Origin of the sequence: Flavobacterium hydrophilum (assembly GCF_003202405.1) — a bacterium.
Classification (GTDB): Bacteria; Bacteroidota; Bacteroidia; order Flavobacteriales; family Flavobacteriaceae; genus Flavobacterium; species Flavobacterium hydrophilum.
Genome location: NZ_QJHL01000003.1, coordinates 519,045 through 573,600, shown reverse-complemented (window position 1 = coordinate 573,600; position 54,556 = coordinate 519,045). Strand labels below are relative to the sequence as shown.

Sequence of the window (54,556 nt, the reverse complement as noted above, 5' to 3'; positions counted from 1 at the left end):
ATGTAAAAAGCATTTTCAAATCTCGCAAGCTTTTTTGAATCTTTTTTTTAGAAAACTTCTTTTCATTTGATTCTTGTTTCTTGCCAGTATTTCCATGAACCATTTCGCTGTTGCGGGTGCAAAAGTACACCCTTTATTGAGTTAAACAAGCTTTTTTATTGCATAATTTAAACCTTTTTTCAATATTCCCCTTAACTCTCTGATAAAACCCTTTTTACAAACAAAACTTTTTTGATCACTTGTAAGCTTTTTCTCTGTTTTTGTGTTGTTTTCTTAATTTCAGCCTGCTTTCGGCTATCGATTTTACAGAGTTGTTAGATTTTATTTTCCTTCGCTGAACTATAATCATCTTTTGACAAACGAATTTAATAGACCCGATAGAAACGAAAATCCTATTATAACAGCGTTCGCCACAAAAGATTGATGCCCATAGCGGAAAACAACTCCTTAATTTTTTATATTCCTCAATTATTCATTATACTATATATGTATAAAAAAAACCGACACGTTTTGAAAAAAACTGTCGGATTACACTATAATAGACGTTCTATTATTAAATCAATCGAAACGAATTGCCTTTACTGGAGAAATTTTAGTTATTATATATGATGGAATTAACAGCACCAGAAAGCAAACTGTAACAGTCATTAAATTTAATAAGAACACATATCCCCAATTAATATAGACCGGTGCCTGGTTCACGTAATAATTTTCAGGATTCAACTGAACAACTCCAAAATATTGCTGAATAAGCAATATTGAAATTCCGATAAGGTTTCCCCAAAAAAGCCCTCTTATTATAAGATAGAAAGCATTATATAAAAATATTTTACGAACAATCCAATTGTCAGCACCTAATGCTTTTAGAATTCCAATCATTTGCGTACGCTCTAAAATAAGCACCAATAAAGCAACCACCATATTTATTGTTGCCACCAAAATCATAACAGCTAAAATAATTACAATATTAAAATCAAAAAGCCGAAGCCAATCGAAAATATAGCTGTACTTTTCAATTATCGTTTTTGAATCTAAATTTGACGAAGTTTGATCGTAAATTTGTTCTCCTGTAGTTTTGATATTATCGAAATCTTTAACAAAAACCTCGAATGCACCAATCTGGTCAGACTTCCACTTATTAATTCTTTGGATGTGACGAATATCGCCTATTATATAAGTAGCATCGAAATTCTGAAACCCGGAATTAAAAATACCCGTAATTTTGAATCGTCGACTATTTGGCATTTTACCTTGTTCTTCTTTAACAAAAAAAGTATTAAAGCTATCTCCTACTTTTAAATTTAATCGGTCGGCCAGAAATCTGGAGATTATAACCTCTTCATTTAATGATTTAGAGAAATTTGGTAATTTTCCTTCTACCAAATACTCTTTTATATTATTCCAATCATAATCAGCTCCTACTCCTTTGAATATAATTCCTTCAAATGCATTTTCGGTTCTGATTATTCCTGCTTTATTTGCGATAGCCTGAATGTGACTTACTTCTGGAATTGATTTAAAATTAGGATAAAAATCTTGTTTTTTGGAAATTGGAATCAATGTTACTTCTGAATTATTGTTATCGTAATTCGAGATAATAATTTGTCCATTAAACGCTGAAACTTTTTCACGTATTTTTTGCTGCAGACCAATTCCGGTTGCGACAGAAACCAACATCATAATAATACCAATAGCTATAGCCGAAATAGCAATTTTGATAATAGGTGCCGAAATACTGCTTTTATAATCTTTAGCAGTAATAAGTCTTTTAGCTATAAAATATTCCAGATTCAATTTAAGTTTTTTATTGATTTATGCATGTAAAGGTTTGCTTTAGTCAAAAATACATTTTAAAAAGCAAAAACTAATTGTTGTTAAAAACAATTACAAATTATTTAAGTCTATTATAAAGGTAATTTCTTTTTCATTTCTTCTACAATATTATATGCCGCCGGACAAATGGCGACATTCTTTAATGTAATATCTGCAATTTGGTGAAACTTTTTTCGGTCAGTATGCGGAAATTCTCTACATGCTTTTGGCCGTACATCATAAATCATACAGTAATTTTCATTATCGAGAAAAGTGCAGGGAACACTTTTTAAAACATAATCTTTGTCTTCATCAATTCGAAGATACTGATCAATGAATTGCTGTGGTTTCTGTCTGAAAGATTTTGAAATTCTTTCGATATCAGCCAGAGTAAACAAAGGCCCGGTTGTTTTACAACAATTGGCACATTGCAGACAATCTGTTTTTTTAAATTCAGCATCATGCAAATCCTGCATAATGTAATCTAAATTTTTAGGCTGTTTCTTTTTAAGCCTATCAAAATACTTTTTGTTTTCGATATGCTTATCTTTGGCTAACTTATTTAAGTTATTTAAAATTTGTTTCAAGTTTACTAATTAAATTGATTACAAAATTAAACAACTTTAAACTTGAAACCTTAAACTTTGAACTAAATTACAATGAAAGATCTTTTTGGAAAAGCCATGTTTGATTTTCAAACCAATAATTCACCTGAAGATATGATTACTGAAACCTCAATTTCTGAGGAAGACGAAATGAGTGTGGAATATTTATTTCGTTCATACGACAAAATGCCGAAAATAGAACAAAAAGCATTGCAATTAGCCTTTGGAAAAACTTTGGATATAGGCTGCGGTGCAGGAAGCCATAGTTTATCATTACAGAATGACCGAAACTTAGAAGTTATTGCAATCGACATTTCTGAAAAAGCAATTGAGACGTGCAACCTGAGAGGATTACAAAATACAAAAGTTATAAACATATTAGATTTTGAAGGAGAAAAATTCGACACTATTCTTCTTTTGATGAATGGCACCGGAATTTTTGGAAAACTGGAAAACTGCAATAAGTATTTATCAAAATTAAAATCTCTATTAAATCCTGGTGGACAAATTTTGATAGACAGTTCTGATATTATTTATATGTTTGATGAAGATGAAGATGGTGGAAAATGGATACCCTCGGATAAAGAATATTACGGAGAACTTACTTTTACTATTTCATACAAAGGCGAAAAAGAAGATTCTTTTGACTGGTTATATTTAGATTATAACACGTTACAAAATGCCGCATTTGCAAACGGCTTACAATGTGAACTTATCCTTGAAGGAGAACATTATGATTATTTAGCGAAACTTTCTTTCCTGTAGCAATAAAAACAATACCATTTTACAAGCTATAGCTATGTAAAGCAATTGAAACAAAAAACTCTTCTAGATGAAGAGTTTTTTGTTTTTATAATTAAGGGATATTTAAATATTTATGTGTCTGAAGGGAAACTCTCCATTTTGGATTACTCATAACATAATCAACAATTAGGGGAGTCATTTCTTCTTTTTTACTCCATTCCGGCTGAAGAAATAAAATTGCATTATCATTTACCAATTCTGCCTGTTCTTCTGCAAAAATAAAATCATGTTTATTATGAATAATTACTTTTAACTCATCTGCATTATCATAAACAGTTTGAGTTGGCAGTTTATTTTTTTTAGGAGACAGGCAAATCCAATCCCAAGTACCTGATAATGGATAAGCTCCAGATGTTTCAATATGAACTTTTAAATTTTTATCTTTTAATTTTCCTGTAAGCAAACTCATATCCCAACTCAAAGGCTCACCACCTGTAATTACAACTGTATCAGCATAAGTTGATGCATTTTTTACGATCACATCAATACTGGTTGGCGGATGTAATTCTGCATTCCAGCTTTCTTTTACATCACACCAATGGCATCCAACATCACACCCTCCTATTCTTATGAAGTAAGCAGCAGTTCCTGTATGAAAACCTTCTCCCTGAATAGTATAAAACTCTTCCATCAAAGGTAACATTGCTCCTTTATTTACTTCTAATTGTATTTCTTTTGATAACATTATTTTATTTTAAAATGCAAAGATAGTTAATTAAATACGGAACAAAAAAACCGACAGTTCATCGATGAACTGTCGGCTCTATATTTAATATGAGATTTTTAATTATTTTAAAGCTTTGACAGATTGGGCAGCATAAGTATTTGCCGGATCTAAAACTAAAGTTTTATTAAAATACTCAACAGCTTTAGCTTTATCAGTGTTAGCATAAGCAGCACCAATTGCGTTATAAGACTCAATTATTTTTTTTGCAGTAGCAGGCTTAGCCAATTCTTCAGCTCCTTTAGCTGTCATTTTTGTAACATACTCACTGTAATTTTTAATAATCAAATCATCTTTATCCAACAAACTGTTTATTCTTCCTTTATATATATAAGCTTCATCATAAGTTGGTGAAGCCACTAAGATCTTATCAAAAGTAGCATCTGCATTTTGCAATGCAGCTACATCACGAGTTTCAGCGGTTTTACCGGCATTACCATAGTAAACAGAAATACCATAATAAACTGCATCATCCAAATAATTTTTAGACTCAGTATTACTCGCACCCAGTTCAAAAATGGCAGCTGCCTGAGTGTATTGTTTTTTCCCAAACAAAGCTTTTCCAAAATCAGCAAGTTCTTCTACAACTAAAGGCTCTAATTCGATTGCTTTTTTGATATCTGCAAAGCCAGCATCAAAAGCTGCAGGATCAACAACACCTTCAGCATTTGTTCCTTTTTTTATTTTAGACAAACCTAAATATAAATAATCTCTACCAATTACTTTGTTTGAAGGCACTTTAATAAAATCTTCGATAGATTTAATCGCTACATCGGCGTTACCATTTTCATAAGCAGCATACCCTAAATATCTAAAAATTCTAGGATTCACCTTATCTTCTGCAATCATTTTGTTTGCGACTTCTTCAAGTTTTTTGTAATCTTTAACTAATATTAAGAAATCAGCGTGACGCATTTTAGAATCTAAAGAGTAATCAGTCAGACTTAAATACTTTTCATAATTCGTAATTGCATTTTGTAAATTAACCTTTGCAGTAGAAGGTTTATTTCTTGCCCATTTGTAATATGTTTCAGCTAACTCTCTGTAAACAGGACCGTAATTAGCATTTAAAGCAATAACTTCATTGAAAGATTTAATAGCTTCATCATAAGATTTTGCACCTTTCAACAAAACTCCCAATTGCATTTTTGCTCTTAAAAGTGTTGGATCAGCCGTAAATGCATCACGATAAGCTTTATAAGCATCATTTTGGTTATTTGCTCCATAATATGCATCTCCAATTGCTAAAAGCGCAGTGGCATTTTGTGGCTCAATTGCCAATGCACGCTGTAAAACAGTAATAGCATTAGTGTAATCAGGATTTTCAGAATTTATATATGCCCTACCAATATAGATAAATTCATCTACACTTTTACGTTTCATATCTTTTGTTGCTAAACCAAAGTTTGCCTGAGCAGCAGCTGTATTTTTCGCATCAAGATCGATTTGACCTAATCCGATGTAATTTAAACTCTTCTTGTCAGCTGCTTCTAATCCATTTAAGTAATAAATTTTAGCAGAATCAACAACACTCTCATTTAAATATATATTTCCTAAAACAAAATTTGCTTCTCCATCAGAAGGTTTAGCCTTGATGATTGATTTCAACAATGACTTTGCTTTTTGAAATTGTTCTGCATCAATTGCTTTTTTAGCTTCTTTGATATCTTGCGCTTTTGCAATAGATGCTGAAGCAACTAAGGCAAGACTAAAAATTTTAAATTTATTCATCTCTATTGTAATTAATTTATTCTTTATCATTCATAATTTTATTTCTAATTTGCAGTTTTCTACCAGGTGTACGAATTGGCATCAATCCCGATTTTAAAACTATACGCTGTCCAATATCTCCAGCAACAAAAGAAGCAAAGCCCATTCCTAAACCTGCATATCCCTGACAGTTTATGACAAACAATTTACGTGCCAAAGGATATTTTTGTTCTGCAATGTCATTTTGTGTAGGACTGTAGTATTCTTTTCCATTTAATCCCTTAACACTCAATACATTTAAATCATGAACAACATCCTGAAGCTCTGGAGAAGGTTGAGACAACCAATTAACTCCAACTACTCCAATCATCCCATCGTTTTCAGATACAAACTTGATTACTTCATCATTTGTTTTAAACGAAAAAACATTCTCAACCGGTATATCCTTAACTTTGGCTAAGTCTTTCATAAACCTTACTGTACTTGAGTTTGGGTTATCAAACACTAATCCCTTTATTCGAGAGTTCGGTATCCCTTTCATAAAATCAATTACAGTTTGTAACGCAATCAAAGTGTCATTATTGCTTTTATTTGAAATAAAAGCAATAGCATCTGTAGCAAATGGAGTAATTCTTGGATTTATTTTGAGTTTTTCAAATTTATCATTTTCATTCTTGGTTAAATCTCTTGCTGTAATAACTACTTTTGACTTACCACTCAACAAATCATTAATTAACTCGGCTTCAGATTTAGCTTTAATTGAAACTTTAGCATCATAGTATGTTCCTTCAAAAACAGCAACCTGATCATCGACAATTGGCTTAATTGTTTCATCAACTGTAATGTCTACAGATCCTTTTAAAATTGTTTCCTTGTTTGAATCGTTTTTACTTTTTTGATTACACATCGCAAACAAAAAGATAAAAACAATCAAACCCAAAATTTTAACATTTTTTAACATGTTCAATCTGTTTTAGAATTTATTAATCTTAAAAATCGTATTCCGGAATATACTATTAATAAAATGCCAAACGCATATCTGTAAATAGGGTTAATGCTAAATTGTAATTTATCCCAAAACATAATCATTAAACCCAAGACAAGATAAATTAAAAAAAACAATATTCCTAAAACGAGAAGAAATCGCTCTTTGAGCGATTTCTTCTGAATATTATCAAATATATTCTTTAACATTACTCTGCAGATTGAATTGTAATAGGAAGAGAATATAGCACCCTTACTTTTTTACCATTTTGTTCTCCAGGAGTCCATTTTGGGCATTTCTTCAAAACCCTGATAGCTTCTGCTCCGGTTCCGTATCCGATATCTCTTAAAACTTTAATATCAGTTAATGAACCATCTTTTTCAACTACGAATGTAACATATACTTTTCCTTTTAAACCTTCTTCTTCAGGAGTTTTGTAGTTATTTCCTACGAATTTGTAGAATTTTTCCATTCCTCCAGGAAAATCAGGCTTCACCTCGATACCAGCTGTATTATATACATTGTTATCTTCTTGTACGATTTCAGCAACAGGACCTTTTCCTACTGGTTCGTCTACAGTTAAAACTGCATCCGGATCTCCTTTAATAGTTTCTGAACCGATTTTCTTTTCTTTAAGATCCACAATTTTTGGTGGTTCTTCAGTAATCTCTTCGGTTTTAGCGACTACAGGCTTCACAAACTTCACCTGATCCACTTTTGGTGGTGGTGGTGGTGGTGGTGGCGTATTAGGCTTTACTTCCTCTTTTTTAGGAGGTAGTTTTATCTTAGTAAGCTTTATCTTGTTAGCTACTACCTCTTCTTCACCAGAATCAGGTATCAAACTCACAATAAGAGGAGCTGCAACTGCTAAGGTAAAAACAAAAGAACCAATGATAAGTGCTCTTATCGTAGTTTTATTATTTGATTTTCTTAGCTCATATGCACCGTATATCTTATTACGCCCTTCGAATACGATATCAAGCCACTGATTTTTTATAATATCTAATTTCATTTTTCTTGATTATTAGGTTATTAAAAAAATAAAAATTATTTTTTCTCTAACAATTCTGTTTCTTTAGGAAGAAAATCATTAACAATAGCATAAGTTTCAACTCCTGAAATTGCCATTTCATCCAAAATGTCAACTAGATTCTTATACTTCGATTTCTTACCTGGCTTGATGATAACAATAATTCCCTTGTCCTTATTTCCAGTATATTCTATTACTGATTTTTTATTAGACAATAATACTTTACGAATTCCGTCTTTCCCGTAAGCGATATCTTTAGGACCAGCAATAGGACTATCAATTAATCCCATGTAATAGATGAGTTTATTATTCTCACCCATCATAATCGTCATAGTTCTCTTCTCATCTACTTTAATAGGCACTTCGTCTATTTTTGGATCTTTATCTGGCAAACCTAGAGGCATCGCTTGAGGTTTTGACAACGTCGTGGTCAACATAAAGAATGTGATCAATAAGAAAGCCAAATCAACCATTGCCGTTAAATCGACTTTAGAGTTTTGCTTTTTACTTCTTACCTTACCACCTTTTCCGCCGCCACCGTCGCCGGTATTTAATTCAGCCATTTTAGTGTATATTTTTTAATTAAAAGTCTTTACCTCTCATACCTGTAACCAAGTTAAAGGAATTGATTTTCTGATCCTGCAAAATATCCATAATCTTTTTGATTTGCGGATAATCTTCTTTTGCATCACCTTTTATTGCAATTTGCAATTCTTTTTCTCCACCACTTAAATCAATTGCTGCTCTTCTTGAAATCAACAACCATTCTTTAAGCTGATTGTTTAAAGAATCAATTGGAATTCCAGGCTGAGGAGCTTTAGTTCTATCTGCGGCTTTCAATTGAATGATTTGTTGTAAATTTTCCAACGGCACACCAAAATCATCCATTAATGCAAATTTTTCTAGATCATCGTCTGAAAATTGCACACCTAATTTTGCCCCCATACCAGTAAGAGTCTGTTTACGCAACTCTCTTCCTTTTAGGTCAAAAAACACTTTGCTTTTCCCTTCCTTGTCTTTACCTACCGAAATAATAGCCAAATCTGAATCCGGCAATTTAGTTAGTACAGTAGATGAAGGTGTATCAACTGGAAGTGCTTCAGGCACTTTAGCAGTAGCGGTCAAAATAAAGAACGTAAGCAAAAGGAATGCAACATCACACATCGCAGTCATATCTGTCGATGTCGACTTTTTTTTCATTTTTAATTTAGCCATTCTCTTTTATTTTATTTTGATATAATTAATTTCAATTATTTAAATATCAAAAATTAATTATTGTTTCAAACTTCCTCTGAATCTTCTGTAAGTATTCACGATTGTAGTACCAGCCTCATCGATAGAATAAGTTAAATCATCGATTTTACCTGTAAAGAAGTTATAAGCGATAATTGCTAAGATTGAAGTAGAGATACCTGTTGCAGTGTTAATAAGTGCTTCAGAGATACCTGTTGCAAGAGCAGCCTGGTCTGGAGTTCCAGCAGAAGCTAACGCGCCAAACGCTTTAATCATCCCTGATACAGTTCCTAATAACCCTCCTAAAGTTCCTAATGATACTAAAGTAGAGATAATAGTTAAGTTTTTCTCTAACATTGGCATTTCTAATGAAGTTGCCTCTTCGATTTCTTTGTGGATTACTTCTGAAGCTTCTTCACTGTTGAATCCTTCTTTTTTAACGTCTTGGTATTTAATTAAAGCAGATTTAATTGCATTTGCAACAGAACCTTGTTGTTTGTCACAAGAAGCAATAGCAGCCTCGATGTTTCCTTCTTTAATACTTCCTTGTACATTTTTCATAAATGTATCTAAATTAGCTTTTCCAGCAGCTTTAGAGATAACAATGAATCTTTCAATAGAAAAAACAACAACCATTAAAAGCATACCTAATAATATTGGCACAATAAACCCTCCCATGTATACCATTCCTAAAGTATTGATTGGGTGTGGATGCTCTGTATTGAAACTTCCTGCTTCAAAGTTAGATTCAGCTCCCATAACGAATTTCCAAATTAACCAACCAACAAAAACACATGCTACAATAATGATTCCTGAAATCATCCCTCCTCCATTTGAAGTGCTTTCTTTTTTAACTTTAACGTTTGCCATTTTTTTTAATTTTAATAGTTTTAAATAATTTTTATTTTTAGTTATATTTAACTTGTAGGGTAGCAAATTTATATGTTTAGTTTAAATAAAAAAACTTTTTTTAATTTAATTGAAGGAAATTTAACTTGATTTTAAAAAAGTTCTCATTAAATTGCCCGCATCATTTTTCCGATAAAACAAAAAAAAGGTCAATTTATGCAAAAATTACAACGTTTTAGTAAATATTCAAATATTCCTTTGTCATCTTCTTAAAATGTTGCGAAATTATTTTTTATATTATTTTCAGTCAAAAAGGCGGTTTTTCTGTTAAAAAAAACCAATTTAAATCGTTAAAAACCGAAGCAAAACTCTTATAATCATCTAAATTACAAATAAAAAATGAATAAAAAAGACAGTTTCATTCAAGATATAAACAACGGATATTCTTCTAAAGGGGACTCCATTATTTTAGGTGGTGCAATTCTGGACGGAGAAGCCATAGCTGATGTTTTCGTTAAGATTCCTCTAAAAACTTTAAATCGTCACGGTCTCATTGCAGGTGCTACCGGAACAGGTAAAACCAAAACAATTCAGGTTTTTTCTGAGCAGCTTTCAAATGCCGGAATCCCTGTTTTGATGATGGACATAAAAGGAGATTTTAGTGGTATTGCAAAAGAGGGAAATGAAGAAGATTTTATTACAGAACGACATGCCAAAATAAATATACCATATAATGTATCCGCATTTCCTGTTGAATTAATGTCCTTATCAAAACAAAATGGTGTTCGGCTTCGCGCAACGGTTTCAGAATTTGGCCCGGTATTATTTTCAAGAATTTTGGATCTTAATGATACGCAAGCTGGTGTTATTGCTGTAATTTTTAAATATTGTGATGACAAAAAAATGCCTTTATTAGATTTAAAAGACATCAAAAAAGTCATTAACTATATTACAGAAGAAGGCAAAGAGGAAATTGAGGAAAGCTATGGTAAAATTTCCACTTCTACTACCGGAACTATTTTGAGAAAAATAATTGAACTGGAGCAACAGGGAGGCGATTTATTTTTTGGGGAGTTGTCTTTTGAAATTGATGATTTGATGCGAATTGATGAAGACGGAAAAGGATACGTAAACATTATCCGATTGACCGATATTCAGGACAAACCAAAGTTATTTTCTACTTTCATGTTAAGCTTATTGGCCGAAATTTACCAACAAATGCCTGAGAAAGGAGATGCCGATCAACCGGAATTGGTCATTTTTATTGACGAAGCTCATTTAATTTTTAGCGAAGCCAGCAAAGTATTGCTGGAACAAATTGAAACTATTGTAAAACTGATTCGTTCAAAAGGCATTGGTGTTTATTTCATTACTCAAAATCCAATGGATGTTCCGAGTGGCGTTTTGGCACAATTAGGATTAAAAATCCAGCACGCACTTAGAGCTTTTACAGCAAACGACCGTCAGGCAATTAAAAAAACGGCTGACAATTACCCAACATCTGATTATTACAAAACTGATGAACTGCTTACCAGTTTAGGAATTGGAGAGGCTTTAGTTACGGCACTAAACGAAAAAGGAGTACCGACTCCGCTTGTAGCGACAATGATGCGTGCCCCTCAAAGCCGAATGGATGTTTTGACTTCTGATGAAATTGAAGACATTAACAGCAAATCCAAATTAGTAAAAAAATACAGTGAAGAAGTTGATCGCGAAAGTGCCTATGAAATTCTCAACAAAAAAATTGAAGAAGCAACTCAGGCAGCAGCCGAGCAAGAAGAACAAGCTCCTGCAAAATCTTCAAAATCAGAACCCAGCACTACAGAAGTAGTTACAAAATCTGTTCTTAAAGTCGTTACAAGTGCTACTTTTATAAGAGGTGTTTTTGGAGTTTTATCGAAATTTTTAAAGAAATAATCAACAATAGGAAAAATCAATTACAATATCAATAATCAATTTTAATATTATAATTGATTATTGATATTGTGATTAACATTGAAAAGTTATTTATTCAGCAACTCTAATATCCTATTTTCAATTTCAGGAGTATTCCAGATATTTTCAATATTATCCATTCGCAGTACCTCTTCCATAATTCCGTTTTGAAAATCTCCAATTGCCAGAGCTTCTGCATACGGTCGGTCGCTAAAAGTGACACGACTGTAAAGCGGAATCCATTTATCAGGATGTTTATCAGAGAAAGCTTTTTCTATTTTCTTTTGCAATAAGAATTTTTCATCGGCAGTTTTAGTACTCATTTCCATGAAATTGCGATACGAAAGTTCTGCAATTGCATCTGCATTCGGCTTACGTGAAATCTGATATTCTGAGAAAATGGTTTTCCAGTCATTTCCGTATTTTTCGATCATTTCGTTCAAAACCGTAATATCTTCAAAACCGGCATTCATTCCTTGTCCATAAAACGGAACAATGGCGTGGCAAGCATCACCAATCAAAGCAATTTTATCTTCATAAGTCCATGGAAAACATTTCATTGTAACCAAAGTACTTGTTGGATTTTTAAGAAAATCTTCTGCCAGCTTCGGAATTATCTCAATCGAATCCGGAAAGTTTTTCTCGAAGAAATCTTCCACCATTTTTCGATCTTTTAATGAATCAAACGAGTTTTCTCCTTCAAAAGGCATAAATAAAGTACAAGTAAAACTTCCGTCTAAATTAGGAAGCGCAATCAGCATATATTCACCTCGTGGCCAGATATGAAAAGAATTTTTATCCAGTTTATGCGAACCATCTGCATTTGCCGGAATATTTAATTCCTTATATCCCATGTTCAAAAATTCCTGCGAATAATTAAACATACTCTGACGCTGCATTCTGTGACGGATTCTCGAAAAAGCGCCATCGGCACCAAAAACCATATCATATTTTTTCTCTTCCCACTCTCCTCTTTCGGTTTCGCCAATATGTAAAGTTGCATCACTTAAAGTTACATCCCAGATTTTTTGGTCAAAAAGAAATTCGGCTCCCGCTTCTTCGGCAAGATCAATCATTTTTCGGTTTAAAGTTCCTCTTGAAATCGAATAAATCGACTCGCCTTCCTGTCCGTAGTTCTGAAAATTGAGTTTATCGACCAAATGAATGGCACGTTTGTCCATCGGAATAGCGATTTCACGAACCGAATCACCAATGTTAACAGCATCAAGTGCTTTCCAGCCCCGATTGGACATTGCCAGATTAATCGAACGTCCTGAAAAATTTATTTTTCGAATATCAGGACTACGATCATAAACATGAACGGTGTGACCTGCTTTTTTAAGATAAATTGCCAATAACGATCCGACCAATCCAGAACCTACAACGGCAATTTTTAGTGAAGTTTGCATCAAGGAAAATCTAAATATAAGTGCGTAAAAATAAGTAATAAATACACAAGAGCTTACAAATAACCCAAATATTTATCGTCAAACCCTTTATTTATATGGCATGACCCCGCTATCCCGAAGCCTCGGGAGCGGGGTCGGGCTTTCGGCTATATCTTTTACTCCGTTTCTCTCCATAAAAGGCCCTCATGCGGCATTAGTTTTCATATCAATATTTAGTTTCTATTTTACTAAAGCAATAATTCCTCAAATAAAAATGAAACCAAATGAAAAATAAATCGTCTAACAATTTAATCACATTTTGAATTCAATAAAAAAACGTAATTTTAAAATCAACCAACTATTATCTATCCATTAAAATTCAATCATCAATCAAAAAACGCTTCGTCAAAATCAAAAAAATTAAAAGAAATGAAAGTTCATACTACAAATTACCAGAATGCTTTTATTGAAGTTGCGGAGGACTGTCCTTCAACGACAGGAGAAATTCCGCCTCTAAAAGGCGAAAATAAAACAATCGCCAATATTGAATTTGAAATGATCAGCAAAAACCCTTACAAATATTCTTCTGACGATGTTTTATTTCAGGTATTTGCAGACAGAAATGATTTAACAAAGTCAGATTATAAGGATGCGAGGACAAAATTTTTCTCTAAAGGACAAGCATGTTTAAGAGCTTCACCTTTAACAAAGCGCTACGGCTGGGGAATTCATAATGATGAAAACGGAAAAATCGCTCTTTACGGAATGGAAACTCCGGAATATGAGAAATATTCTAAGGATGAAAATCTTAAAATCGTAAAAGCAATGCGAAGTTCAAGAAAATAATTCCAAAAGCATAAATATAATTATCATAATATTTGTCCTACTGCTCCGACAGCACATTTTTTAAATTTGTACTGTCGGATTTTTTTATTCTAAAGACATTATTCTAATTGAATTTTTACAACAAAAAAACTATTTTAGCACGACCTGAATCAATCAATTTACAATTTAAATAGTCTATGAAAAATTTTACAAACCATTCTCTTTTGATTTTATTGATATTTGTGTTTATGCCTTATATAGGTATTTCTCAAAAATATTCAACAGCAGTACAAATGCCAACCCAGCAAAATGTAATTATCGTCAATGACATTATTGAAGCAGCACATTACAAAACTTATTTTGTTGATTATTGTCTAAATAAAATAAACGAAACTGCCAACAAGGAAAAATGGAATGAAGAAAAAACACTGCAAATAACTGAAACCATTAATTTTAAAAACTTCAGGGATGCCGTTTATAATCTGTTTGCCTTTCATGACGAAGTAGAATTAGAAATGTTATTGAAAACATATAAAAAAGACAAAATTTATCAGACGACCAACATCATGACGACCAATAAAGCACTTAATACCAATCTTGATATTTATGCCAGGGATATTGTAAAAGGAAAGTATATAATCTCTAAGTAGAAAGAGATTTTTAACCATGCCAAAGTTCGAAACTTTGGCATGGTTTTTTTCTCTCTATTAGGTAGTGCCTCATTATAATAAAAAACATCTCTCCAAAACACTGTCCTAAAGTGTGTAATTTTAAAAACTATCTGATCTCCTGTCTCCTAAAGCAATTTCATTTTACATGCTGTAATACCTTACATTCACATACGCTAATATATTTCAGTAAGTTATTTACTTCGGTAACGTATTTTCTATTTTAATTTTTTAGAATTTGCAGCCATTATATTATCACTTTTATTTTTCATATATCTTTTATTCAATCCTAAAAGACCTATTCATAAAATATGAACTGATCCAGAACCCATTTACTTTTATTGAATTTCTTAACAGTCTTTCTAAAAAACGATCATCATAGGCCTGATTTTCTACTCTATAATTAGTTGTTATATCATCTCTTTCGTAAGTATAATCATTAACATAGATAAGAAAGCCTTGGTTATATTCTTTTGTTTCCCATTTTCTAGTTTTAAAATCGACCAATTCATTAAAATACTCTTTAGCAATAACTTCTGGATCTCTAGACGGAAGCTCTATTTTATTGCGTAAAATATTATCATTCAAGAAGTATAGTAAATGCTTTGAGGGTGCTATTTTTTTAGAAAACTCAAGCAATAAGTCATTTTTAGGACTATTTAATGCCGTAATAAGTGCTGCCTTTAATTCATCAAAAGTTTTATAGCCATTGTGCATTGTCATTTTCCCTCTTAATCCCTGAAAATTACCTCTGGTGTTAATGATTTTCATATCGCCATTATTAAAAGTCAGTGCTTCGTTTTCTTCAAAATTAGCTATATCATCAAAACTTTCTGCAGAAAGGCTTTTACCTGCACTATTAATAAGCGTGTATTTATTATTTGCTTTGGCTTTATACAAGTTTTCGCTATAGCTTATTCTCTCCAGATTTTGATAGATGAAAGGAAGAATTTCTTTATTATTAAAATTTATCAATCCGTATTTATTGCTTTTTTTAGCGGTAATAAACAGTTCTTTTCCATAGTCCAGCAACAAATCAAAATTTAAATCATCATAAGCAAAAGGCACTACAGTAGCATTTTCATTGTTTACTACGCCAAATTTTGATCCTTTTTTTACGATAAAATAAGTTTGGCCTGCTGTAGAAAATCTTTGTCTTATACCATCATATAAAAATGGCAGACATTCTTTTTCATTTGTTTCATCATAAACGCCAAATTTATTTTTTACATTTTGAAAATAAAGATATGATCTTCCTCTGTCAAGCTCCGGATTCAATAAATTGGATTCATCATGAATATAGTTATACTTTTTTATAACATTATCATAAATCATTTTTCCATCCACATCAATAATCGTATAAAGTGTTTCTTTTTGAGCAAAAAGCAATTTAGATCCTTCTGATGCCGATTCCCAAATAAAATTATACTCTGGTTTTAAAATTGTTTCCCCATCAGTTTTATACAGTCCAAACTTAGCTTCTTTTGTTTTTCCGCATAAAAAATTTCCCCTTTTAAAGATGTATTCAAACTGAATTGGGAGTATTGTTTTATTTATTTTATTTATAATTCCGATATCTTCTCCTTGTTTAACTTTGAACAAGTTTTTAAATGAAGTGTCTCCATAAATATCCAGCTCGTCAATCTCATCATAAATCATAGGAATAATAACTTCTCCTTTTAAAGATACCCAGCCTTTCTTATTATTTTTAACTGCCTTGAAACCATTATTAAAACCCTGAACCTGAAGATCATCATATTCAATTGGAATAACTGTCTGCAATTTATAGTCAATCATTCCTGACAACTTGTTCTTTTTGACTTCGATGTACTGTACACCGTCAAAATGAATATCGTCATAAATTATATCTAAATATTTCTTAGTGTCTATAAAGTACGCCCCTTTCAATTTATTTTTTTCAACAGTAACAACTCTCCTTGCTATGTCAAAATTCAACCTTTCCATTTCAACTGGATAAATTAATGTCTCATTATTAATAAATCCAAATTTCTTTTCTTTTTCTAAAATGAAAACATTTTGATCGTTACCGAAAGCTAAAAACTTTCTGGTATCTAATGTTTTTTTAATACTGTTATTATAATTAAATGATTTTCCATCAGTTGAAATATTATCATATTCAATATTATAAACCAAATTCCCATTAAAGATTAATCCTTTTTTGGAGTCCTTTGTTACTATAACAGTGTTTTTATAAAATACCAGATTGTCAAATAAAAAAGTTGAAGGCTGACCATTTATAATAAGTTCTAAATTGTTTTCTTTATTTTTAATTAATACCGTTTTTGAAATAGTATTCGAGTATAAAACCTTATTGTATTTTACAGGAAGGATTTCTTTTCCCTCATTATTAAAGACACCATATTTATCTGACTTCTTAACAATTACAGAATTTATTCCGTTGCCAATTGAATCGTATTTAGTTTCTAAAATTGTTTTTCCTTCTTTATTCAACAGCCCAAAAAGATTGCCTTTTTTTACTGCAAAAAAATCTTCATTTCTGTAATCTATATTATCATATTCGGGTTGCAACACAACTACATTCCCTTTTTTAAGACCATATTTATTGTTTTGAGTAAAAATAAATGTTCTCGCATTCGATTGTGAATTGACTGGTTCGTCAATAACCAACACTTCTTGTGTATCTCCTTGAATATTTCTTGAATCTTTTCTCTGAGGAACTTGAGAAAATGCAATACAAACGTTGCATAACGTTGCTGCTAAAAAAAGCTTTTTCATTTTTATTTTTAATGGATTTGATTTATAGCGAGTAATTCTTTGGTTTAAAAACTAATTTTGTAGACGATTTTATAATTTCCTCTTTATTCAATTTCATTTTTCTGAATTTTCCAGCATTATACATTTCTGCCTGATCGTCGTAATGTTTGCTAAAAGGATTTCCGGATTGTCCTGTTGGAATAATGCTCCAACTGTTTTCAATATCTGAAAAATCTATAATTCTTCTTGTTGATGGGCCGCCTTTTACATAATATCTGCCTTCATTATTATATCCAAAAAACAAATTATTGATTACTTCATTTGATCCGGGTGATGCAAAAGGTCCAACGTTAAATAACCCCCGGAGTGCTGCTACTTTTCCTAATGGATGTTCATGTTCAACTGTATGTACTTCTCCCCATTTCCAGTCAGAAATTGTATTTCCTAGTTGTTTTTGAAGTGAAGCAATAGTCTGATTAAATGATTTTGAAACAATATCTTTTCTGGTTTCTTTTACATTCTTTGTTTTGATGTTGTCCCACCAAACTGAGTTTTCATTTTTAATCTGTCTGGCAATAACCTGCTTTCCAAGTGAAATTCCTGTAAACAAATTGAAATTATCTTCACCCATTTCGTCTTCAAACGTATTTTTCAAATACAGATAAATCCATTTGTTATAAATTGTTGGAGCAATATCTTCTGTATTGGTGGTTCCTTTCCATGATTTCAAAACTTTAATTGCTTCTTTTTCTTCTTTTGAAACAGAACTTAAATCAATATTGACAATTAAATGCTTAACCACATCAACCGCAACATCTGATGTATTATCGTTAATCATTTTACTCATCGATTCTTTATCCCAATCAGATTTTGCATTCATTAACTCTGAAATTCTTTTGGCTCGGTCTTCGGGCAGATAATATCCAGGATACAAATAACCGTCAACTGCTTCCGGCTGATTATTTGCAGAATAGACATAACCCCATTTTGGATTTTCAGAAGATGGATTTTTTGAAAAATCTAAATATTCAACAATATCATCTTTCCCTGTTGAACCGTCTAAAATCAAATGTGAATTTACTCCCTCATTATGTTTATACAGTTTTCCGGAGGCCCACCAGGCGACATTTCCTTTGGCATCACCATACATAACATTTAATCCCGGAGCCGCAATTAGCTTTACGGCTTCTTTAAAATCGTTTTTATTGCCTGCATGCGAAAGTCCGTAAGCGACATCCAGAATCTGAATAGGCTCTCTGGTATAAGTCCACGACATTGCAATCGGATTTTTTTTATCCAATCGTTCCAATAAATCGTTCATAACGGGTCCGTGCCTGCTTGACTTAACTTTCAAAATGACATCAGAACTATCTTTTACTTTTATTATTTTTTTTCGGATTTCATAAGAAGCAAAACCTTTCAGTGTTTGGTATTGATTCGAATTTCCAGCTTTGTTTTTTTCCTGATAAAAATCAATATCATCATTCATAAACATCGTTAAACCGTAAGCATAATCCCGGTTGTGTGCCAATAACGGAAATGGTGTTCCCGCCAAATAACAACCATATAATTCGTGTTCAGGCGTTACTAAATGTGCTTCGTACCAGGTGGCGGGCTGAGAAAATCCAATATGCGGATCATTGGCAAAAATAACTTTGCCGCTTTTTGTTTTGGCTGGTCCTGCAACCCAACTGTTACTTCCGATAAAAGGCGGAATGGGTGATTTATCCAGCAATGAAGCAACCGATTTTGAAATCACTGTATATCCATCAATATTTTCTTTTGAGCTTTTGATTTGTGTGGTATTGAATTCGCCTTCAATCCCTAAATCTTTCAAATACTCAGCACCATATTTATTTTTGATATCAGTCAGCAACGGATCTGTTTTTTGCGCCATTGCAAAACTAAAGGACATGTATCCAAAAATATTATAAACATCTTTAATCGTAAATCTTTCTTTTTTGACACCGACAAGCGTAAACTCAATCGGGGTCACTCCTTCATCTAAATATTGATTAATTCCATCTAAATACGCCATTGTCAATTGATAACTTGGGCTGTTTTTATCCAGTTTTGCGATGGCTTTTGCCGAAGCGTCTTCAATTCCGATTCCTGCAAAAAACTTATCATTCTTAAGCGCAACCGATCCGAAAATTTCTGACAATCTTCCCGGAGCAATTCTGCGCAGCAATTCCATCTGCCATAATCTTTCCTGTGCATGAACGTAGCCTAAAGCAGTCATGGCATCTTTTTCTGAATCGGCATAAATATGAGGGATGCCATATTCATCAAAATAAACAGTAGTTTCTTTTTGAAGGTTTTTTAATTGTACTTCACCTTCATATTTGGGCTTTAAATGAAAAATATAGGCAAATAAACTTATTGCAACAACAACAATGAGTACCAAAATAATCAGCAGGATTTTTTTAATTATCTTCATATTAAAAGCTTATAAAAAAAAGTAATATTATAACTTAAAAGTAAAATGGTGTAAAAAACAGTGTTTTTAAAAACCTAAATTTATGTAATTAATACCAATACGATAATGTCAATCTACAAAAAAATAGCAATCGGTTTAATTTCTGTATTCATAGTTGGAATACTCCTGAACATTGGTCTTAACTACTGGATTAAAAAACAGCTTCCTATTATCATTCACGAGAAAAACAAAACTCCCTATAACATCAATTATGAAAAAATTGAAGTTTCACTTTGGTCGAGAAATATCTATGCATCGACTTTATTAGTAAATCCAAAGAACGAACCGAAAGACAGCAAAAATGGGCTTTTTTCTAAAATTGAGTCTATCACCATTAAACATTTTAATATTTGGGATTTAGCTTTTAATGATATCATTCAAGCCGAAAGTATCATTATCAATAAACCCCGCGTTATTTTATACAAAAAAGGTGAAAAGCTTATCAATGACCGTAAAAATATTAACAAACAAATTATTGATCCATTTAGAAAGATAATTTCGGTTTCGAATATTTATCTGAATGACGGAACAGTTGATGTTGTTTCGCTGAACAATAACATCCCTATTTTAAGCATCAAAAAAATCCTTTTAAAACTTGAAGGAATTTTAATAACAGATGCAACCCTTAAAGAAAAAATTCCTGTTCAATATAAAACTTATGCATTGGTTATTGATAGCTTGTTTTACAGACCAAGCGCTTTTTATCATATTAATATTGGCAAAATAAGTACTGAAAAGAACTTTCTGAAAATTAATAATTTCTCATACATTCCGCAATTCAGCCGTAAGGAATTTGTAAAATATCTGGATAAAGAAAAAGACATTAATACCCTAAAATTTGATTCGGCTCAAGTAGCAAAAATGAATTGGGGATTTAAAAATGACCTCTTTTTCTTCAAGGCAAATTCGGTTGTAATAAATCATTTTGATGCCAATATTTATCGTGGTAAAATGCCAAAAGACGATTTAAGCAAAAAATATCTTTACAATCATTTATTACGAAATATTAAGTTTCCTCTTCAAATTGACACCTTGCAGGTTTTAAAATCAAAATTGGTATATGAAGAAGAAATTGATTTCTCTAAAGGTGCGGGAATTTTAAATTTTGACAAATTTAATTTACAGGCAACAAATCTGCGAAGTGGTTTTGGGTTGAAAAAAGCAAACGATGTTAAGATTAAAGTGAATTGTATTTTCATGAAAACTTCACCTCTAAATGTCGACTGGAGTTTTAATGTTCTGGACAAACAAGACGGTTTCCATATCCAGGGAGTCATTTCAAATTTTGATGTAAGGGCAATGGGCAGATTCAGTAAGCCTTATATGAATGCTTCTTTTACAGGAGTATTTAATAAATATCGTTTTAATTTTTATGGCAATGATGATACTGCTAAAGGAAATGCATCTTTAGATTATGATGATTTAAAGGTAAAGCTTTATAAAAAGAAAAATCCTGAAAAAGTAGCAAAACTAAAAAGCGCTATCGTTAATCTGGTTGTCAAAAATGATTCGAAAGACAAAGCTAGAACTGCCGAAGTTGAATTAGACCGTATTCAGGAAAAATCATTTTATAACTTTTTATGGCGAAGCATCGCCGAATCTTTAAAGAAAATATTGATATAGATTGATTGCCTTCGAACCTGACAATTATCAGGTTTTTAAACAAAATATTTTTTTTCATTTGCCTTTATTTAATTGAAAACAAATGAAAAAAACACCTTTACATACTTTCCATATCCCGGTTATGGGGCTCGCTTATACTATCGACAGCCCTATTCGCGTGGCACAATATGGCATTTCTTCTGTAATTTCGATTGCTGATGATGATTTAATTGAGAAGATGCGTCATTTTTACAGTACTAAATTCAATTTCCAGTATGAAGAAATAACGCAAAAGTTCCATGATTATCGCGCCGAAAGAATTACATCTTACCTGAATTTAGTTGATAAAATTGTAAAGCAAAAATTTGAAAACTTTAAAGCAGAAATAGCAGAAAGCAAAACGGCATTAGAAAATTTCATGTCGATGCTGCCTATTACTTCAGACATCAAAAAGGGTTTTCAGAATCTGCTTGAAGACGGAATTTCATTCAAAGAGAATATTCAAAACTATATCGAGTCACATCTTTTTGCCGGAGAAATTGATGTCAATATCATGACCAAACTCGACAAAGATAATTTTGTCAAAAACGAACAGCTTCCAACAGAATTTAATGATGCTCATGCTGCTTTAAGAGGTTTTGCTAAGAGTAAGCTTGAATCTTCTGTTGTGCTTTCTGCCGGAATGAATCCTAGATTGTACAGTTATTTTGAGAATTTCAGTGATTTTTTTCCTGATGAAAATAATCAGCTTAGAAAAAAAATCATTTTGAAGGTAAGCGATTTTCGATCGGCGATGATTCAGGGAAATTTTTTAGCCAAAAAAGGACTATGGGTTTCAGAATACCGAATTGAATCCGGACTAAATTGCGGTGGACATGCTTTTGCTACCGAAGGGCTTTTATTAGGCACCATTCTGGAAGAATTCAAGCAGAAAAAAGAGCAATTAGTCCAATCGGCTCACGATTTAATGAGTAAAGCTTTAGATCTAAAAAACATGCCTTTTCCTGAAAATCCTTTACCTCTAAAAATTACGGTTCAGGGCGGTGTTGGAACTGCAGAAGAACACGAATTTTTATTAGACGAGTACAACGTTGATTCAGTGGGCTGGGGTTCGCCATTTTTATTAGTTCCCGAAGCCACTTCTGTTGATCAGGCGACTCGAAATTTACTGATCAATGCCACAGAAAATGATTTTTACCTGAGCAATATTTCACCTCTGGGAGTTCCTTTTAATACTTTGAAAGGCACAACCAATGAATTTTTAAAACAAAAACGCATTCACGAAAACAAACCCGGAAGTTCCTGCCCGAAGAAATTTTTAGCCTTAAGCAAAGAATACGATCCACACGGAATTTGTACGGCATCTAAAAAATATCAGGATATAAAACTGGAAGAATTAGAAAACATAAAAGATACTTTATCCATTCAGGAATTTGAAAAAAGCAAAATCAAAATAACTGAAAAATCATGTTTATGTGTTGGTTTGGCTAATGCTTCTTATCTTGAAAACGACATCAAAATAAAAGGTCAGTTACAGGGAGTTGTCATTTGCCCTGGACCCAATATGGCTTATTTTGATCAGGAAGTTTCGCTGAATGATATGCTGCAGCATATTTACGGAAGCAAATCTATTTTAAGAGTTTCTGATCGTCCTAATTTATTTGTAAAAGAATTAAAAATGTATGTGGAGCATTTTAGAAATGAAATTGAGACGATTTCCGGAAATGTAAATGCAAATCAGGTTAAAAAATGGAATACTTTCAAAACCAATATTTTGCAAGGAATTGAGTATTATCAAAATCTATTTTTATCTACTATATATTTTAAAACTGATGAAGATCGAATGAAAACTCAATTTAATTTTTACAAATCAGAACTGCATTCAATTCAGATACCGATCTTAAAATTAGCTTAAATAACAAACCCCGATTATTTCTAATCGGGGTTGTTTATCATTTATTAAGAATTTGATGTTCTATTCTTTTTTCTTTTTGCTGTCATCAATGATAGCTCCTGTTCCGGTTCCTACTGCAGCTCCTGTCAAACCTCCAATGATAGCACCTTGTCCTTTTTTCTTGCTAACTGCAGCTCCTGTTATGGCACCTACACCAGCTCCAATTACGGCACCTTTTGCAGTAGCACTCCAGCCTTTCTTTTTAGCAGGAGCAGCTGTAGTTGTTGTTGCATCTTTCTGTACAACAACCACTTTCTGAGCTTCTGCTTTTTCAGCTTCTGCCTTTGCTTTTTCTTCTTCCAAATTAGCCATCTCGGTTTTCATTGAATCAATGACTCTTTGTTTATTAATTTCAACTTTCATTGAATCAATACTGGCTTGTTTGGCTTTATCTATAGCTTCCTTATTTTGATTTTGACAAGAAGCTAAAAATATTACTGCTAATAAAACATATAAGCCTTTCATGATGGTAGTTTTTAAAATTATACACTACAAATTAAGCCAAATCTAACATGCAATGTGTTACAATATTTTTTGAGAAGTTTATAAAATTTAAAGTTAAGCTTCCAATATACTTACTTTTCCAAAATTCCTTTTTTTAGAATTTGTCCGAAATCATACATATCTTCAAAAGAACAATACAAAGGAACTGGTGCCAGACGAATGACATTTGGTTCACGCCAGTCTGTAATTACTCCGTTTTTCATCAAATAATCGAATAGGCTTCTTCCTTCTCCGTGTAAAAAAACTGATAGTTGACATGCTCTTTCTTCAGGATTTGAAGGTGTAATAATTTCGAAAGTACTATTAACTTCTTTATCGATTTCGTGCAGGATAAATTCTAAGTAAGATGTAATCTGATCACGTTTTGCAATTAAAGCATCCATTCCAACTTGAGCAAACATTTCAACCGAAGCTAAATAAGGTGCTAAAGAAAGTACCGGTAAATTACTAATTTGCCAGCCTCCTGCTCCATTTACCGGATCAAAATTGGGTTCCATTTTAAAACGACGTTCTTTGTTATGTCCCCACCAGCCAGCGAACCTAGGTAAATCAGCATTATGATGTTTTTCGTGTACAAAACACCCTGAGGCATTTCCTGGTCCTGAATTCATGTATTTATAACTGCACCAGGCAGCAAAATCAACATTCCAGTCATGAAGTTCTAATTTGATATTTCCGGCTGCGTGTGCCAAATCCCAGCCTACTTTTGCACCTGCTTTATGTCCGGCAGCCGTGATAGTTTTGATGTCAAAAACCTGTCCTGTATAATAATTTACACCACCAATTAAAACCAAAGCCAATTCATCACCCACTTCTTCAATTTTTGCCAGAACATCTTCAAGACGAATGTTGTGTTCACCTTCACGACGTTTAATTTCTACGATGGCATCCTCTGGTTTATATCCATGAAAATTAACCTGACTCTGAAACATATACTGATCTGATGGGAAAGCTTTTTCTTCGCAGATAATTTTATAACGGGTTGCTGTTGGCTGGTAAAAAGATACCATCAGCAAATGAAGGTTTACAGTCAAAGTATTCATAACCGTAACTTCTGAAGGCAGCGCACCAACAATCTTGCTTAAAGGTTCCGGAAATCTTTCCTGATAATCCCACCATGGCTTTTCAGCATAAAAATGACCTTCTACCGCAAGATCTGCCCAGTCATTCATTATTTCATCAATATAGGATTTGGTTCTTTTTGGCTGTAATCCTAAAGAGTTTCCTGTAAAATAAATAACACGTTTGTCGTTTACTTTAGGAAAAATAAATTGCTCCTGATAATGATTTAGAATATCTTGTGAGTCAAGTTTTTTTGCGAATTCGCGTGTATTTTTAAAAGTCATTGTTGTTGTTTTTAATGCTAAAATAACAAATTTTGTTTGTTTTGTTTAAAGTTTCATGTTTCAAGTTATCTTAACATGAAACCTGGAACTTGAAACCTGAAACATCTATAAAAACAGAAAACCCGACAAGTTTCAAAAAACTGTCGGGTTCTTATATTGAAAAATTAACTCCGATTATAGAATTAACATAGCATCTCCGTAAGAATAAAACTTATATTCTTCTTTAATCGCTTCTTCATAAGCTTTTTTCATTAAATCATGTCCACAAAAAGCTGAAATCATCATTAATAATGTTGATTTGGGTGTGTGGAAATTTGTAATCATACAGTTTGCAATGCTAAAATCATGAGGAGGAAAAATAAACTTATTTGTCCATCCTTCATAAGGATTTAAAGTGCTTTGCGATGAAACAGAGCTTTCAATAGCACGCATTGAAGTAGTTCCTACCGCACAAATACGTTTTTTCTTTCCTTTAGCTTCATTCACAACATCGCAGGCAGCCTGATTGATAATCAATTCTTCTGAATCCATTTTGTGCTTCGATAAATCTTCAACCTCAACCGGGTTAAAAGTTCCAAGACCTACGTGAAGTGTTACTTCTGCAAAATTAACGCCTTTAATTTCCAGTTTTTTCAAAAGATGTTTTGAGAAGTGTAAACCTGCAGTTGGTGCTGCTACCGCTCCTTCTTCTTTTGCGTAAATAGTCTGGTATCTTTCTGCATCTTCAGCAGTAACCTCTCTATTGATGTATTTCGGAATCGGAGTTTCTCCTAATTCTGTCAGTTTATTTCTGAATTCTTCATAAGAACCATCATATAAAAAACGTAAGGTTCTACCACGAGAAGTTGTGTTGTCAATTACCTCAGCCACTAACGAATCATCATCACCAAAATAAAGTTTATTACCAATTCTGATTTTACGTGCCGGATCAACCAAAACATCCCAAAGACGCTGTTCTGAATTTAATTCTCTTAATAAGAAAACTTCGATTCTGGCTCCTGTTTTTTCTTTGTTTCCGTACAAACGGGCAGGAAAAACTTTAGTATTGTTAAGGATCAAAACGTCTCCGTCATCAAAATAATTGATAACATCTTTAAACATTTTATGTTCTATAGTTTGTTTTTTTCGGTCAATTACCATCAAACGAGACTCATCTCTGTTTTCTGCCGGGAATTCTGCTAAAAGTTCTTTCGGTAAGTTGAAATTGAAGTGTGATAATTTCATATTGGAATATAAGATTTTAAAATATCTATTTTAGATTTATGTACCTAAAAATTTAAATCGCCTGCAAATATACGATTGTGAGATAGGCGTTGTCAAGTGTTTTACTGTTTATTTTCAAAAGTCGTTGATTTACTGAGCTTTTGAAGATCATAAAAAATGATTTTTTACCATATAAGTGATATAAGTTCATTAATTTGGAGTGTTGATTTGGTTAATGCCGAAATAGCTCACAAAAAAAACCTTCAGTTGAAACTGAAGGTTATATAAATTTTAAGATCATTCTATTTAAAAAGAACTTAGATCATATGGTAAAGAATTTTTACAATTCTGATATTTCGAAATTTAATTCTTTTAAATCATTCCAAAAATCCGGGTATGATTTTGAAACTACCTCAGCATTTTCGATAATAATTGGCACTTTTAATGCTAAAGGAGCAAATGCCATCGCCATACGGTGATCGTTATAAGTAGCTATTTTTACATTATGATTAATTTTTTCGGAAAGTCCTAAAGTTAGACTGTCATTAGTTACCGAAATATTGGCCCCTAATTTTGTAAGCTCAATTCGGAGTGCTTCAAGCCTGTCTGTCTCTTTAATTTTTAGAGTATGTAAACCTGTTAAATGACACCCAATTCCTAAACCTAAACAGGTAACAACAATAGTTTGTGCAATATCAGGCGTATTATTCAGGTCAAAATTTACGGTTTCAAATTTAAAATCAGGTTGTTTTACCAGAGTCATTTTATTTCCTTCGAAAGTCGTTTTGACACCCATTTTTTCATAAATAGATACTAAAGCAGAATCTCCCTGTAAACTATTTTCTTTATAACTGCTCAAAGTTATGGATGCTGTATCTGCCAAAGCAACCAGACTAAAAAAGTAAGAAGCCGAACTCCAGTCAGATTCTACAACCATTTCTTTTGAAGCAACAGCTTCTTTTGGATGCACTTTAATTACGTTTCCTTCAAAACTGGTTTGAATATCCAAATCATTCAGCAAAGCCAAAGTCATTTTGATATATGGAATCGAAGTGATTTCTCCCTCTAAAGTTAATTCTAAACCATTCTCTAATTTTGAAGCCACTAATAAAAGTGCCGAAATATACTGGCTGCTTACGTTTGCCGCTAAGCTCACTTTTGAAGCAGTTACTTTTTTTCCTTTGATTCTGATTGGCGGATATCCTTCTTCTTTTTCATATGAAATTTCAACACCTAATTGTGCCAAAGCTTCCACGAGAATTTTAATTGGACGCTCCTGCATTCTGCTTGAACCTGTCATTACTACTTCTCTTCCTTCGTTTACAGCAAAATAAGCAGTCAAAAAACGCATCGCTGTTCCGGCATGATGAATATCAACAATCTCATCATTACCAATAAGGGCTTTTTGCATTACCTCGCTGTCATCAGAATTGGAAGTATTGGCAAGTGTAATATTTGGGAACAGCGCTTTTAGCAGCAATAAACGATTGGTTTCGCTTTTTGATCCTGTAACCGCAATCTGGCCTTGTAAATTTTTATGATTGGTTTGAAGTACTAAATTCATTTTTTTAATTATAAGTTGTAAATTATGAATTATGAATAATTAGAAACATAATTCAGACGCGCAATTTACCACTCCCCATTCATAATTCAAAATTCAAAACTCATAATTCAAAACTTATGAGTGATATTTCACAATTATTTCAGTTTATCGTTGTTTTTGTGACGATCTTTATCCCTAACGGATTTTAAATCCATTTTTTTGTCAAAAGCAGCCTGTAAATCGATACCCGTTTGATTGGCCAGGCATAAAACCACAAAGACAACATCTGCCAGTTCTTCGCCCAGGTCTTTGTTTTTATCACTTTCCTTTTCAGATTGTTCCCCATATCTGCGGGCAATAATCCGGGCAACTTCACCTACTTCTTCTGTGAGCTGGGCCATATTGGTTAATTCGTTAAAATAGCGGACACCGTGTTCTTTTATCCAGGTGTCAACGTCTAATTGTGCATTTTTTAAATCCATATTCTATACTTTTTTAAGAACAATTTTTTGACTTTGACTTACAATGATTTTTTGAAAAATCTCTTTTAATCCATTATACTGATCAGCTGAAAAATAACTATCGTTAATTTCTGTTAAGCTAATTATCTGAACTTTATTGCCCTCATAAGAAATATTAAAAAGATAAACGATTTTTTTATCTTCAGATGCAATTTTAAGAGGAGTTGGCAATGATTCAACTGTATATCCTTCCGGAATTTCTAAATTCAAATTAAATTTTTCCTGAGTTGGATATCCAAAATAAACTGGCATTTGTCTTTTATCCTGATTAAAAGGGTTTTTGGTTCTTGCAAAAAACAACATCGGGTTGACAAAAATTTTATTTCCAATAATTTCAGATTGATTTTCAGTTTCAAAAGCAAAAGTTTCCATAACAGGATTAGCTAAATTTGTCTTTTTATTTTCGACTATATAATTTAAAATTTTAAGATCACCCAAATTTTGTTCTAATTTTTCCAGATAATCTTCTTGATTTTTATTGGCATTTTCAATTCTAAAGCGGTATGCATCGTAATCTGTTTTTTGAATTCTGACCTTCCCTTCTATTTTTCCCTGAGAATCCATCTTTACCACTAAATTTGAAATCTCTCTGGACGGTGTTTTTGGTTCCAAATTAATTTCTTCTGAAATTCCGTCTGATTTTATCAACCTTCCTTTCCAGTTTAAAACATTTAATGGTAAAATATCTGGTGATGTAAATTTATGTGATGCATCCAGTAAAATTTGTTTTCCATCCTTTTCAATTGCAGCAATAACATAATTAAAACCTGTTCTTGTTGGATATACAGGTATTCCATTCTCTATTGTACTAACCAGTACCGGATTTGCATTTATTCCGGCGAACCTCAACATATTTATTAAAATAAAATTTATTTCGGCTACATTTCCGGTTTGATCCTTATATGCTTTTATAACTCCCTTATCCGTATAATAACCATTCTCATCATTCCAATTCATTTTATTTTGAACGAATTTAAAAATGATATTAATTTTTTCATCTTTATCTTCAACATTACTTAATAGACTCTTTAAGTCTTCTAATAAAAAGTTTCTTTCATTAAGCTCTTTTCCGAAATCTTCATCTTTAAAAATTGTGGTCGCCACTCCTTCCCATGTTAGAGAGTAGTCTTTAACAGGTTTTTCAGGCATTCTAACTCTTTCCAGTTCATGTTTAATCGAGCCTTTGTAATTTTCAACATTATTTACATAAGGTTCATTTGTCAAAGCCGGAATATCTTTACCAGAGTAAAATGCATTGATTTGTTGGTATCTGAATGTCTCCATTTGATGATGTTCGTTATCATAGCTCTGGCTGCCATTGACTAATTTAGAATCTAATTCTAATGGCAAGCCTCCTATTAATATTGGCTTGTAAATATAAAATTCAGGGATTTCTGTTTTATATTCGAAATAGTTAACAGGAATTTCATACTGGCATTTAAAATCCGGAAACTTTACGAGATTTTCAGATTTTAAAATGTATTTAAATTCTATCACAGAACCAGCTTTTACGTTGGGCAAAGTAATTGCTTTCTCTTTCCAGTATTTATTTACATTATTTTTAAAAGTTCCCTGACCGTCTAATTTGGTTTTTACAATTTTCCCATTTTCAAGATTATAAGTAATTGCATTTGAAAATTCTAAATAATCTTCTTTTATATTTTCGTAACCAATATAAAAACGAACCTTTTGATCGGCCCAGCTTAATCCTTCCTTTTTATAGATCTTTATTTTATACTCATAAACATGACTTGCTGTAAAGCCAGATTTTATATCGTAGGTAAAAAAAGTTTTCGCTTTCTTGAACAATATTGCTGCAGGAGCAGTTGTATCTTTTGGATTAACTTTTTCCTGTAATTGCTCAATTGTTACCTTTCCTAACTCATAATTTTGGGCATTGCTTTTTATAGAAGTAAAAATTAATACTATTGAAATAATTATTGTACGTAATATCATTTTTTAAATTTTCTTTAAAACAATTTTCTCACTTTCTTTTGCAATCATTGCCTTGTAATAATCTTTGAGCATTTCGTATTGCTCTGTGGACACAATTGCTTCGTTAATTTGATGTGAAATTATCATTTGAAGTGTATTATTTTCGCTAACAGCGATATTAAATTTGAAAGTCCCTAAGTTATCTTCCATATTAACAGCAACCGGAACAGGTAATGTTTCAACAGCAAATCCATCAGGGATCTTAATTGTTATATTGTATTTATCCAAAAAAGGAAATCCAAAATCAACCGGATATTCTCTTGTTTCCTGATTAAAAGGATTTTTTTCATTGGCAAAAAACAACATTGGACTAACATAAATTTTTCCTCCTATCACTTCACATAAATCATTTCCTGTAAATGAATACGTTTCTACGATGGGCATTAAAATATCTTTTTCATTTATCTTTGAGTACTCGCTGATTTCTATTTTATTATTTTGGTTTTCGAGTTTTTCCAGATATTCATCTTCTTTGCTGCTAAGAATATTTTCTCTGGTAATCATAGCATTATAATCTGTGCATTGTCTTCTGGTTTTTCCTGTAACTTTACCATCTGCATCAATACTATAATTCATAAAAACGACATCACTGGATGGTTTTTTAGGCATTAAGTTAATTTGTTCAGAGGTTCCGTCCTTTCTTATTAGTCTTCCATACCAATTTAAAGTTCTTAAAGGCAAAACATTTGGAACAGAAAGTTTATCTGAAGCATCTAACAGGATATATCCTTTTTCTGTTTCAACAGCTGCAATTACATAATTGTAAGCTGTTCTGTTAGGGAACAAAGCCACTCCGTTAGATCTGGTACTAACTAAAACCGGATTTGCAGTTAAGCCTGCATGACGCAACATGGCAGTCAGCATTAAATTTATTTCAGCTACATTCCCTGATTTTTCCTGATATGCTTTTCGAACCCCTTTGTCGCAGCTGTAACCATAATATTTGTCCCATTTCACATTTGATTTGACGTGATTTAAAATAACCAGTATTTTTTCCTCAGGCGTTGTCACTCCAGCCAGCAATGTTTTTAAATCATCTTCAAAATATCCAGTCTTGTTTAATTCCGGACCAAAATCATCATATTCATAAATTGTTTTTGCTACTGAATTCCAATCTGTAGAAAAAGTTTTAATCGGACTATTAGGAAACTTTACCATTGAGAGTTCCTGTTCCAGACTCGAGGTATAATTATCTATATTATTAACAAAAGACTCTTCTTTCATTGCCGGCAAGTCTTCCGCAATATAAGTTGTTTCAGCTTCCATGTAATCTATTTTATCCTGAGAAAACTCGGTTCTTGTTGCACCTCCAAATCCCCCTACTGAATACCTTTCCTTAGAATTTATAAAAATTGATTTATTGTTTTTTCCTGCTGTTACTTTAGGAAAAATATATCCTTTTTGCCTAACATTAAAAATATAATATTCAGGAATGTAGGTTACATATTCAGAATAATTTACCGGAATGCTGGTTTGAAAAGCCCAGTCACGCATCATCCCAATATTAGATGTTCTGACTGTATAACTGTATTCTAATACCGATCCTTCTTTTACATTAGGCATTGTAATTTTCTTTCTTCCTCTGTATTTATTCACTTGTTCATTAAAGACACCGTCACTTTTCAGTTTTGTTTTTTCAACTTTACCATTTACTAAATTAAAAGTATTCACATCCGAAAAATCAACTTTTTCTCTTGAATCATTACTTACATTATAATAGGTCACACTTTGATTTGCCCAATCATAACCTTCCTTTTTATAAATTTTGATACGTGCATCTACTTTTGTCACTAAAACAAAGCCATCCTGCTCATTATACTCAATAGTAGCTGTCCCTCTTTTATATAATATAGCTGCTGCTGCAGATGAATCTTTGGGATGTTTTTTCTGCTCTAATTCTGCGACAGATACTTTTCCTAATTTAAATTCTTGTGCAGTTGTTTGCGTAAAAATAAAAAGCACAAATAAGAAGCTGAAAAATTTAATGAATTTCATTTGGTTGGTTATGGTTAGTTTGGTTATTTGATTAATTCCTGGTTAATATAATTTTAGCATTATCGTTTCTTGATATCTGCTCCATAAAAAGACGGTATTCATCGTATTCTTTATTTGAATATTTCCCTTTATTTAAAAACATGGAGCGTTTGTAAGTGAGTTTATTATTTTCATTTTTGATAATTTCGGTTTTATATTCTCCAAATTTTCCTTTTAACTCGAAATTTGAAGGCAAAAATTCAATCGAAAAACCAACAGGAAGACTAATCTCGATTTCATCCGTATCTAAATAACCACGCTGAATTTGGAATGGATTTTTACGATTTCTTATTCGTTTGACATTGCTTTTACTTTGATTGAAAGCGTTTACCAAAAAAATCATTTTATTAGCCGAAATTGTGCCATAGTTCATTGCACTTACCTGCACATCTTCTGTAAAACGAATATTTTGCTTATCATTAGCAAAAGTTATTTTTCCTAATTTTAAGTTATTGATGTTGCTCAGATATTCTTTGTAATGTGTTTCTTTTTCTGTAGGCTGTAAAATTTCATTTCTGGACTTCGAACTATATTGAGAACCTTCAGAAATTATTGAAATATGGCCGGAAAAATTACCATTTTCATCAATACTATAACTTCCTTTATCTGTTTGAGTATTTCCTTTGTCCTCATATACTTTAGTTCTCACAATTACGCCCCCTTCTGGCTTGACTACCAAAACATCTCTGTCATCTGTAAAAGTGCCCTGATAACCAAACGGATCATCCTGACTCGTACATTCTAACCAGATATAATCATCACCATTTGGAACTGCCAATATCATATGATTCCCCTGCATCGAAACAAAATCAGACTGAATATTTGATTTATAGCGATCACCATATAAAATTGTATTATAAGAAGGTACATCAACCACTTGCAATAATGCTTTAGTATAATTTGACAATGCTTTACAGTCTCCATATCCTAAACGATCAACATCACTTGAAAGCATTGGTTTCCACCCTCCAATACCAATAGCAATATTTACATATCTTGATTTTTTCTGTACATAATCATATATGATTTTTGCTTTTTTCACAGGGTCTTTTTCGTCCCCTACTAATGCTTTTATTTTAACTTTAGTTTCTTCCGGTAAAATAGTAGTTCCTGTTAGAATTTTATCACCGTACCATTTTCCAAATGCTTCCCAGGTTGTAGCTGTTCCATCAACCCCTTCTAAATGAAACTTTTCTAATCCCATCATAACTCTCGGAAAAAGATCTCGGGAAGACGGACTATAGTCTTCTGATTTTTGAGCTAAAATATTAACTGCATCATAACTTAGTTTTGTATCAGTATCTACTGTTTTTTTAATATTAAAAACTGAAAACTGAAATTCTTTCTTTTTAAATCCAAGGTCAGCAGGGAAATTGACGTTTAAAACACATTTTTCAACACTTAGATTATACCCTCCCAGAAAATACCATTGAGGTATAAAAGCGGTATTTGAAGTTTCTGTTTCACTGTTATAAACAATTGTAAAAGGATATGAAACCGGTGTATAATCTAAATAAACTATGCGATTATCCGAAAAAAGAGTACTGCCGCTTACAGCACTTTCATCTCTAAAATCCTTTCGTTTAATCTTTTTGATTTCGTTGCCAAATGAATCATAAACAATTGCTTCAATACTTTTTATCGTGGTTGTTTTATCATAATGCTGATAAGCATCAATATCACTCAATCCTTTTTCATTAAAAACAGACACAACCCTTTGTGTTTTGATATTCATACTCCTTTGCGAAGCAATCCTAATATCCATCTGATCTAAACGAACAATTGCATTGGCATTTTCTTTGAGGCTGTCCTTAATTGCAGAAATAGGGTAAATGCCTTTTTGGGCTGAAGAAACTAATGTAAATAACAAGAAAAGTAAGGCGCAACAAGGTTTTTTCATTAGTAAGTATTTTCGTCAAATATATATTATTTTTCAGAACCCTTAACAAATGTTTAATAGTTTTTATTCCCTGTTTTTACTGTCCATTAAAATAGTTACAGGTCCGTCATTTAACAGGCTGACCTTCATGTCTGCTCCAAAAATTCCGGTTTGTACCTTTTTATTAAATTCTTCCTCTAAAGCCTTAACAAAATTCTCATACATCGGAATGGCAAACCCCGGTTTTGAAGCTTTTATATACGATGGGCGGTTTCCTTTTTTAGTAGAAGCATGAAGTGTAAACTGACTTACCACAATTATATCGCCATCTACATCCTGAACTGAGCAGTTCATGACATCATTCTCATCGCCAAAAATTCGCATTTTAATGATTTTTCCAACGAGCCAGTCAATATCTTCCTGAGTGTCGGCATCTTCAATTCCAATTAAAACTAATAATCCTTTTTTAATGTCAGCAACTTTTTTACCTTCCACGGTTACTGACGCTTCTGAAACTCTTTGAATAACTACTTTCATAAAAATTGTGAACTGTGAATGATAAATTGTGAATTTATGTAGTACTTAGCTTTTACTTAGAGGTTATAATAATTGAAGCTAAAATTTTATTTATTTCTACAATATCAGACTTTATAGATTGATATTGAATCTCATTTAAATAATTTGATTGAAAAAGCAATTCCAACCAATAATCTGTTCATTTGCCTCTTTTTGTGCAATTGCAAGTTTATGAATAAAGGCTTTTTTACTTTCAGCCTGCTCAGATTCTCTAATCAATGCACCTATCGCGGTACCACTACGAAGTAATTGTTTACTTAGGATATATTCCTTTTTATCATCTTTTAAAAATTGAAAAAGTTTAATGATTCTAAGTGCAAAATTAAAAGACTTTGTTTTAATTATATTATCAGCCATAATTCACAATTAACAATTAACCATTCACAATTATTTTCTCGTTTCATCACTCGCAGCGCGATCTTCTCCATAAGTATCGGTACGATAATGCTCCTCATCTCCTTCGAGAATTTTAAGATAACTGTTATAGCGGGACCAGGCAATTTCGTCTTTTTCTAAAGCTGCTTTTATGGCGCAATGTGGTTCTTCTTTGTGTAAACAGTTGTTAAACTTGCATTGATCTTTCAATTTAAAGAATTCCGGAAAATACCCGCTGATTTCTTCTTTTTCCATATCCACGATTCCAAAACCTTTGATTCCCGGTGTATCGATAATTCTGGCATCAAAAGACAAATCATACATTTCGGCAAAAGTAGTGGTATGCTGTCCTTGTTTGCTTTGTTCTGAAATCACTGTAGTTTTAAGATGGAGGGTTGGTTCCATGGCATTAACCAAAGTTGATTTTCCAACTCCCGAATGTCCGGAAAACATACTTACTTTACCAATCATCATTTCTTTCAGCTTATCAACTCCTTTATTTTCTGTTGATGAAATTCGAAGGCATTTATATCCAATTTCAGAATAAATGTGCTGCAAATAAAGCTGATCGTCTAAAGTTTGTTCATTTAGAGTATCTATTTTATTAAAGATTAGGATGGCTTCGATTCCGTAAGCTTCTGCTGTAACCAAAAAACGATCAATAAAACTTGTAGTTGTTGGCGGATTATCAATCGTAACCAGTAAAAAAACCTGATCAATATTCGATGCAATGATGTGAATCTGTTTAGACAAGTTGACCGATTTACGAACAATGTAGTTTTTTCGCTCATGAATCGTATGAATTGTTCCCGTTAAAGCGTCTGAAGTTTCTTCGAGTTCATAATCTACAATATCGCCTACAGCAATAGGATTGGTACTTTTTATACCTTTCATCCTGAATTTCCCTTTCATACGGCATTCTATAAAATCTCCTTGTTCAGATTTCACGGTATACCAGCTTCCTGTAGATTTATAAACGAGTCCTGTCATTCAATTCAAATTGTTGATTTTAGATTTCTGATTTTAGATTCATTTCTAATCTAAAAATAAAAGGCAAAATTACGTTTTTAGAATTGAACAACGCAACTTCACCTTTTAAATTTGAAATCTATCCTTTGAATTTGGTATTCTTACCAAATAATTTCAGCTAGTACATCGTTCTCCTTTACTTTCCCAAGCTGAATTGTTTTCAAAACTTTAGTCGTCTTTCCGGCTTTAGTTGTATAAATTTCTACCATAATTGTTGCGGGACCATTTTCCGTTAATTGTGTTTCGCCAAAATAATTGGTTTTAATCTGGTATTTCCCTTTGATTGCATTTCGAATCAAATACTGCTCTGGCCCATAACCTTGCGTAAAATCTTTTGAAAATCTCGCTCCGGCTTCTGTTGTTGTATGACTGTAATAACATTCTTCTCCATTTGGCTCAATTACGTGAAGGTCTAAATCTACATCCATCTGATTCCAGTTCATGATGATTCGAATATCGACAGGCATTTTATCAAGATATTTTTTATCCAGTTTTCCTGTTTTCAAACCCGTATGTTCGGCAATCATTCGGTTTAAATCCATCAGAATAATATCCTCAATACCTTCATACTGCCCACTCATTTCTCCATAATAATTTACTTCCAGTGCTTTAATCAATTCATCAAAAGCCACCTGATATTTTGCTGCGACTTCCAGCGTCAATGCATAATCTCTTAAACTTTGTGGTTCATGAGTTCTCCATTTCACTACTTGTTTTGCAGTAAATACGGCATCCTCATAATCTTTCCATTGGCGTAGAGTATAAGTCAGTGTTTTATAAAGCTGATGATTTTCTAATCCTAAATCAGCAATATTGCTAATAACCTGCAATGCTTTTTTGACATCTCCCTGATTGTAAAAAAAGTGTGCTACATCAAAATAAAAACTCGGATTTCTTTCCTGTGCTTTTCTTAATTCGAAATACAAATCATATTGTTTTTCTTTTGGTGCCGATGCCAAAGCTTTTAAATATAAGCGATCTGGGTTCCAAGTTTTAGTATCTACATTTACAACACTTACGCTATTTGTATTGTTTTCTGCAATCTGAGTAACTACAAGTCCCGAAACTTCTGACCTTATTACTTCACTGCCAACCTTCTTATCTTTTAACTCAACAATTTTTGGCGCATCCTCAGTAACTTCTTCCGTTTTCGCAACTACAGGACTAACAAATTTAACCTGATCCACTCTTGCTGCTGGTGGAGAAGCTGTATTATAAACATTATTGTCTTCTTCCACTATCTCCATTACTGGTCCTGAGCCAACAGGTTCCTCAACGGTCATAACAGCATCCGGATCACCCTTAATGGTTTCATAAGCTTCACGTTTCTTATTTTTAGATCTTGGTAAAACTTTTGGAGCCACATATTTCAAATCTTTTTTCCACCATGAATTTAATTCTGTAAAATAACTATCAATATTTTCCCAGTTATTTTTTTGTTTGGCCAGACTGGTATCATGTTCCTGCTTTTTGATTTTGTCAAATTCGGCACGTAATTCGGCCGGCGGAATAATATCATACATAATATAATCCCGAATATTTTCTAAAACAATCAGCGAAGTATTTTTGGTTATAATGCCGTATTTCTTGCCTAAAGTTTCTATTTCCTGAGCATTTTTGTCATATTGCAATTCCAGATTCGCAATTTTTTTCTGAGCCCAGAGTTTTTCAATATTGACCTGATTGGTATTTTGAACAGCATTGTCTAAAGTTATCTTTCTTTCTAAAACAGCATCATCTCCATTACCAAATAACAATGTAATTTCATTTTTTGGATTTAATGAAATACCCGAAAAACTAAAACTACCTGAAACAGCAGTTCCTTCCATAGGAAAAAAATCAGTAATCAAAAGATTTTCCTTTATCCCTAAGAATTTCAGATTTGTCGTAACCAATTTATCCAAAGCATTTTCTGTACTTAACTGATTCAGATTAATAAAATTCCCACCCGTTTCTGAAGCTGAATAATTTAAAAAAGCAAAGTCAGCCGATACAGAAGATGAAATCGTAAATACGGGTTTTTTAGTTTTGGGAAATGAATTTTCACTCAAAGAAGATAATCCGTCTGTAGAAAACAGATACTGATCATGATTTGCAAAACTTAACTGCGAGTAACGTGTTCCGCCGTCATATTTTGTGTTTTCTAAAACCGTTTTTAATTCACTCCAATTTCCATTAGAAATAATAAACTCTCTTTGCTTTTCAAAAGTGTAATTCAAAAAGTATAAAGTCACTTTTGTATTTTGTATCTTTTGAAAATAAGAGTCCAGAAAATCCAGTTCCTTTTTCAAATCACGTGTCTGACAACTTAGTGAATTATCCCAGATTAAACCAATTGAAGACGGAATTTTTCTTGCTTTCGTAATTCCTTCAGTAAAGGCATTTCCATAAAAATAATACTGACCACCTACATCCTGAGTCAAAACACCTGGTGCATTATTTTGTATTGGAACTTCAAAAACGATCTTTTCTTCAGGCTGATAATTTTCTTTCTCGAAAGAAGCTTCAAAAGACTGATTCCATTTTGAAAAAGAAATTCTGGACGACTTTTCGGTAATCTTTGGTGAAGTTGCAGCTCCAATAACAGAAATCTTCACTGAAAATTTATCTAATTTCTTAGGATAACGGCTTACCAGTTGATATGCCAGATTATTTTTATCAGAAGCTGAAAGTTCTTCTTCGTAACCAATAATTACGATTCTTTCTCCGTTTGGCATTAACGGATAAATTCTTGTTCTAAAATTATTTCCGTCTACTTTTTCCAATAATCCCGGATCAACTCTTCGATGTTCAATCGCTTCAAAAACCTGTTTCCCTTTATTTTTATTTACCGGAACAGCTTCGCGCATTTTGCCGTTAATATCAATTGCATATCTGGAAACTGAAACATTTTCCGGCAGCGGAAAAATAAGTTCCGCCTCCATTTGGCGAGTTCCAGAATTAAAGAAATGCATTTCTGCAGTCGTATACGCAATATTGCCTACCACTTTTACATTCACAATAAGCTGACTCATTCTGACTTTTTCAGTTTCATCACCTTTTACTGTTAATTCCGGACTTTGTGCAAAAGTTTTGGTTCCGAAAAACAACAAAACATAGAATATTAATTTCAAATGGATTTGAAAATCCTCAGCTTTAAACATTTTTGATTTCATAGCACGAAAGTTAGGGTTATAGTAAGATAGATAGCAAAAATTTCAAAAAGGTTGGAAAGATATTATTTTATAGCTAAACTTTTTTATTAGACATTCTGGCTAATTCCATTTTTTTGACATATTACTTTATGCAGATTAAGATTTGAATCCTTCTATCTTAAACTCCAAATAAGAGTAATAAAAAAAGGTTGTGAGCAATTCACAACCTTTAAGAGATTCTATTTTTCCAGAAATAATCTTCCGAGTTTATCTTGTTTTTTTCTTGAAGAATACAAAATAAATTCATTTTCATTTTTTCTATAATATACTCCCGGACGAAGCACCAATTCATTTTTAATGACTTCTTCCGGATCTTTTCTGGTAATTACACCTTTTTCATCAAATATAAAAAGAGAAGGAACAGCATTGTTATAATTTCCCAGTGCTTTGATTTTTTCGATATCAGTAATTCCCTTGTTTTTTACATTGTCATTAAAAATAAGATTCAATTTTCCATCTTTATAGATTGGTATAGCGCCTAAATATTCCGGACCTTTTCCTAAATCTACCAGAGGAATCGCTAAAGATGCGCCAACATTAAAACTACCGTTTCCGCCTCCAATTCCGAATGCTAAAGACATTGTAACAACAGATGCCACTTGCTCTTTTGGCAACACATTGCTCCAGTCTAAAGATCCGTCTGGTTTCAAAGATGTCACTATAATTTCGTTTTTAGTGTAGGTAACCGGCGTAAATGCCAATGGCCCAATTCCTGAACTTTGACCAACATAAACAAATTGCATTTCAGACAGCACAATTAAACCTCCGTCTTCTTTCTCAATTATTGTCGTAATATTATACAACGGCTTTACATCTTTTCCTTTTTTGGCTCTTCGCTCTCCTATTAACTTAACTTTTGTTTCATAATCGAACTCATCAAACATTACCTCTTTACTGGTGTTTGAAGCAAGGTCAATAGTTGCATTATAAACGCCTTTCAATTCTTTATTTCCTTTACCATTATCTCTTACGCTTGAGTAAAAACCAACTATTTTGAGTGTATTTTTAGAAGTCGAAATCATTTTACAGTTTATAATTTCTTTTCCTTTTATGTCAATATCAACAACTTCTTTTTTATAACCGTTAGTATTTTTAAAAGCATGGATTTGAAATTTCTCTATCTGTTCTTTTTTCTTTGAATCCCTGTAACTTTCGTTTATTACCAGGAAAACATCATCCTGAAAATTCACTTCAAAATCTGAAATAGTAAATTCATAATCTTTTTTACTGTCATCGAATTTTACTTTTTCAGCATTTGCAAAAAGTACATTTAATTTATCATCAAATAATTTCACTTCATACTGAACAGCATCTTCTTTCGAAAACAATGAAGTGTGCATGATAAGTAAAGCTCCTTCATCAGGGGATAATTTAAAATAAAACATTCCTCTTTCTGATTTTTTAGCAACAACAGAATTAAATAAAAGAGTTGTTTTTTCGCTTAAAACACCTTTGTCTGAAATACTGGCACCAACCAGATTAAAAGTCTTCTCTTTTCTGTTGAATACACTTCCGATAGCATACAAATTATCTTTCAATAAAAATATATCTTCAAAATCTACTTCTTTATCATCAAGTTTGGGAATAATAATAGGGTTTGAAGAGATGATTCCCATTGTTTTCGACTCAAATATTTTCAGGAAGAAATCATTTTTTCCAGCAATTGCCAACGCATAAATCTTATCGTTGGTCTCCCCTATAATTTTTACAATTTTTTGTTTATCGTCCGGCAATTCTTCGCCATAAGTCATATTCAATTTATCAATTTTATTCTGAGCATGCAAATTGATACAACATAACGAGAGTAATAAAAAAGCAATAGTAATTTTCTTCATAGAATGTTTTGTTTCGGTTAATTTTAACAAGATTTTGGGCGTAAAGAAACTAAAAAAATAACCTCTTACAAATTGCAAGAGGTTATTTTATTAAAACAAATTATAAGTATAAAATAATCAATTCATTACGCATTGAAAATTTTCTCCTGGTGACCAATACTTTCCTGGTGAATCGCTTTGAACATTCTCAAAACAAACTCTTCAGTAAGACCTTTTTTCTCACCTTCTAAAATCATTTTTCCTAAAATTTCATTCCAGCGGCTGTTTTGAAGAATTGCTACGTTAGCATCTTTTTTCACCTGACCAATTTCGTCAGCTACTTTCATACGTTTTCCTAATAACTCTAACAAATTAGCATCCAAAACGTCGATGTTAGCTCTTAATTTAGTCATTTTTTGGCTGTATTCATCTGTAGTATCATCCGTTTTTCTGATAGTCAAATCTTTAATGATTTGTTTCAAAGAATCCGGAGTTACTTGTTGAGCAGCATCAGACCATGCATTGTCCGGATCGAAATGCGTTTCGATAATCATACCGTCATAGTTCAAATCTAAAGCTTCCTGAGTAACTTCAAAAATCATTTTACGATCTCCGGTAATGTGAGACGGGTCGATGATTAATGGTAAATCAGGGAATTTATTTTGCAATTCGATAGCAATCTGCCATTCCGGAATGTTTCTGTATTTTGTTTTTTCGTAAGTAGAAAAACCTCTGTGAATAACTCCTAATTTCTCTATTCCAGCCATGTGTAAACGCTCAACACCACCTAACCATAAAGCTAAATCAGGGTTTACAGGGTTTTTAACCAAAACGATTTTATCAGTTCCTTTCAACGTATCAGCAATTTCCTGAACTGCGAAAGGGTTTGCAGTTGTACGGGCACCAACCCATAAAACGTCGATATCATGCTCTAAAGCTAATTTACAATGCGCTGCAGTCGCAACCTCAGTACCCATCAATAAACCAGTTTCAGCTTTTGCTTTTTGCAACCATTTCAAACCAATTTCTCCAACACCTTCAAATCCTCCCGGACGTGTTCTTGGTTTCCAGATTCCAGCTCTGAATACACTTACTTTTGAATCTTTCAATTCGTGAGCGATTTTCAAAACCTGATCCTCAGTTTCTGCACTACAAGGTCCAGCTATCACAAGTGGGTGATCTAAATTGAAATCCTCTAACCACTTTCTCATTTCTTTCTTATTTTCCATCTTTATTCTAGTTTACTTTTTAATTGTTAATCCGTTTAATATCTCTTTTATTTTATTTGTGCTTTCCATTTCGTTAAAAATGGCATTGTAATCTTCCTCTTTCAACAAATCCCTAAACCGACTGAGATTTGATATATATTCTTCTAATGTTTCCAGAACGTGTTCCTTATTCTGTTTAAAAATCGGTGTCCACATCGCAGGCGAACTTTTTGCTAGACGAACCGTGCTTTCAAATCCGCTTCCCGCCATGTCAAAAATATCCTGCTCATCCTTTTCTTTGTTCATTACCGTTTTCCCAAGCATAAACGAACTAATGTGCGACAAATGCGAAACGTAAGCGATATGCTTGTCGTGCGAAACCGGATCCATATATCGAATCCTCATTCCTATTTCGCTAAAAAGGTTTAATGCCTTTTCCTGCAGTTTAAAAGTGGTTTTTTCCACTTCGCAGATAATATTTGTCTTTCCTTTAAACAACCCTTTTATTGCCGCCGAAGGCCCTGAAAACTCTGTTCCTGCTATCGGATGCGTGGCTATAAAATTTCTTCTTTTCGGATGATTGGCTACTGCATCACAAATTGGTTTTTTAGTCGATCCTACTTCAAAAACAATTGTTTTATCTCCAACTGCATCAAGAACTTTAGGCAAAACTGTCAGCGCAACATCTACAGGAACCGAAACGATCACAAAATCCGCCTTTTGCAAATCTTCAAAGCTTCCCGCTTCGTCAATAACACCCAGCTCAATTGCCTGCTGTAAATGTTTTTCGTTATTGTCAATTCCGAAAATAGTCGCGCTCGGATGCTTTTCTTTGATGTCCAGTACCATTGAGCCACCTATTAACCCTATTCCTATTACGTATACTTTCATCTTTATTTTTATTTGAAGCTAATTCCTGCTATCCGCTGTATCTTTTGTGTCGAACACCGTCACAAAAGGATGCCGCTTCTATCAGGGCTAGGGCTTCTCGTTTCTTCAAGACCTTTTATTTCTTCTGTCACCCTGAGCGAAGTCGAAGGGCACTCCAATTGGAACTTGGGCTTCGACTTCGCTCAGCCTGACAATAGTTAAAAAGTCTTGGCTCTTGGTTCTATAATCTTAAAATACTAAAATCGATCAATCGCCTCCTGTATTTTCTCTTCTTTCACACACAATGAGAACCTGATATATCCTTCACCATTGCTACCGAAAATGGTTCCCGGTGTAATGAAAATATGCTTCTCATATAATATTTCGTCAATGAACTTCTCTGCTGATGCTATTCCTTCCGGAAGTTTTGCCCAGACGAATAATCCAACTCCTTCTTTATATACTTTACAACCTAGTTTCTCAGCCAGTTTTTCCGTTAATTCTCTTCGGCGTCTGTAAATTTTATTATTATCTTCAAACCACGATTTATCACATTTTAAAGCTGCAATCGCTCCTTTCTGAATTCCGTAGAACATTCCGCTGTCCATGTTGCTTTTTACTTTTAAAACTGCATCAATAATTTCAGGATTTCCCAAAACCATTCCGACTCTCCAGCCCGCCATGTTGAACGTTTTACTAAGTGAATTCAATTCTAAAGCCACCTCTTTTGCGCCCTTAACCTGCAATAAACTCATAGGATTATCATTCAAAACAAAACTGTACGGATTGTCGTTGATCAATAATATATTGTGTCTTTTAGCAAAAGCAACCAATTTTTCAAATAACGCTAAACTTCCTCTCGCTCCTGTTGGCATATGCGGATATCCAAGCCACATAATTTTTACTTTCGAAAGATCTAATTTTTCTAAAGCTTCAAAATCCGGTTCCCAGGCATTTTCCTCTTTCAAATCATAATAAACCGGAACTGCCTGAACCAAATTGGTTACCGAAGTATAAGTTGGATAACCCGGATTCGGAATCAAAACGTGATCGCCTTCGTTTAAAAATGCAAGCGAAATATGCATAATTCCTTCTTTCGAACCCATCAATGGTAAAATCTCATTGTCCGGATTCATTGCAACACCAAACTGATCTTTATAAAAATCCGCCATCGCCTGTCTCATTTCCGGTAATCCCTGATAGCTTTGATAACCATGCCCGTTTTCATCCTGAATTGCTGCAGCGACTGCTTCAATTACTGCTTTTGACGGACTCAAATCAGGGCTTCCAATTCCCATACTGATAATCGGTTTTCCTTCAGACATCAGCTGTCTTACTTCTCTCAATTTTGAGGAGAAGTAGTATTCTTCAACTGTATCTAATCGTTTTGCTGTTGTAATCATGATTCTTATTTTTTGCTTTAGGCTTTAAGCCATAAGCTTTATGCTCTTTTTAATTTTTTAAACTAAGGACTAAGTACTAATCACTTAATTAAGGTTTCGTATTTCTATATTCCCCCAACACTTTAAAATATTCTGCCATTATATTCAATAATGCTTTTGCTTTTGCATAATCTTCGTATTTCTCAAATGTTACATCTACGAAAAACGAATATTTCCATGGTGTTTCAATTTTTGGAAGAGACTGAATTTTTGTTAAATTAAGCTTGCAGTCGCTCATTACATTTAAAACTGCCGCCAAACTTCCTCTTTTATGATCCAGTTCAAATTTGATTGAAGCTCTGTTGATTTCGCTTTCAGGTAAAAATGAATTTTGTTTTTTAATGATTACAAAACGGGTCATATTGTTTTTGATCGTCTGAATCTCCGGAGCAATAATTTCAAGATCATACATTTCTGAAGCTACCTTACTTCCTATTGCCGCAATTCCGGTTAATTGTTTTTCCTGAATTCTTCTTGCTGTTTCGGCTGTATCTTTATCTTCAACCAATTTGATGTTTGGATACGTTTTCAGGAAATCCATACATTGCAATAATGCCATTGGGTGCGAATGAACTTCTTTTATGTCTTCAATTGTCTGACCTCTTAAAGCCATTAAATTTTGGTGAATGCTTAAATAATGTTCTCCTATAATGTGTAAATTATTCTTGTCTATCAAAGCATAATTAGGAATAATAGGCCCTGCAATAGAATTTTCGATTGCCATAACCGCCTGATCTGATTTTCCGGCAATAAGGCTGTCTACTAATTCTTCAAAAGATAAACATTCGTCAATTTCAACATTTTCAGTAAAATACTCTTTCACTACCTGATGATGAAAAGAACCTTTGATACCTTGTATTGCAATTTTAGTTGTCATATAGTCAAAAAAAAATCCTGATTTTCATCAGGATTGTATATTAGTTTTATTTGTCTTTTAATTTTGTTTCAAATAACCATAGCACAATCCTAACTTCTACTAAAGAAGAAATAAAAGTTGTTGCTAAAATAAAAACGGTTAGTTGCCATTTTGTTTGTGTTATTTTTTTAAATTCTGTGCGAATGTATAAATTATTTTAAACGCACCAAAAAAAATATTGCATTTTATGAAACAAAAAAGGATTTCTTAACAAATTAAAGCAGTTTTGTATGATATTTTAATAAATCAGGCTTGAAATGAGATTTATACAATTGGTTTTGAAAAGTTTTAAAACAAAAGCAATAAAATAACTTCTGTCTTTAAAGTACTTCTTTCCTCCATTTATTAATTGATAGCACTAAAAGCACATTCGCAACCGTAACAAAAGTAAGTAAAGTCATTTGTGTCAAATTAGAAATATCTTCCATTGCTGTTGTTATGACGTGAAACACATTTAGCAATAAAAACAAAATAGCATAAACGAGTGAAGCAACTACAAAGCTTTTATCATTTACAAATGCTGTCAACAAAGCAAAAAATAACGGAATTATAGTTACTGCTATATTGAAATAATGCAGACCATAAGGTATTTCACCAGTAGCCTCAGGAGATTTTATGTCTTTTCCAAAGAACAGTCCGGACATTTCATACTGTACGTGATAAGCCAATGCTACTACAATTAGCAACCAGCAAAAAGATATCTTAGTTATTGTGTTCATAATTTATTATTTAGATTTTCCAAAACCAACGATTCTTCCGCCCTGAGTCAGGTTGAATAATTGTGTTCCTGTTGTTCCTTCTACTTTATAGACTCCATTAGTTCCTAAACTGGTATTTGAAATTAGAAAATGGATTTTACCATCTACTTCTACCATGGCCTCTTCATTACCTTTAAACTCACAAACCGGAATCCCGGAAATAGTGGTCGCTGCTTTGGTATTAATATCAATAATTGTTGGACTCCAAATATCGCCATACAGATTAGAAAAATCAGATTTCAAACTTTCTGTTGGAATCCTGGTGTAGATTTTTTCGCCTTTTGCAATTACATTTACAAAACAACCATTCAGTTTATAATCGTCCATTTCTAATTTCCACGTGGTATCAATATCAGTTGCACCTGCTTTGAAACGCAAAATTTTAGAGGCTCCACCAGCTACTTTTCCTAAAGTACAGAAATACAAAGCACCGTCATCACCCAGGTCCCACATCGAATTATCGGTAAACCAGCATACTTGTTGTGGACTTCCGGTTGTGAAAGTAGTTACTTTGTCTAAAGTTCCTGTGGCAATATCAATTACTGCAAAACGAATTTTATCATCAACTGCATCCAAAAACCCTTTTGAAGCTGATTTTCCATAATGAATGTTTGCAAACAGTTTTCCTTCTTTCACCATCAAACAGTTCTGTCCAACAGATATATATTCGACAGCATTATTGGCTAATGTTGCAGACAAATCAATCTCGCCGGTTCTTTGCATTGTTGAAGGATTAAACTTCTGGATTTTTAATGTTCCTCTGTCTCCGTCAAAGTAGAAGCCTGTGGTTTCGTTAACAACAGTATATTGAGCGGAACCCAAAACTGCTTTTCCGCAAGCAATAAAACCTTCATCTTTAATTTCTCCGGTAGCCGTAACACTAAATTTCTGAACCCCAGCCTCATATTGGAAATTAGCCATTTTGTAGAAATATTTTCCTATAGTTCTCATACCTAAACTTCCTAATATTTGTTTGGAAGATGTTTTAATATTGGAAAACTGTCCAGACGGTAAAGTATTTCCAAAAGAAGTAATATATCCAGAAAACGGATTGGTAGATTCACCGGACATAATAACATAATTTTCAGTTCCTGATGCTTCAGAATCATTTTTATCACTGGAACAGGATGTCATAAATAAAGTAGCTGTAAAACCTAACACAACTAATGCTTTTTTTAAATTTTGATACATAATTTGTTTTTTAATAATGGATTTAATTAAATAAATATCTGATTTTAAGATAAAAGCTTCTTCCTGCTTTTTGCACCTTAAAATTGTCAAATAGTTTTTCGTCGAATATATTTCTGACCTCAAGGCCAAAGTTTATTTTTTCTTTATTTAAGGAATAGACAACTCCTGCTGAATGTAAATTTTGCGAAGGGATAACCAAATCGGTATCCATTTTTGGTTTCTCAAAAATATTTGAAGGTTCGGACGATTTTGGAACATTGGCTAAATAATAATTATGTGTATAGGAATAATTATAATAGGCCTTGAAAGTATCATCTTGCTTAAAAACCTCATTTTTATTGAAATTCAATGAGATGTTTCCAAATAGAAAAGGTGTGTTTCTAAGTCGGGCTTCGTTCAGGAAAATTTCTGCCGGATCTGTAATTCCAAACAATCGCAGATTTTGGTAGGTAAGATTTGATATAATATTCAGCCAATTGGTAAAATGATAACCTCCATCAAGTTCAACTCCATATCCCCGGACTTTATTTACATTATTGTATTGAGAAAACGGCATAAAAACAGGAACCAGAATAATTAAATTTTCGGTTCTACGATAAAAAATATTGGTTTCAAAATAATGTTTGTTTGTGGCGTCATAACGATATCCAATATTGGCATTCAAACTTTTTTCGGGTTTCAAATTAAAGTTGGATAATAAAAACTGCCCGTCTCCGTAGATTTCGCCTTGTTCCGGTAATCGGTAAGCGTTTTCTACTCCTACTCTGAGGAATGATTTCTCATTGATTTTGTATTTTAAAGCTTCTGCAAAACCAAAATTTGTTCCTTTATTTTTAACTGCTTCTTCATTATAACTGGATCGGCCACCATCAGTTCCGCTGGTTTCAAAATTGTAGTTTTTGAGAATAAAATTATTGGTCAGTCTCTCTTTAAAATATTTACTTTCCCAACCTAATGCAATAACCACTTTTTTGTAAGTTGCCGGAACAGATAAAATATCCCTGCCTGAAAAATAATAAACCGGACCATACGGATCTGATCCTTTACGAACCTGATCCGAATAAACAAGATTAAACGAAACCGAATTTGTTGTATTGATTGTATAATTTAAAAAAGTCCTGTTGATGAAATTCTTAAAATTGATATTGGCTAATGAACCGTCAGCATCGGCTTCACCTTCTCTTGCTATAACTATGGTCTTGTTTCCGTACCAATCATAGGCACAGCCACAAGTATCAACCACTTTACTGTTTATTAAAGAATAAGTATTGAAATTTGTAAAAACCAATTTGTTCTCAAGAAATGCTTTTCTATAATGAAGCGTTGGTGCAATTACTGATTCTTTTATATAAATTTCACCAAAAGGATTGGTCATTAAAACCCCGTGTTGCTGGTCTTTTTTTGATCTGGTCAGAGTAATTCCTATTTTCAATTCATCGGCGAATAAAAACTTTCTGATTCCTCCGTGAATTTCGACATAACCATTTGTAAACTTATCGTGAAAACGTCTTACATTTTTCTCAGATAAAGTACTGGTCTCAGGATCTACCACTTTTGCATCAACCTTATAATCATTATCTGAATGATTTATAAAACCATCAATTCCGGCAAAATATTTTTCATTTTTACTTATTGAATAAGAATTAAAAGTAAGTCGTTGTGTATTGAAAGAGCCATATTCATAACTCAATTCTAAGTGTTTTTTTTTATTTCTTTGTGTTACGAAATTTACACCTCCTCCTAAAGCATCGGCTCCTAAATTAGTGGGAAGAACTCCTTTATAAACTTCAACCCGATTCAGCATTGTGGTAGGCAAAGTCAAAACATTAAATGATTCTCCCAGGTAATCCAAAGGAATATCATCTTTGAAATATTTCACCGCACGACCTGTAAATCCATTAATAATAATACTGTTTGACGAGCCCAAACCACCGGTTTCCCGGATTCTTATTCCAGACATTCTGTTAATTGCACCACCTAATGTCGTAGAAGTATTTCGCAAACTTTTAACATCCAAAATATCAATTTTTATGGCTTCTTTAGTTTTGGCTTTAGTGCCTGTGCTAATTTCAACCTCTTTAAGTACATTACTTTTGATTGTATCATTTTGAGAATTATACTGTGCAGACAAGAATTGAACCGAGAAGACAATTGTAAAAATGTTTAGACTCCATTTTGTTTTAAAATTCAGTGCCAAAAAATTAAATTTTATAAAAGCAGAAGACTGCATTTTTACATACATTTGTTTTTATTTAGTTTAAATAAGATGATGATGCGAAATTATATTTTCCGAATCGATAAAAACTAACGCAAAACGCATTATTACATACGCATTTGGGCAAATACAAACTATCAAAAACAATTTTATTTAAATTAGTTTTTCACTCATACTATTAATATGCTAAACAAAAGAGTTTATTTGGATGGGGCTATCATCATAATAAATGATTTCGATATCAATTCTCCACTTGTATTCGATATAAAACAGGATTCGCCTTTTATCAAATTGCATTTTGAAATTGAAGGAAAGATTAATTTTGTGCCAAATAACAGCACTGATATAGCAATAACTATTGAAAATGGTCAGTACAATTTCTTTTATTTACCTGTAGTGAATGGTGTTTTAAATTGGCATTCGGGTAAAAGAAAGTCCGTAGAAATTGAATGCAGCGAAGAATTTATACGAAAAATTTTCAAAAATGATTTTTATAAAATAAGTGGTTCGTTTGGTATCGCCTTAAAAGAAAAGACATCTTTTAAAATGTGGGAAAAGGGAGAAAAAATTCCCAAAGTTTTGAAAACCATCCTGGATAACGTAATTAAAAATTCGCAAGAAAAAGAGACTGATTTAGTTTATTGGGAATATGAAATAATCCAAATATTACTTTACATGTTTTCTAAAATGAAAGATCGGAAAGAAATAAATTCGCTGATACTTCTTAGCGGAATAGAACAGGAACAAATAAACAGAGTGGAAACAACACTCCGAAAAAACATTCAAAACTCAATTACCGTTGAAGAGCTGGCTCTTAAAATTGGTATGAACCGCTATAAACTTAACAGGAATTTCAAACAAGTTTACGGGGAACCTATATTTCATTACCTGACGCGTATTAGAATGGAAAAGGCAAAGGAAATACTATCCCAAAAAAAGATGAATATTTCTGAAGTGGCTTATGAAGTTGGATATAAAAACCCACAGCATTTTACAGTGGCATTCAAAAAATATTTTGGGTATGTCCCTAGCAAATTGAAATAGTTATTAAAACAATCCCGAAACCGGATTATTCTTAATTCCGATTTTTGAATAATCAAAACCCATTTTTTGCTGTAACAAAGAAGCATATACCGATCTAAAATCAATTTGGTGTTTTAAATCGCCGTTATCCAAATCGGCTAAATTTGGATTATTGCCCAGAATTGTTCCTTTATTACTTCCTCCAATTACAAACATTGGCGCTGCAGTTCCGTGATCGGTTCCGCTTCCGTTGTCTTTAACACGTCTTCCAAATTCAGAAAACACAACAACAGTAACATTTTGAAGCAATTGTGCCTGTTTCAGATCATTATAAAAACTAAATAACGCATCATTTAATTCTGTCAATTTTCTTTCGTGGATAGAAAGCTGATTGTCGTGCGTATCGAATCCTCCAAGGGATGTATAATACACTTTTGAATTCAGGTTTCCTTTTACCAATCTGGCAATCCATTCCAGGTTTTTGGACAATCCCGTTTTAGGATAACTGATTTCGGTTTTGGATTGTTTCAGCGCATTCTGAATATCATCCGATCCTTCAACAACCGAATTAGCTATTTTTCGGACAAAATCCAATTGCGGATTATCGGATAGTTTTTCATTTTCCTTATTTGATTTTACTTTAAAACGATCCGGATCTTTTACTGTTATTGTATTCGGTTCCAATCCTTTTAATGCCAGATTATCTATCGAATCGAGATTGATTCCTGCCGTTGGCTGATGATCGTGACATTGCAGATCCAAGTAACGTCCTAACCAGCCTTCGTTAATATATTTATTCGAATCTGCAGCCGTTTGCCAAATTTCCTGACTGCGAAAATGAGAGCGAACCGGTTCCGGATAACCCACATTTTGGATTACCGTTAAATCTCCGTTTTGCTGCATCTGGGCAAAATCCTTTAATGCGGGATGAAAAGCCATCCCTTTATTTTTACCTACAACTGCATCTTTATTTAGGGCAATTTTAGTTCTGAAATCATAATACAAAGGATCATCGTACGGAATAAAAGTATTCAAGCCGTCGTTTCCTCCATTAAGCTGAATAAAAACCAGACATTGTTCGCCAATAATCAAATTATCCTGCGCACCAAAAGCATGTAAAAAACTTGGTAGTACCAGCATTCCTCCAGTAAACGTCCCCGTTAAGGTTAGAAAATTTCTTCTGTTCATAATGATAGATTTTTAAATCAACTGATATTCCGGCAGCTTAGTGATATAATTAAACAAACGAACAACTGCATAATTGGCATTAGGATTTTTAGGATCAAAATCATATTTCAGTAAATTTTCCATGTCTTTTTGCGTCGAATCATTTACTTTAAATAATAGCCTGTTGGACAATTCCGTAATAATCGTTTTATTGTTTCCTTCAGAATCATATTGTATTTTGACCTCCCTTTTCTCTAATTCTCTTTTCTGTTTCGGATTGTCTTCATTCATCATATTATTGATTATTTTTTTTGAAAGACTCCGTCCACTGCAAAGCAAATCTGAAGTATTGTTTCGCTGCAGATATACCTGTGAAGTCAGCCATGAATTTCCGCCATCCCAGCCTTTTACATTGAGCTGATTATACAAATCCATTCCTTGTTGCTTTAGAAAAGCGACAATCATTGCTTCGTCATAATCTTTCAGTTGTAATTCGTCAATAAGCTGTGAAATATAAATCAAAGGATCCTTGATTTTATTGCCCAAAATATCCTTTGCATATTCTTCTGTAAAGATTTTGGTAAGCAATGGCGCGATTTCAAAATTTACTTTTTTGAAATAATCACCATAATATTTTACAGATTCTTCTGAAGGATTGTCGTAAAGAAACCATTTCAGAATTTTTCGTGTAATTAAATACGGAATGCTTTTTTGTTCGAAAATAATATCAACCAAATCATCAGATTTCCAATTTCCCGTTCTTCCAAAATAGGTTTTGTTGCTGTTATCTTCTAAATTTTTCCTGTAAATCCCACCCTCATCACCATAATTTAATCCTGCCAGAGCTCTTGCACCGTTTTTGATATCTTCTTCAGTATAATTTCCGATTCCGATCGTGAATAGTTCCAGTAGTTCGCGGCTTAAGTTTTCGTTAATTTTGCCTTTTTTATTATCGACATTATCAAGGTATTTGACCATAGCATTCGATTTCACCATTTTTTTGGTAAGTTCCTTGAAATTCCCAAAAGCATTTTCACGTAAAATCATATTGTGCTGGTAAATCCAGTAATTGATTTTTACTTTTTGCGAAGTGGATACAAAATGATTGTGCCAGAAACAAACCATTTTTTCGCGTAACGGAAATTCATCGGTTTGCATTTTGGCAACCCACCATTTTTTTAATTCAGCTGTAGTTAGGGTTTCTTTTCTCTGAATTTTATTTTTCTCTTCGGGATCGAGATTTTTTGCGGATTGACGCAATTCTTTGTATTCAGCAATTGTTTTGGGACTGTCTTGTAAAAAAGCAGGAAGTTGAGTATCAAATTTTGAATCATAAGATTTCTTTAGAAATTTTTCTAATCCTATTTTTTCAATTTTAGCAGCTTCCTTTCCTGAGAAGCCTAATCGTAACGACCAAAGATTGCTTTTTTTCATAAATTAAGAATTATTTAAGAATAAGACTTATGTTTATTGGAAAGGTTTAATTTGAGTAATTTTGAGGTTCTTAGCCATTAAGATTAAATACTTGTTCTAAAATCTTTTCTACTTATAAGAAATTTTATTCCCAATCTTTTGGTTTTTTTAAGACATATCCATCTTTCTTATGTACTTCTAATCCAAATTGACTATCCACAAGTTTTTTACGACCAATAGTCAATGATCCTTTAGCTATTAAAGCTACCGATTGATTATGCCGTTTCGGTGGAAAAGCAGCAAAAACCCTTTTGTTTTTAAATATTTCATGGACAGCCCTCATCGGAGGAACCAAATCACTATCTCCAGAAATTAACATTGCCATATCATATTTATCTTGATAAGCATCAATTAAAATTTGTGTTGCAATATTTACATCAGTCATCTTTTCATTATATGTTGGCCAAACATTATTACACCTTCTACACTCAACTGTATCAGATTGATAATTACCATAATATATATTAACTCCTACACTTTCCAAAGCTTCTATATAAGTAGTTTGTCTCTTTTGTTTATCTGGATTATTACTAACTCTACTTGTAAAGTATTTAACTTCTACTAACACTTGATTTGATTGTAATAAATTCTCAACCAAAAGTCTTAAGTTAAGCCATTTACAATAATCAAATCCAGCATCTAGCATGCCAAAATATAAATTAAAACCGTCGACATAAACAATTACTCTTTCTTTTTTTACCAAAACATTTGTTTCGCTCATAATTTATTCATTATATTTGCACCACATAAACAACACTAAAGATAGCATCTTTAGTCCGACGCCTCTTTTGAGGCGTTTCTTATTTAAAAAACATAAGTTATTTTCTTATTTATCTTCTTCTTTACAGGAAAACAAATAAGAATATTTAATAAAAATAAAAAATAATAACCTTACCTATTAGACAATTTCTAAATGGTAAGGTTATTTATTTTAAAACAAA

At 32.7% G+C, this 54,556-nt stretch carries 41 protein-coding genes and 1 pseudogene; 7 read left to right on the top strand and 35 right to left on the bottom strand.

The features are described 5' to 3' along the window. Positions 1 to 558 precede the first annotated feature (558 nt). Both DMB68_RS15560 and DMB68_RS15555 read right to left on the bottom strand, forming a co-directional pair. A complete protein-coding gene (locus DMB68_RS15560) occupies positions 559 to 1,794 on the bottom strand; it encodes an ABC transporter permease (RefSeq protein WP_110347578.1) in 1,236 nt (411 codons plus the stop codon). A 110-nt stretch (positions 1,795 to 1,904) separates the two neighbouring features. Then, a complete protein-coding gene (locus DMB68_RS15555) occupies positions 1,905 to 2,399 on the bottom strand; it encodes a YkgJ family cysteine cluster protein (protein ID WP_110347577.1) in 495 nt (164 codons plus the stop codon). Between the two features lie 72 nt (positions 2,400 to 2,471). On the opposite strand from DMB68_RS15555, the gene DMB68_RS15550 reads away from it, so the two are divergent. Beyond that, a complete protein-coding gene (locus tag DMB68_RS15550) occupies positions 2,472 to 3,182 on the top strand; it encodes a class I SAM-dependent methyltransferase (RefSeq protein WP_110347576.1) in 711 nt (236 codons plus the stop codon). A gap of 91 nt (positions 3,183 to 3,273) precedes the next feature. Here the strand turns inward: DMB68_RS15550 and DMB68_RS15545 are convergent, their stop codons facing one another. The 7 genes from DMB68_RS15545 to DMB68_RS15510 form a co-directional block, all read right to left on the bottom strand. Further along, positions 3,274 to 3,906 (bottom strand): 7-carboxy-7-deazaguanine synthase QueE, encoded by a 633-nt coding sequence (locus DMB68_RS15545; RefSeq protein ID WP_110347575.1) that lies wholly within the window; start codon positions 3,904 to 3,906, stop codon positions 3,274 to 3,276. Between the two features lie 102 nt (positions 3,907 to 4,008). Next, complete coding sequence (locus DMB68_RS15540; protein ID WP_110347597.1) at positions 4,009 to 5,676, bottom strand: tetratricopeptide repeat protein; 1,668 nt, start codon at positions 5,674 to 5,676, stop codon at positions 4,009 to 4,011. A gap of 16 nt (positions 5,677 to 5,692) precedes the next feature. Further along, positions 5,693 to 6,616 (bottom strand): PstS family phosphate ABC transporter substrate-binding protein, encoded by a 924-nt coding sequence (locus DMB68_RS15535; protein ID WP_110347574.1) that lies wholly within the window; start codon positions 6,614 to 6,616, stop codon positions 5,693 to 5,695. 232 nt (positions 6,617 to 6,848) lie between these two features. Beyond that, positions 6,849 to 7,652 (bottom strand): energy transducer TonB, encoded by an 804-nt coding sequence (locus DMB68_RS15525; RefSeq protein WP_110347572.1) that lies wholly within the window; start codon positions 7,650 to 7,652, stop codon positions 6,849 to 6,851. Between the two features lie 35 nt (positions 7,653 to 7,687). Beyond that, positions 7,688 to 8,233: an ExbD/TolR family protein gene (locus tag DMB68_RS15520; RefSeq protein WP_110347571.1), complete on the bottom strand. Its 546-nt coding sequence runs from the start codon at positions 8,231 to 8,233 to the stop codon at positions 7,688 to 7,690. 19 nt (positions 8,234 to 8,252) lie between these two features. After that, a complete protein-coding gene (locus DMB68_RS15515; protein ID WP_078229243.1) occupies positions 8,253 to 8,885 on the bottom strand; it encodes an ExbD/TolR family protein in 633 nt (210 codons plus the stop codon). A 57-nt stretch (positions 8,886 to 8,942) separates the two neighbouring features. Beyond that, entirely contained in the window at positions 8,943 to 9,773 is an 831-nt protein-coding gene (locus DMB68_RS15510) for a MotA/TolQ/ExbB proton channel family protein (RefSeq protein ID WP_110347570.1), read from the bottom strand. 378 nt (positions 9,774 to 10,151) lie between these two features. Between DMB68_RS15510 and DMB68_RS15505 the strand changes: the two genes are divergently transcribed. Beyond that, positions 10,152 to 11,669: a helicase HerA-like domain-containing protein gene (locus tag DMB68_RS15505; RefSeq protein ID WP_110347569.1), complete on the top strand. Its 1,518-nt coding sequence runs from the start codon at positions 10,152 to 10,154 to the stop codon at positions 11,667 to 11,669. Between the two features lie 86 nt (positions 11,670 to 11,755). Here DMB68_RS15505 and DMB68_RS15500 read toward each other — a convergent pair whose 3' ends face one another. Further along, positions 11,756 to 13,096: an FAD-dependent oxidoreductase gene (locus DMB68_RS15500; RefSeq protein ID WP_110347568.1), complete on the bottom strand. Its 1,341-nt coding sequence runs from the start codon at positions 13,094 to 13,096 to the stop codon at positions 11,756 to 11,758. A 408-nt stretch (positions 13,097 to 13,504) separates the two neighbouring features. On the opposite strand from DMB68_RS15500, the gene DMB68_RS15495 reads away from it, so the two are divergent. Both DMB68_RS15495 and DMB68_RS15490 read left to right on the top strand, forming a co-directional pair. Next, positions 13,505 to 13,921, top strand: coding sequence for a DUF6157 family protein (locus DMB68_RS15495; protein WP_110347567.1), 417 nt, complete (start codon positions 13,505 to 13,507; stop codon positions 13,919 to 13,921). Positions 13,922 to 14,097: 176 nt separating this feature from the next. After that, entirely contained in the window at positions 14,098 to 14,550 is a 453-nt protein-coding gene (locus DMB68_RS15490; RefSeq protein ID WP_110347566.1) for a hypothetical protein, read from the top strand. A 297-nt stretch (positions 14,551 to 14,847) separates the two neighbouring features. On the opposite strand, the gene DMB68_RS15485 is transcribed toward DMB68_RS15490, so the two are convergent. Next, on the bottom strand, positions 14,848 to 17,325 hold the full coding sequence (locus DMB68_RS15485) for a WG repeat-containing protein (protein WP_110347565.1): 2,478 nt from the start codon (positions 17,323 to 17,325) through the stop codon (positions 14,848 to 14,850). A 22-nt stretch (positions 17,326 to 17,347) separates the two neighbouring features. Beyond that, positions 17,348 to 19,744, bottom strand: a complete 2,397-nt coding sequence (locus DMB68_RS15480) for a penicillin acylase family protein (protein WP_110347564.1) — start codon at positions 19,742 to 19,744, stop codon at positions 17,348 to 17,350. Positions 19,745 to 19,849: 105 nt separating this feature from the next. On the opposite strand from DMB68_RS15480, the gene DMB68_RS15475 reads away from it, so the two are divergent. Together DMB68_RS15475 and DMB68_RS15470 are read left to right on the top strand one after the other, a co-directional pair. Further along, a complete protein-coding gene (locus DMB68_RS15475; RefSeq protein WP_110347563.1) occupies positions 19,850 to 21,406 on the top strand; it encodes a hypothetical protein in 1,557 nt (518 codons plus the stop codon). An 82-nt stretch (positions 21,407 to 21,488) separates the two neighbouring features. Continuing rightward, entirely contained in the window at positions 21,489 to 23,300 is a 1,812-nt protein-coding gene (locus DMB68_RS15470; protein ID WP_110347562.1) for a hypothetical protein, read from the top strand. 60 nt (positions 23,301 to 23,360) lie between these two features. Here the strand turns inward: DMB68_RS15470 and DMB68_RS15465 are convergent, their stop codons facing one another. The 20 genes and pseudogenes from DMB68_RS15465 to DMB68_RS15365 form a co-directional block, all read right to left on the bottom strand. After that, a complete protein-coding gene (locus DMB68_RS15465) occupies positions 23,361 to 23,804 on the bottom strand; it encodes a YMGG-like glycine zipper-containing protein (protein ID WP_110347561.1) in 444 nt (147 codons plus the stop codon). Between the two features lie 110 nt (positions 23,805 to 23,914). Then, the gene (gene kynU / locus DMB68_RS15460; RefSeq protein ID WP_110347560.1) at positions 23,915 to 25,189 is read right to left on the bottom strand and encodes a kynureninase; all 1,275 of its coding nucleotides are present in this window, start codon (positions 25,187 to 25,189) and stop codon (positions 23,915 to 23,917) included. A gap of 174 nt (positions 25,190 to 25,363) precedes the next feature. Then, complete coding sequence (queA, locus tag DMB68_RS15455; RefSeq protein ID WP_110347559.1) at positions 25,364 to 26,413, bottom strand: tRNA preQ1(34) S-adenosylmethionine ribosyltransferase-isomerase QueA; 1,050 nt, start codon at positions 26,411 to 26,413, stop codon at positions 25,364 to 25,366. Between the two features lie 319 nt (positions 26,414 to 26,732). Then, positions 26,733 to 27,956 carry a 3-phosphoshikimate 1-carboxyvinyltransferase gene (gene aroA / locus DMB68_RS15450; protein WP_110347558.1) on the bottom strand — a complete coding sequence of 408 codons (1,224 nt, stop codon included), beginning with the start codon at positions 27,954 to 27,956 and terminating at the stop codon, positions 26,733 to 26,735. A 134-nt stretch (positions 27,957 to 28,090) separates the two neighbouring features. Beyond that, positions 28,091 to 28,417: a nucleotide pyrophosphohydrolase gene (locus DMB68_RS15445; protein ID WP_012022600.1), complete on the bottom strand. Its 327-nt coding sequence runs from the start codon at positions 28,415 to 28,417 to the stop codon at positions 28,091 to 28,093. Between the two features lie 3 nt (positions 28,418 to 28,420). Further along, positions 28,421 to 30,412, bottom strand: coding sequence for a DUF3857 domain-containing protein (locus tag DMB68_RS15440; protein ID WP_110347557.1), 1,992 nt, complete (start codon positions 30,410 to 30,412; stop codon positions 28,421 to 28,423). A 3-nt stretch (positions 30,413 to 30,415) separates the two neighbouring features. Further along, positions 30,416 to 32,446, bottom strand: coding sequence for a DUF3857 domain-containing protein (locus tag DMB68_RS15435; protein ID WP_110347556.1), 2,031 nt, complete (start codon positions 32,444 to 32,446; stop codon positions 30,416 to 30,418). 31 nt (positions 32,447 to 32,477) lie between these two features. Continuing rightward, entirely contained in the window at positions 32,478 to 34,385 is a 1,908-nt protein-coding gene (locus tag DMB68_RS15430; RefSeq protein WP_110347555.1) for a DUF3857 domain-containing protein, read from the bottom strand. 63 nt (positions 34,386 to 34,448) lie between these two features. Then, the gene (gene dtd, locus DMB68_RS15425) at positions 34,449 to 34,901 is read right to left on the bottom strand and encodes a D-aminoacyl-tRNA deacylase (RefSeq protein ID WP_110347554.1); all 453 of its coding nucleotides are present in this window, start codon (positions 34,899 to 34,901) and stop codon (positions 34,449 to 34,451) included. 52 nt (positions 34,902 to 34,953) lie between these two features. Continuing rightward, positions 34,954 to 35,297, bottom strand: a pseudogene (locus DMB68_RS15415) (four helix bundle protein). Positions 35,298 to 35,327: 30 nt separating this feature from the next. Next, on the bottom strand, positions 35,328 to 36,305 hold the full coding sequence (rsgA, locus tag DMB68_RS15410) for a ribosome small subunit-dependent GTPase A (RefSeq protein WP_110347552.1): 978 nt from the start codon (positions 36,303 to 36,305) through the stop codon (positions 35,328 to 35,330). 140 nt (positions 36,306 to 36,445) lie between these two features. Continuing rightward, the gene (locus DMB68_RS15405; protein ID WP_110347551.1) at positions 36,446 to 39,499 is read right to left on the bottom strand and encodes a VIT domain-containing protein; all 3,054 of its coding nucleotides are present in this window, start codon (positions 39,497 to 39,499) and stop codon (positions 36,446 to 36,448) included. Positions 39,500 to 39,717: 218 nt separating this feature from the next. Next, positions 39,718 to 41,373, bottom strand: coding sequence for a hypothetical protein (locus DMB68_RS15400; RefSeq protein ID WP_124019442.1), 1,656 nt, complete (start codon positions 41,371 to 41,373; stop codon positions 39,718 to 39,720). Positions 41,374 to 41,498: 125 nt separating this feature from the next. Then, positions 41,499 to 42,581: a bifunctional 3-deoxy-7-phosphoheptulonate synthase/chorismate mutase type II gene (locus DMB68_RS15395; RefSeq protein WP_110347549.1), complete on the bottom strand. Its 1,083-nt coding sequence runs from the start codon at positions 42,579 to 42,581 to the stop codon at positions 41,499 to 41,501. 12 nt (positions 42,582 to 42,593) lie between these two features. Further along, positions 42,594 to 43,451 (bottom strand): prephenate dehydrogenase, encoded by an 858-nt coding sequence (locus DMB68_RS15390; protein ID WP_110347548.1) that lies wholly within the window; start codon positions 43,449 to 43,451, stop codon positions 42,594 to 42,596. Between the two features lie 236 nt (positions 43,452 to 43,687). Further along, the gene (locus tag DMB68_RS15385) at positions 43,688 to 44,833 is read right to left on the bottom strand and encodes a pyridoxal phosphate-dependent aminotransferase (protein WP_110347547.1); all 1,146 of its coding nucleotides are present in this window, start codon (positions 44,831 to 44,833) and stop codon (positions 43,688 to 43,690) included. Between the two features lie 88 nt (positions 44,834 to 44,921). After that, positions 44,922 to 45,749, bottom strand: coding sequence for a prephenate dehydratase (locus tag DMB68_RS15380; protein ID WP_110347546.1), 828 nt, complete (start codon positions 45,747 to 45,749; stop codon positions 44,922 to 44,924). Positions 45,750 to 46,108: 359 nt separating this feature from the next. Beyond that, positions 46,109 to 46,507 carry a hypothetical protein gene (locus DMB68_RS15375; RefSeq protein WP_110347545.1) on the bottom strand — a complete coding sequence of 133 codons (399 nt, stop codon included), beginning with the start codon at positions 46,505 to 46,507 and terminating at the stop codon, positions 46,109 to 46,111. Between the two features lie 6 nt (positions 46,508 to 46,513). Next, the gene (locus DMB68_RS15370; RefSeq protein ID WP_124019441.1) at positions 46,514 to 47,737 is read right to left on the bottom strand and encodes a hypothetical protein; all 1,224 of its coding nucleotides are present in this window, start codon (positions 47,735 to 47,737) and stop codon (positions 46,514 to 46,516) included. Positions 47,738 to 47,759: 22 nt separating this feature from the next. Then, the gene (locus DMB68_RS15365; RefSeq protein WP_110347543.1) at positions 47,760 to 49,979 is read right to left on the bottom strand and encodes a TonB-dependent receptor plug domain-containing protein; all 2,220 of its coding nucleotides are present in this window, start codon (positions 49,977 to 49,979) and stop codon (positions 47,760 to 47,762) included. A gap of 156 nt (positions 49,980 to 50,135) precedes the next feature. On the opposite strand from DMB68_RS15365, the gene DMB68_RS15360 reads away from it, so the two are divergent. Then, positions 50,136 to 50,996, top strand: a complete 861-nt coding sequence (locus tag DMB68_RS15360; RefSeq protein WP_110347542.1) for a helix-turn-helix domain-containing protein — start codon at positions 50,136 to 50,138, stop codon at positions 50,994 to 50,996. A gap of 3 nt (positions 50,997 to 50,999) precedes the next feature. Here DMB68_RS15360 and DMB68_RS15355 read toward each other — a convergent pair whose 3' ends face one another. The 3 genes from DMB68_RS15355 to DMB68_RS15345 all read right to left on the bottom strand — a co-directional run bounded on the left by DMB68_RS15355 (position 51,000) and on the right by DMB68_RS15345 (position 54,336). Beyond that, on the bottom strand, positions 51,000 to 52,163 hold the full coding sequence (locus DMB68_RS15355) for a DUF1501 domain-containing protein (RefSeq protein WP_110347541.1): 1,164 nt from the start codon (positions 52,161 to 52,163) through the stop codon (positions 51,000 to 51,002). A 12-nt stretch (positions 52,164 to 52,175) separates the two neighbouring features. Beyond that, the gene (locus tag DMB68_RS15350) at positions 52,176 to 53,576 is read right to left on the bottom strand and encodes a DUF1800 domain-containing protein (RefSeq protein WP_110347540.1); all 1,401 of its coding nucleotides are present in this window, start codon (positions 53,574 to 53,576) and stop codon (positions 52,176 to 52,178) included. A gap of 124 nt (positions 53,577 to 53,700) precedes the next feature. After that, positions 53,701 to 54,336, bottom strand: a complete 636-nt coding sequence (locus DMB68_RS15345; protein WP_110347539.1) for an NYN domain-containing protein — start codon at positions 54,334 to 54,336, stop codon at positions 53,701 to 53,703. Positions 54,337 to 54,556 lie beyond the last annotated feature (220 nt).

What these genes read in the sequence shown, in the direction of transcription:
- DMB68_RS15480 (WP_110347564.1), bottom strand. Translation starts at nt 19,744, where the DNA reads ATGAAGATAATTAAAAAAATCCTGCTGATTATTTTGGTACTCATTGTT.
- DMB68_RS15350 (WP_110347540.1), bottom strand. Translation starts at nt 53,576, where the DNA reads ATGAAAAAAAGCAATCTTTGGTCGTTACGATTAGGCTTCTCAGGAAAG.
- DMB68_RS15380 (WP_110347546.1), bottom strand. Translation starts at nt 45,749, where the DNA reads ATGACAACTAAAATTGCAATACAAGGTATCAAAGGTTCTTTTCATCAT.
- DMB68_RS15465 (WP_110347561.1), bottom strand. Translation starts at nt 23,804, where the DNA reads ATGAAAGGCTTATATGTTTTATTAGCAGTAATATTTTTAGCTTCTTGT.
- DMB68_RS15520 (WP_110347571.1), bottom strand. Translation starts at nt 8,233, where the DNA reads ATGGCTGAATTAAATACCGGCGACGGTGGCGGCGGAAAAGGTGGTAAG.
- DMB68_RS15355 (WP_110347541.1), bottom strand. Translation starts at nt 52,163, where the DNA reads ATGAACAGAAGAAATTTTCTAACCTTAACGGGGACGTTTACTGGAGGA.
- queA (WP_110347559.1), bottom strand. Translation starts at nt 26,413, where the DNA reads ATGAAATTATCACACTTCAATTTCAACTTACCGAAAGAACTTTTAGCA.
- aroA (WP_110347558.1), bottom strand. Translation starts at nt 27,956, where the DNA reads ATGAATTTAGTACTTCAAACCAATCATAAAAATTTACAAGGCCAGATT.
- DMB68_RS15490 (WP_110347566.1), top strand. Translation starts at nt 14,098, where the DNA reads ATGAAAAATTTTACAAACCATTCTCTTTTGATTTTATTGATATTTGTG.
- rsgA (WP_110347552.1), bottom strand. Translation starts at nt 36,305, where the DNA reads ATGACAGGACTCGTTTATAAATCTACAGGAAGCTGGTATACCGTGAAA.
- DMB68_RS15345 (WP_110347539.1), bottom strand. Translation starts at nt 54,336, where the DNA reads ATGAGCGAAACAAATGTTTTGGTAAAAAAAGAAAGAGTAATTGTTTAT.
- DMB68_RS15550 (WP_110347576.1), top strand. Translation starts at nt 2,472, where the DNA reads ATGAAAGATCTTTTTGGAAAAGCCATGTTTGATTTTCAAACCAATAAT.
- DMB68_RS15445 (WP_012022600.1), bottom strand. Translation starts at nt 28,417, where the DNA reads ATGGATTTAAAAAATGCACAATTAGACGTTGACACCTGGATAAAAGAA.
- DMB68_RS15495 (WP_110347567.1), top strand. Translation starts at nt 13,505, where the DNA reads ATGAAAGTTCATACTACAAATTACCAGAATGCTTTTATTGAAGTTGCG.
- DMB68_RS15390 (WP_110347548.1), bottom strand. Translation starts at nt 43,451, where the DNA reads ATGAAAGTATACGTAATAGGAATAGGGTTAATAGGTGGCTCAATGGTA.
- DMB68_RS15365 (WP_110347543.1), bottom strand. Translation starts at nt 49,979, where the DNA reads ATGTATGTAAAAATGCAGTCTTCTGCTTTTATAAAATTTAATTTTTTG.
- DMB68_RS15385 (WP_110347547.1), bottom strand. Translation starts at nt 44,833, where the DNA reads ATGATTACAACAGCAAAACGATTAGATACAGTTGAAGAATACTACTTC.
- DMB68_RS15440 (WP_110347557.1), bottom strand. Translation starts at nt 30,412, where the DNA reads ATGATATTACGTACAATAATTATTTCAATAGTATTAATTTTTACTTCT.
- DMB68_RS15405 (WP_110347551.1), bottom strand. Translation starts at nt 39,499, where the DNA reads ATGAAATCAAAAATGTTTAAAGCTGAGGATTTTCAAATCCATTTGAAA.
- DMB68_RS15540 (WP_110347597.1), bottom strand. Translation starts at nt 5,676, where the DNA reads ATGAATAAATTTAAAATTTTTAGTCTTGCCTTAGTTGCTTCAGCATCT.
- DMB68_RS15535 (WP_110347574.1), bottom strand. Translation starts at nt 6,616, where the DNA reads ATGTTAAAAAATGTTAAAATTTTGGGTTTGATTGTTTTTATCTTTTTG.
- DMB68_RS15360 (WP_110347542.1), top strand. Translation starts at nt 50,136, where the DNA reads ATGCTAAACAAAAGAGTTTATTTGGATGGGGCTATCATCATAATAAAT.
- DMB68_RS15500 (WP_110347568.1), bottom strand. Translation starts at nt 13,096, where the DNA reads ATGCAAACTTCACTAAAAATTGCCGTTGTAGGTTCTGGATTGGTCGGA.
- DMB68_RS15485 (WP_110347565.1), bottom strand. Translation starts at nt 17,325, where the DNA reads ATGAAAAAGCTTTTTTTAGCAGCAACGTTATGCAACGTTTGTATTGCA.
- DMB68_RS15400 (WP_124019442.1), bottom strand. Translation starts at nt 41,373, where the DNA reads ATGAAGAAAATTACTATTGCTTTTTTATTACTCTCGTTATGTTGTATC.
- DMB68_RS15475 (WP_110347563.1), top strand. Translation starts at nt 19,850, where the DNA reads ATGTCAATCTACAAAAAAATAGCAATCGGTTTAATTTCTGTATTCATA.
- DMB68_RS15395 (WP_110347549.1), bottom strand. Translation starts at nt 42,581, where the DNA reads ATGGAAAATAAGAAAGAAATGAGAAAGTGGTTAGAGGATTTCAATTTA.
- DMB68_RS15545 (WP_110347575.1), bottom strand. Translation starts at nt 3,906, where the DNA reads ATGTTATCAAAAGAAATACAATTAGAAGTAAATAAAGGAGCAATGTTA.
- DMB68_RS15470 (WP_110347562.1), top strand. Translation starts at nt 21,489, where the DNA reads ATGAAAAAAACACCTTTACATACTTTCCATATCCCGGTTATGGGGCTC.
- DMB68_RS15375 (WP_110347545.1), bottom strand. Translation starts at nt 46,507, where the DNA reads ATGAACACAATAACTAAGATATCTTTTTGCTGGTTGCTAATTGTAGTA.
- DMB68_RS15370 (WP_124019441.1), bottom strand. Translation starts at nt 47,737, where the DNA reads ATGTATCAAAATTTAAAAAAAGCATTAGTTGTGTTAGGTTTTACAGCT.
- DMB68_RS15505 (WP_110347569.1), top strand. Translation starts at nt 10,152, where the DNA reads ATGAATAAAAAAGACAGTTTCATTCAAGATATAAACAACGGATATTCT.
- dtd (WP_110347554.1), bottom strand. Translation starts at nt 34,901, where the DNA reads ATGAAAGTAGTTATTCAAAGAGTTTCAGAAGCGTCAGTAACCGTGGAA.
- DMB68_RS15515 (WP_078229243.1), bottom strand. Translation starts at nt 8,885, where the DNA reads ATGGCTAAATTAAAAATGAAAAAAAAGTCGACATCGACAGATATGACT.
- kynU (WP_110347560.1), bottom strand. Translation starts at nt 25,189, where the DNA reads ATGACTTTTAAAAATACACGCGAATTCGCAAAAAAACTTGACTCACAA.
- DMB68_RS15525 (WP_110347572.1), bottom strand. Translation starts at nt 7,652, where the DNA reads ATGAAATTAGATATTATAAAAAATCAGTGGCTTGATATCGTATTCGAA.
- DMB68_RS15435 (WP_110347556.1), bottom strand. Translation starts at nt 32,446, where the DNA reads ATGAAATTCATTAAATTTTTCAGCTTCTTATTTGTGCTTTTTATTTTT.
- DMB68_RS15510 (WP_110347570.1), bottom strand. Translation starts at nt 9,773, where the DNA reads ATGGCAAACGTTAAAGTTAAAAAAGAAAGCACTTCAAATGGAGGAGGG.
- DMB68_RS15430 (WP_110347555.1), bottom strand. Translation starts at nt 34,385, where the DNA reads ATGAAAAAACCTTGTTGCGCCTTACTTTTCTTGTTATTTACATTAGTT.